Origin of the sequence: Anaerovirgula multivorans (assembly GCF_900188145.1) — a bacterium.
GTDB lineage: Bacteria > Bacillota > Clostridia > Peptostreptococcales > Natronincolaceae > Anaerovirgula > Anaerovirgula multivorans.
In genome coordinates, this window is the sequence record NZ_FZOJ01000009.1 from 1 (window position 1) to 57,671 (window position 57,671).

Genomic DNA, 57,671 nt, shown 5'->3' on the forward strand with positions numbered 1-57,671 from the left:
GGTCACACCTGTTCCCATACCGAACACAGAAGTTAAGCCCTTCAGCGCTGATGGTACTTGGCGGGAAGCTGCCTGGGAGAGTAGGTCGTTGCGACGTGAATGAAAAAAGTTCTACAAAAACATGTAGAGCTTTTTTTAGTTTTCGTTTTGCGCTGAAAGGGCTTAACTAAATTAGTGGAATAGATGTTCTTTCAATTGAATAATTATATTACAATAATTAGGAAAATGTTCATAGTATTACCTTAGGAATTATTATTAAATTATCGTGAATTTGCTTAAATTCTATTATAAATAGTGATATAATTATAAAAAGTAGTGGTGATAGGGGGGAAATGATAAAATGACATTTCGTGAACTATTCGAAGTAGGAAGCTGTTTTGAAGCATTTTTAAATAAAGATCAGGATATCAATAGAGAAAAGACGTTAGAGATATATAATAGTATTACTTTAGAAGAAGAATTGGTACATAGGATAAAAGAAATTGGCGCTGTAATAAAGATTCTAGTTTTTGCAGAAATATGGTGCCCAGATTGTGTAATCAATGTGCCGGCGCTACAAAAAATTAAGGAGATTAATCCTAATATTGAATTTAGAATATTGCCTAGAGAAGGCAATGAGATTTATATGGAACCCTATAAAGTAGGGGGTAAAACGAAAATACCAACCTTTATTGTTTTAGATAATGACTATAAAGAAAAAGGTGCTTTTTTAGAAATTCCTAAGACCTTAAAAGAGGTTGTAGGAAAAGGTAACCAAGTAGAAATAATTGTTGCCAAAAGAAAATACAAAAAAGGCGAATACATTAGTAGTACAATTGAAGAAATACTGGATATCATTAATAGAAAGTAGGTATAAGAGCCTGCTTTTTTTGTTACCCTAGCTATACCCATTGGTATATAGTCCCTATACTTAAAAAATTGGTGAGAATTGTCATTTGCTGTGTTATAATGTAGATGACAATGAGTTAGGGGGGCATGATTTTGAACATCAAAGGTAAAGAAAAGTTTTTTATCATCACAATAATAGGCATATTCCTGATTGCTTTGTTTTTAAGCTATAATAAAAAAGAAATAAGTGACGTCTCAAATAAAATTCTATCCGATCCCAATCTTTGGCCAGATTATGATTTAGGTGAAGTACGATTAAACCAAGAAGATAATTTTATACAACCAGAAATTAGCTGGGAACCTTATAAAGTAGAAGAAAAAGTAAAAGGCATTTATATGACTGGACACAGTCTAGGCTATAAAGAAAGATTTGAGAAAACAGTTGAATTAACTAATCAGTCTATTATTAATGCTTGGGTTGTTGATGTGAAGGATGACTATGGAACCATCACCTATAAATCTTCTATTCCTATGGTAAAAGAGGTGGGAGCAGATGATATTGTAAAGGTTAGGGATTTCCATTTAATTATGGAAGTATTGAGAGAAAATGATATTTATCCAATTGCAAGAATTGTATCCTTTAAAGATAAGCAGGCCGCCATTGCTAGACCAGATTTAGCTATAAAGACCAATACGGGAGCAGTGTGGAGAGATAGAAAGGGAGATGCTTGGTTAAACCCCTACAACAGAGAAACGTGGGATTATCTTGTGGATATAGCAAAGGAAGCCGCAGAAAAAGGTTTTAAAGATATCCAATTTGATTATGTAAGATTTCCTACCGATGGTAATAGGGCAATGATTGATTATGGAGAGGCTGGTGATAAAGAAACAAAGGCTGATGCTATTGCAGCATTTATAGAATATGCTAGGGAAGAATTAAAGAATCACGGAGTTTATGTATCAGCAGATATTTTTGGGCTAGTAACAACTGTTTCAGATGATATGGGGCTAGGGCAGCATTTAGAAACGATAGCACCTGCGGCAGACATATTATTGCCGATGGTATATCCTTCTCATTATGCATTAGGGACTTATGGTATACCCATCCCTGATAAAGATCCATATAAAATTGTTTATACCAGTATGAATACTGCAAGAGAAAGAGTTGAAGCATTAGAAACCGATAAACCAAAGGCAATCTTGAGACCATGGCTTCAAGATTTTACTGCATCTTACTTAGGGGCAGGATATTATAAAAGATATGGCTCAGAAGAAGTTAGAGCACAAATCAAGGCCACTTATGATGCAGGATTGGAAGAATGGGTTCTGTGGAATGCAGGTAACAGCTATACTTGGGAAGCTCTGATAAAGAACTAAACTATGATATAGAAAAGTACTATTGAAGATTTTACTCTTTGCAATAGTACTTTTTTATGTTCATTTCATGCTCATATAGATAAGTTCCTTTATACTTAAATTTTAATAGAATTAATTATATTCATTATTACCCCTTTTGAGAAAGGACAATCACTTTCTATACTTCATTTAGAAAAGATACTATGAATACAATTTAAAATTAGAAAAACAAAAATCGAAGATTAAGGGAAAGAATGGAACAAAATGGACAAAAAAATTCTAAAAATCACCTTTATCGAAGAAGTCATATTTTGACAACTTAAGCATCGGATGATACAATATTTTGTGCACCCATAAGAACAACTATGCTAAATGTTGTGTTAAAGATGAGACATGTGTGCTTAATTGAAGTTGAAGGGGCGATATTTATGGTAAAGGTTATTAAGCGGGACGGGCGATTCGTGGAATTTGATCTCTCTAAAATTAATAATGCTATACAAAAAGCTATGGCAGAGACAAAAACAGGAATAAATGATGAGCTGAGCAAAGAAATTGCGCAAGAAATTGAAAAAAAACTAAAGACCTATATTTCCTCCATTCAAGTTGAGGAGATACAAGATATTGTTGAAAATATGTTGATGGCCAGCAACAGAAAAGATGCTGCTAAAAGATATATCATTTATAGAAACCAACGAAATAGAACCCGTGAGGCTAGAAAGAAAGAAGAAAATAAATTATTATCAGATGAGTTTATTAGTAAATATAAACACAGATTTTCTCCAATGAAGCAATTAGGAAACTTTGTGTATTATAGAACCTATTCCCGGTGGCTTCCTGATGAAAGTAGAAGAGAATATTGGTGGGAAACTGTCAAAAGGGCAGTGGAATACAATTGCAGTCTTGTACCTACTACCAGGGAAGAAGCGGAGAAGCTATTTGATAATGTTTATAACCTAAAGCAGTTCTTGTCAGGAAGAACTTTTTGGGTTGGCAATACTCCTGTGGCTAAAAATTACCCTATGTCTAATTACAATTGTGCTTTTTTAGTGATAGAAAGCTTTGACTCCTTCAAGGATTTATTTTATCTGTTGATGGTAGGATCTGGGGTAGGAGTTAGAGTGTTGAAAAGTGATGTTGAAGCATTACCAAAGGTTAGGTTAGATTATGAAGTTATACATAAGGACTATAATCCAGTACCAGTACATATGAGAGAAGATAATACCAGCTTAGAGTTTGCCCATAAAAACTCAATAAAAATTACTGTGGGAGATAGCAAAGAAGGCTGGACACAGGCATTGGATTTTTTCTTGAAGCTGTTGTATAGCCATGAATATAGAAATATAAAGACGATTATTATCAATTATGATCACGTAAGGCCGAAGGGGGAAAAGCTAAAAACCTTTGGAGGAACAGCCAGTGGTCATAAAAGCTTAAAAAATATGTTCTATAAGATTGATAAGGTAATCAAAAACAATAAGAGAGTTAATGGCAGCAATAGAGGAAAATTACGACCTATTGATTGTCTAGACATCGTTAACATCATAGGAGAAAATGTTGTGGTGGGGGGTGTAAGACGTACGGCGGAAATGGTACTAGTAGATCCTTTAGATAAGGAATGTATTGAGGCTAAAGCAGATTTATATAAACAAATTGATGGACAATGGATCGTGGATAAAGAAATCATACATAGGCAGATGAGTAACAACTCCATTTATTATGAAACAAAGCCAACTAGAGAAGAATTGAAATGGTTGATGAAAAAAATGCGTTATTCAGGAGAACCGGGATGGGTAAATGCTGATGCAGCAGGAAAACGCAGACCGAATATGAATGGTGTGAATCCTTGCGGTGAAATTCTTCTAGATTCTAGAGGATTGTGCAACTTAACAACAGTTAATGTGTTTGCCTTTGTAAAATCCGATGGAACTATAGACAGAGAAGGACTATTGGAGGCACAAAAACTATCTGCAAGAGCAAGCTACAGAATGACTTGTGTAGAGTTAGAGCTACCAAAGTGGGATGCAGTACAACAAAGGGATAAATTACTGGGATGCTCCTTAACTGGATGGCAAGACTTGATAAATGCTACAGGCATTACTAAAAAAGAGGCAATAGAATTATTGAAGGAATTAAGAGAAACTGCTGGGCGAGAGGCAAAGACTTATGCAGAAGCAATTGGAGAAAATGAACCTCTTCTTGTTACAACTGTTAAGCCGGAGGGTACCTTAAGTCAGTTGCCCACAGTATCTAGTGGCGTTCACTATTCTCATGCTCCCTATTACATAAGAAGAATACGAGTTAGTGCAGATGACCCACTGGTTAAGGTGTGTGAAGAATTAGGTTATCCTGTATTTCCAGAGGTAGGACAGGAATGGGAAACCTGTACTACCAAGGTAGTGGAATTCCCTATTAAGGCGCCTGAAGGGAAAACAAAATATGATGTTTCTGCTATAGAACAATTGGAAAACTATAAAATGTTTATGGATCATTATGTAGATCATAATTGCTCTATTACTGTTCATGTTAGAGATAATGAATGGGATAAAGTAGAGGAATGGGTATGGAACAATTGGGACAATACGGTGGCTTTGACCTTTTTGTCACTAGAGGATAATTTTTATAAATTATTGCCTTATGAAGCAATAGATGAGGCAGAATATCTCCGCAGGACAAAAAAAATGAAGGATTTTATTCCTTCTCTAATCAGTAAATACGAAAAACAAGAATTAGAAATCGAGATTACAGAAGATGGTTGTGAAAAAGGAATCTGTCCAATTAGGTAAAAGTTTCAACAACCTCAGCATAAAACAAGGGCTTTAGGTTAAATACTAAAGCCCTTGTTTTATGCTCACCCTTCGGTGTATCGATGAGATTGCTACTTCGACAAGTAGATAACCAGAATCTATGATTTGGTGTTAGTCAATGATACAATGTGGAAGCGGAAAATCAGGCACTATATCCTTAAAGCAAATTCGGTTACAATTCAGAGAAAGCAAAAAAATTCTTTCGATTAAGCCTTATTTCATTAGCAGTGCCATTGAATGATACCACAGGCAAGGCGTTTCCCTGCATCTCCTGCTGGTTGCGAACGATAATCATCAGGATTTCTATGAATGATGATGGCTTTACCAATAGCATCTACTGGCTTGAATTTATTTGTAAAAAAACTCATTCTAGCATAGCCGTTATTGGAGAATAGCACAGGAAAATCTCCTGCATGGTTGCCATGAGGCTGACTATGGGGATTCCAATGTTCTCCCGCAGCTTGAAAGGGATCTTTAGGGTCGCCAACTTCGCAGGTGCCAAACTCATGGACATGAAAACCATGGGGGCCAATAGGATCTTCATCATTGATGGCAGGTCGATAAGGAGGTAAACCTTTTATTTCTACGTATACCTCTGTGCCATCGGACACCTCTCTAAACCAAACGGTACCTTGTATCTCTGGCCGGAGAGGTCCTCCTTTTACATAAGCTACTGCCCAATTATTAGTATTAGGGGAATAATAATAATTTGTCCATGGGGATACAGGATTAGGGTAAGGTGTATACATATACGTTAACTCCTTTACATTGATTATTTTAGAGATCACTGATTATACTCAATACATCATATGTAAAGAAGGGGAGAAATGTTATAAATCAGTATTCTTTATTCTCGCTTCACATCTTCCAGAGATTTGTTAGATTCATAAGGTTTTAAATTCTTGATTTCTTTACGAAACGTAATGGACATGAATATGCACATCTTTAAAAAATTATAATAAGTATACTTTATAGTTATTAAAAGCAACACTACAATCATATTTATAGCATTATAGCATATTTATTGGTAAAGTTTAGATATAAAATAATAAAAGGAGGAATAAATTTAAAAACTAGTTATAATTATTAGAAACTTTGGAATAATTTACATTAACTAAATATTTTAAAAAAAATGCGAAATAAAAAAGGAGTTTTTGCAAAGATATAGAATATTGTAATAAATCTAATATGAATCGATATCATACGAGGGGGTAAATAAATGAAAATATATGAAGCTGACAAAATAAGAAACATAGCTTTATTAGGACACGGAGGATGCGGTAAAACTACGTTAACGGAAGCAGCTTTATACACAGCCAAAATTGTAAATCGAATTGGAAAAGTGGAAGACGGGAATACGATTTCAGACTTTGACAAAGAGGAAATGGCTAGAAAAATATCTATTAATACTTCTGTTATTCCTATGGAATGGGAAGAACATAAGATTAATTTTATTGATACCCCAGGTTATTTCGACTTTGTTGGTGAAGTGCAAAGTGCTATTAAAGTAGCAGGCGGATTGATTATCTTAGTAGATGCTACCAGCGGTATAGAAGTTGGTACAGAGAAGGCATGGGATTATGCTGAAGATAAAAAGAAGCCAACCTTCATTTTTATAAATAAAATGGATAGAGAAAATGCTGATTTTGAAAAGGTGTTAAATCAATTAAGAGAAAAGTTCGGTAAAAAAGTAGCACCTTTCCAAATTCCACTAGGAGAAAAAGAAAGTTTCATTGGAAATATCAATGTGGTAAAAATGCTAGCTAAAGAATATGATGGGAAAACCTGTATAGAAAAGCCTATTCCAGAGGACAGAATGGCAGAGGTTTTAGAAATAAGAGAAATGTTAATGGAATCTGTAGCTGAGAGTGATGAAGCATTGTTAGAAAAGTATTTTGGTGGTGAAGAATTTACACAGGAAGAAATTCAGGATGGTTTACGTAAGGGGATTCTCAATGGTGATATCGTTCCAGTGCTTTGCGGTGCTACTGCTAAAAACATTGGAATTCATAGCTTGTTAAATATGATCAATGATTATTCACCGTCTCCAGCAGATATGCCTCCTAAGCAAGGAAAGCATCCACATAAGGATGTCGTTGTTGAAAGAACATTAGAACCAAACCAACCTTTCTCTGCGCAGGTTTTTAAAACAATAGTTGACCCATATATTGGAAAAATTTCTGTGTTTAAAGTGATTTCTGGAACCTTAAAGGCAGATATGGAGGTTTTAAATGCTAATAAGGAAGAAAAGGAAAAATTAAGTAATTTATTTCTACTAAGAGGTAAAAATCAAATAGAAGTAAACGAAGTAAAAGCAGGAGATATCGCTGCTGTAGCAAAATTGCAATACACTAATACAGGAGATACCTTATGCAGTGTCAATGATCCAGTATTGTATAGTGGAATTGATTTCCCTTCCCCACAACTATATCTAGCAGTAGAGCCTAAAGCTAGAGGGGATGAAGAAAAGATTGCTTCAGGTCTGCAGCGTTTAGCAGAGGAAGACCCATCCTTTAGCTTTGAGAGAAATGCAGAAACAAAGCAAACCCTTATTCGTGGGTTGGGAGAACTGCACATAAAGGTAATCACCAGCAAACTTAAGAACAAATTTGGTGTAGATGTGGAGCTAAACGATGCAATCGTTCCTTATAGAGAAACCATCAAAGGTAAAGCAGATGTACAAGGTAAACATAAAAAACAATCCGGTGGACATGGACAATACGGCGATGTTAAGATAAGATTTGAACCTGGCACCACTGAATTTGAATTTGCTGAAGAGATATTTGGAGGATCTGTACCAAAGTCCTATATACCAGCGGTGGAAAAGGGGTTAAGGGAGTGCTTAGAGTGTGGTGTATTGGCAGGATATCCTGTTGTGAACCTCAAGGCCGTATTATATGATGGTTCATACCATGATGTAGACTCATCAGAAATGGCCTTTAAAATAGCCGCATCTTTAGCCTTTAAAAAGGGAATGGAGTCTGCGAAACCAGTGTTGCTGGAACCAATTGTAAAGGTAGAAGTATTGATACCTGAAGAATACATGGGAGACATTATGGGAGACTTAAACAAACGGCGAGGTAGAATTATGGGTATGGAGCCTCAGCCAAAGGGAATGCAATTGGTTGTTGCAGAAGTACCACAATCAGAAATGTTTAAGTATGCTATTGACTTGCGCTCCATGACACAGGCAAGAGGCAGTTTTACCATGGAATTCACAAGATACGAAGAAGTACCGCAAATGATTAGTGAAAAAGTAGTGGAAGCTGCGAAAGCAGCTAAAGAATAAACTTTTATTCAAGGCATATGCATAAGGCATATGCTTTTTTTTTATCAAAAATAAAAACAATTGATTATTTTTATAGTTTTTGTGGAATTATTGTAATAGATTCTATTTGACAATCCTATAATTATTTTATAAAATAAAAGTCAAAGAAGGTCAAAAGAGGTGATGCTATGGCTAGGATTAGCGATATTATTGAAACTTTTTTAAAAGAACTGATTGAAGATAGTAAGAATAGCACAATAGAAATTCAGAGGAATGAATTAGCCAAATATTTTGATTGTTCTCCGTCTCAAATTAACTACGTATTAATGACCCGCTTTGACCATGCACAGGGTTATTATGTGGAGAGCTATAGGGGGGGAGGAGGATATATAAAAATCAGGCAGCTAATATTTGATGAAGATGAGGGTATACATTATATTATTACAAAAAAAATAGGAAGTAATATTACAAAAACAGAGGGGAATCGATTGATTAAATCTCTTTTGGAAAGAGGTATCATTTCCCTCAGAGAGTCGAGGCTTATGAAGGCTGCTATTGATGATGCAGCCATTATATCACCCTTAAATATAAAGGATCAAATTAGAGCAAATATATTTAAAAATATGCTAGGAGCATTATTGGAATAGGAGGGAGAACATGATTTGCGAAGATTGTAATAGTAGGAAGGCTACTGTTCATATGACGAAAATCATACAGGGAAAGAAGGAAGAAGTACATTTATGTGAAGAGTGCGCCAGAGCAAAGGAAGCTTTGAATTTTGAAAACTCCTTATCCATACACAATTTTTTGGCAGGGTTATTAGATATCAATGCTGACCCACAATTTCAAACTCAATATAGTGGAGTCCAACAATGTAGTCAGTGCGGCGCTACCTATGATAGATTTAAGCATATGGGAAGGCTAGGCTGTAGCCAGTGCTATGAGGTATTTAGAGAAAGATTGGCTCCTCTGATTAGAAAGGTACAGGGCAATGTAAATCATACAGGAAAAGCGCCAAAACGGGCTGGAGGTATTATCCGTTTAAGAAGAGAAGTAAATCAATTAAAGCAACAATTAAGAGAAGCCATTCATCAACAAGCCTTTGAAAAGGCGGCTGAGTTAAGGGATCAAATTAATGAGCTTGAAGGCCGTATTGAAGGAATGTAGGAGGGATAAAGATGACAGGATGGTTAAAGGAAACAGGACCTCAATCAGATATTGTTATTAGTAGTAGAGTGAGAACGGCTAGAAACATTGAGGAAATTCCATTTCCCCATAGTTTAAGTGAGATTTCAGCTAAGGAAGTAGTCGAAAAGGTTTATCATGGTATATTAGTAGGAAATACAGGATTCAAGGATGACTTTAAATTAATTGCTATAAAAGACTTAGAGGAAATTGATCGATTAAATTATATTGAAAAGCATTTAATTAGCCCTGACTTAGCTAAAAATACTGTTATAGGCAATATCTTAATCAATACAGAGGAAACCATAAGTATCATGATTAACGAAGAAGATCATATAAGGATCCAATGTTTGCTTCCAGGATTACAATTAGATCAAGCTTTAGATGTTGCTGATAAAATAGATGATTTGCTAGAGGAAAAAATTAATTATGCCTTTGATGAAGAATTAGGTTATCTAACTGCCTGCCCTACTAATTTGGGAACAGGCATTCGAGCCTCTGTAATGCTACATTTACCAGCTTTAAGCCTTACTGGATATATTCAGGCAGTTTTACGGGCAGCAGGGCAAATAGGATTAGCGGTTCGAGGTATTTACGGAGAGGGCACTGAATTTTTAGGAAATCTCTATCAAATATCTAATCAAGTAACCTTAGGAGTAACAGAAAGAGAAATTATTAGAAATCTGCACGATGTTACAATGCAAATTACAGAAAAGGAACGGGCAGCTAGGAAAAATCTATTAAATACTAAGAAAATTGAATTAGAGGATAGGGTATTTCGATCCTTTGGGATCTTAAAAAATGCTAGAAAAATAACAGGTAATGAAGCAATGCAATTAATTTCTGATGTTAAATTAGGAGCAAGTTTGGGACTAATTGAAGAAGTGAAAATAGAAAAAATAAACAGCCTTATTACTATGATTCAACCGGGATTTTTACAAAAACATTATAAAACATCGTTAAATTCTATTGATAGAGATATAAAAAGAGCAGAATTAATAAGAAATACATTATAGAAGGAGGATATTTATATGTCAATGCATGGTAGATTTACTGAGAGAGCACAACAGGCAGTTATTTTATCCCAACAATGTGCTCAACAGTTAGGCCATAACTATGTAGGAACAGAACATATATTATTGGGCTTGTTGCAGGAGGGGGAAGGAATTGCTGCAAAAGCTCTAAAGAATCTAGGAGTAGAAGTTGCGCAATTACAAGAAAGTATTATTAATATAGTGGGGAAAGGACAGCCTCAAAATCAGTTGATGGGGTTCACCCCAAGAACGAAAAGGGTTTTTGAATTAAGCTTTGAAGAAGCCAGAAGCTTGGGGCATAGCTATATAGGGACAGAGCATCTATTATTGGGGTTGATTAAAGAAAAGGAAGGCATCGCTGCTAAGGTGTTAGTAGAAATGGGAGTAAGTCTTGAAAAGGCAAAGGAAGAAGTGTTAAAGCTCTTAAACGCTAAAGGACCTCAAAACAATAATACCAATGTTAATAAAAGAAGTGCTATTGATACCCCTACATTAAACAAATATAGTCGGGATTTGAATCAGATGGCAAGAGAAGGGAAAATTGATCCCGTTATTGGAAGAGATAAAGAGATTCAGAGGGTTATACAAATATTAAGTAGAAGAACAAAAAACAACCCTTGTCTAGTAGGTGAACCTGGAGTTGGTAAAACAGCAGTGGCAGAAGGGTTAGCACAGCAAATTGTAGAAGGAAATGTTCCTGAAAGTTTAAAGGAAAAAAGAGTTACTACTCTAGATTTGTCTGGAATGCTGGCGGGGGCAAAATATAGAGGAGAGTTTGAAGACCGTTTAAAAAAGGCCATGGAGGAAATCAGGCAGGCGGGAGACATTATTCTCTTTATTGATGAAATTCATACGATAATTGGCGCTGGAGCTGCTGAAGGAGCCATTGATGCTTCAAATATATTAAAACCAGCCTTAGCCCGTGGAGAATTACAGACCATAGGTGCAACAACGATAGATGAGTATAGAAAGCATATTGAAAAAGACGCAGCTTTAGAGCGCAGGTTTCAGCCTATAACTATTGAAGAACCTTCTGTAGAAGATACAATACAGATTTTGGAGGGGTTAAGAGATAAATATGAAGCTCATCATAGAGTAAAGATTGAGGATGAGGCCTTGAAAGCAGCGGCAGAGTTGTCTCATAGGTATATTACTGATAGATTTTTACCAGATAAGGCTATTGATTTAATTGATGAGGCTGCTTCAAAGATTAGACTTAAGGTGGTAACTGCACCACCAGATTTAAAGGACTTAGAAGAAGAAATAGAAAATTTAGGAAAAGAAAAAGAGGAAGCTATCAGTCTTCAAGATTTTGAAAGAGCCGCCCAAATTAGAGATAGAGAGAAGGCTGTTATACAGGAACTCCAGGAAAGACAGAACAGTTGGAGAAATAAGACCCAAACCAATAAAGCTACCGTAGATGTTGAAGAAATTGCAGAGGTTGTTTCTGACTGGACGGGAGTACCAGTTACAAAGCTGCAGCAGGAGGAGTCCGAAAGACTGCTTCATATGGAAGATATATTGCATGAAAGGGTAATAGGACAGGAGGAGGCTGTAAAATCAGTGGCTCGAGCTATAAGAAGAGCTCGTGTAGGGTTAAAGGATCCCAAAAGGCCTATTGGTTCCTTTATCTTCTTAGGACCTACTGGAGTAGGAAAAACAGAATTATCAAGGGCTCTGGCAGAAGCTATGTTTGGTGATGAAGATGCTATGATTCGAGTAGATATGTCGGAATATATGGAAAAACATACGGTATCTCGATTAATTGGTTCTCCTCCAGGATATGTAGGCTTTGATGAAGGAGGACAGTTAACAGAAAAGGTTAGGAGAAAGCCTTATTCTGTCATCCTGTTTGATGAAATTGAAAAGGCACATCCTGACGTGTTTAATGTATTATTACAGATATTAGATGATGGCCGATTAACAGATGCAAAAGGAAAAACTGTGGATTTCAAAAACACCATCATCATCATGACCTCCAATGTTGGAGCTCATACCATTAAAAAACAGAAGACTCTTGGATTTGCTGTTAATGAAGATGATATGGCTAAAAATGAGTATGAAAAAATGAAGGATAATGTTATGGAGGATCTAAGAAGAAGCTTCAGGCCCGAATTTTTAAACAGAATCGATGATATTATCGTTTTCCATAGTTTAGATAGAGAATATATTACAAAGATTGTGGATTTAATGATAAAGGATTTAATTAAACGGTTAGAAAAATTAGAAATAACGGTGGATGTTACTGAAAAAGCAAAGGAGCATATTGCAGATAAAGGCTATGATCCTCAGTTTGGTGCAAGACCTTTAAAAAGAGCAATACAAAAATTGATTGAGGATAAGATATCGGAGGAGCTGCTAAAAGGCACAATTTATTCAGGAAGTCATGTGGAGATTGATTTTGTAAATGAGGAATTGGTAGTTAATAAAAAATAAGTGATTAGGAAGAGGTGGGGAGGAGAAATCCTTCCCACTTCCATTTGTTAAAATAATGGATATAATATAGGTATATGCTTTTATAATTTAGGGGCATATACTTATAGTATACTAAAGGTAATTATGAATAAAAATAAACGGTGGGTAGGCAGGTGAAGTTATGGCAAAAGTGAAAACTAAATATATTTGTCAACAGTGTGGTTATGAAAGTCCAAAATGGTTGGGGCGGTGTATGGGATGTAATGAATGGAATACAATGGAAGAAGAAGTCATAATTAATAGAAAGGATTTTAAAAGATCTCCCACGATTGTAAGCAGCTCTAAACCTCAGTTAATTAAATCTGTTAAATCTGGAGCCTATGAAAGATACAATACTGAGATTAATGAATTGAATCGTGTTTTGGGGGGAGGCTTGGTTAAGGGCTCTCTAACTTTAATATCAGGAGAACCAGGGATTGGGAAGTCTACTTTGATTCTTCAAGCTAGTAGTAAAATTGCTGAAAAGTATGGAAAGGTATTATATGTTTCTGGAGAGGAATCAGAAGAACAAATAAAGATGAGGGCAGAAAGGTTAGAGGCCTTAGCAGATTCTTTATATATTGTTTCAGAAACGAATATAGATGTAATTGAAGGATATATCAATGAAATGGAACCTGCCTTTGTGTTGATTGACTCTGTTCAGACATTATTTAAGGAGGAATTAACCTCTGCTCCTGGTAGCGTTTCTCAAGTGAAGGAATGCGTTAATAACCTAATGAGGATCGGAAAATCTAAAAACATTCCTATGTTTATTGTAGCTCATGTCACCAAACAGGGGGAACTGGCAGGACCTAGAGTATTGGAACACATGGTGGATACTGTATTGCATTTTGAGGGAGAAAGAACTCAAGAATATCGAATATTAAGAGCCTTAAAGAATAGATTTGGTACTACTAGTGAAATCGGTGTCTTTGAAATGATTCAGGAGGGCTTAATAGAGGTTACTAATCCTTCTGCAATTTTTTTAGAATCCCTTAATACTGAAGCGGAAGGTTCTATTGTAGTGGCAATGGTAGAAGGAACAAGACCTATATTAATAGAAATACAGGCGTTAGTCACACCCACAAATGCAGGATTTCCAAGAAGAACTGCGGTTGGAGTAGATTTAAACAGGTTAAATCTCATTATAGCAGTGCTAGAAAAGAAAGTAGGCCTACCTTTAATGAATCAAGATATCTATATAAATGTAGTAGGAGGATTAAAGCTAGAGGGGACTTCTGCTGACCTAGGGGTAGCTATGGCTATTTATTCTAGTATGCAGGGAATTGCTATGGCTTCTAAGGATACGATGGTGATTGGCGAAATTAGTTTAACAGGAGATTTAAGACCTGTTAGTCACACAGAAAAGATGGTGAAGGAAGCAGAAAAAATGGGGTTTACTACCTGTATTGTCTCTGAAAGAAGCAAGCTGAGAACTGAAGATGCTACTAAAATAAGAATCAAAGGAGTGAACACCTTAAGAGAAGCATTGCACTTTATAAAATGAGACTTAATTCATAAGTAGACAACCGAAAGTTTGATTTGCAACTTTCGTGTTGGTCACTTAGTTTGTTTATCTAAAGCGAGAGGTTCAGCAATACACCGAAAGGGAAATCAATAAATATTTAAAGAAGATAGATTAATTTCTGGATTACTTGGTAAAATAATGATAAAATAATATGTTGAATTTTACTATATCTAACAAAAAAGCTAAAGAAAGGAGGCGTGAGGAATTGGTTAAAGAAGAACTAAGTAAAGAAGAGGAACTAATAGAAACTTTAAAAATGCTAGCTCCAGGTACTCCCTTAAGAGAAGGATTAGAAAATTTATTAAAGGCAAAAACAGGTGCATTGATTGTTATTTCAGATAGTGAAGATATTATGGATATTGTAGATGGTGGATTTCATATAAATATAGACTTCTCTCCTGCTTATATATATGAATTAGGTAAAATGGATGGAGCTATTATCTTGAGCCATGATGCAAAAAAAATTCTTTATGCCAATGCACAGCTTATTCCAGATTCTTCTATTCCTTCAAGTGAAACTGGCATTCGCCATCGAATTTCAGAAAGGGTGGCTAAAGAAACCGGTGAAATTGTAATTGCTATTTCTCAAAGACGTAATATTATTACTCTTTATAAAGGCTATCATAAATATGTTATACAAGATACCCATAAAATCCTGAATAAGGCAAATCAAGCTATACAAACCTTAGAAAAGTATAGAATTTCATTAGATAGGGCTATGACTAGTCTCAGTGCCTTGGAATTTGAAGATTTAGCAACAGTGTATGATGTGGCATTAGTTCTGCAAAGAACAGAAATGGTAATGAAAATCGCCTATGAAATTGAAAAGTTTATTTATGAACTAGGAAATGAAGGTAGATTGGTAAGCATGCAGTTAGAAGAATTGGTGGCAAATGTAAAGGAAGATGGTAAACATGTAGTTTATGATTATAATGCTGGTTTTGAAGGAGATTACGAAACCATACAAAAATCAATTAAATCCTTATCTTCAGAGGAAATGTTAAATCTAACCAACATCTCAAAAATTTTAGGTTATGGAAACAATGTCAGTGCATTAGATTTAGCTGTTTCGCCAAAGGGATATAGAATTTTAACAAAGATCCCCAGACTACCTATCAGTGTAGTAGATAATCTGGTAAAGCAGTTTAACAGCTTTCAAAAAACCCTAAAGGCCTCTATTGAACAACTAGATGATGTAGAGGGCATTGGTGAAGTAAGGGCCAGAGCTATTAAAGAAGGGCTAAGAAGATTACAAGAGCAAGTGCTGCTAGATAGGCATATATAAATGAATAACAACAAAAGCCATGAAGTTTTATATAGCTAAAACTTCATGGCTTTAAACAATTCGTTCCTAAAGCAATCCATATTTTCCTAAGGTCTTAAGTTGGTTATGGTGATAGTTACTTAATATTTCCTCTAGGTTCATATCAAAGAGGTTGCAAAGAGCCGCCATATAAAAAATATTTGTAGAGATTTCGTGTTCCATTTTTTCTTTGCAAACATCACATAAATTACCTTCTACATGAGTGGACATATAATCCTTTAGTTCAGAATAGGAAATATCAGGAGGTGATTCCTGCTTTTTAATATTTAATTGAACACAGCCACAAGAAGTAGCAGATTTTGCTGCAGCTCGATTGATGCGAGCACTGCTTTCCTGTAGCTTTGTTAATATATCTAAAACACTTTTATGTCTGATTAAAACATCATCGACTTTGTGTTGAAATTCTTCTATAGAAAACTTTTCCATAATTACATCTCCTCGTTTATTAAGCATGTCAATAGCTATTATTAAATTTGTTAATAAAATGCGTCTAAGTCTTTCAAAATATACAGCATATTCAAGTAAAGCTACTATATGTAGAAATGATACCCTAATTGGCTGACTTAATATCATTATACTTTGATAATATGCCATTTGTCAATTAGAGGAAATTGCAAAAATAAAATGTAACTATTAGAAAAATATGATTGACATTAGATAACGCCTATGATAAAATAATGTTTTTAATTGACATTTATAGCTTTCGGATGTATACTATAATTAGTGAAAAATGACAATTTGGGGGGGAAATATATGTATAATATTGGTGATAAAATTTCCTATCCTGTTCATGGTGCTGGTATCATCGAAGCTATTGAAGAAAAAGAGATACTAGGGAAATCAAGAAAGTATTATATCATGCGAATACCTTTAAATAATATGAAGGTAATGATCCCTTTGGATAATGTAGAAGATATAGGGGTGAGACCAGTTATAGGGCTAAAGGAAGTGGAACAGGTAATAGCTGTATTAGCGGCGGATGTTACAAAAATGCCTCAAAATTGGAATCGAAGGTATAGAGCAAATATGGATAGGATTAAAAGCGGGGACATTTATGAGGTGGCGGAAGTAGTTAGAAATCTAACCTTAAGAGATAGAGAAAAAGCATTATCCACAGGTGAGAGAAAAATATTAAACAATGCAAGACAAATTTTATTAAGTGAGATTATTCTAGCTGCTGATATGGATGAAAATGAAGCCGTTGAACTGATTGAAAAAGTAGTAAAATAATGATTTGTCCTCGAAAGGGGATTTATTTTTGTTGATAGCACATAAAATCTTGTTCTTTTTCTAGATATATTTTCCTATTATTCCTAAAAACCATAGTATTCATTCTTTTATTTTAAAGTACCTTTTGTTACAATGTAAATGAAGTCGTTGATTACATCGAAAACGGATTTCTTTAGAATATTAGAATTATTTTCTTTTAAATCTTCCTAAAAAGAGAAGAATTTATTGAATATGGATATTAAAAGCAAAAAAAATGGGAATAATTAAGGAATAGGAGGTGAAGGAATGCTAAATAAAATTGTAAGAGGCATTTTAACAGCATTAGGTGCATTATCAGGGTTATTAATCTATATTTATGTTACAAATAATATTATTACTGTAACAAAAGACAACTTTATGACTTATGTAATTGGAATTATAATATCTTCATTCATTAGTGGTTTGGTTTTATTTCTATTGTCCCCATGGTTAATCAATAAAGGAAGAGATATAGCCAGCTGGATTGAAAGTGAATTAGCAAATGTACCCATTACCAATATAGCTTTAGGTTCAGTAGGGCTTATTGTAGGTCTAGTAATTGCATATTTGATTAGTCAATTAACCAACAACATCCCTATTCCTTTTATAGGAACCATCGTTTCCACTGTGGTGTATATTTTTATGGCTTATTTAGGTGTAAATATTGCTACGAAAAAAATAGAGGAACTTCCTAATCTACAGGCGATTTTTAAGAAAAATATTGCTAAAGAAAAAGGCGGAAAAAAAGAATATAAAGGTTCTCCAAAAATATTAGACACTAGTGTTATTATTGACGGGAGAATTGCAGATATTTGTAAAACTGACTTTATTGAAGGACCTTTGGTTATTCCGGAATTTGTTTTAGAAGAGCTTCGTCATATTGCAGATTCTTCTGTCACCATAAAAAGAAATAGAGGAAGAAGAGGCTTGGATATTTTAAACAAAATTCAAAAAGAACTAGATATAGAAGTGAAAATAGATGAAAACAACTTTGACGAAGGATTAGAGGTTGATACAAAATTACTAAAACTAGCTCAACTTCTAGAGGGAAAAGTAGTTACAAATGACTATAATTTAAACAAGGTTGCAGAGTTTCAAGGGGTACCAGTATTAAATATTAATGAATTAGCTAATGCAGTGAAACCAGTAGTATTACCTGGAGAAGAAATGTTTGTTCAAGTAATCAAAGATGGAAAAGAATCTGGTCAAGGTTTAGCATACCTAGATGATGGTACTATGATTGTTGTTGAAAGTGGGAAAAAATTCATTGGACAAAATATCGATGTACTGGTTACCAGTGTACTTCAAACTGCTGCGGGTAGGATGATTTTTGCAAAACCAAAATCTATGGCGGATAAATCAGCTTAATACAATGTTATTAAAGAAAGAGGGCTCTTCTATATGGGGAGCCCTTTATTGTTTTTATTGTCTATTCTAAATTTATCCTTTATGATGAAATAAAACACCAGCATTACTAAAGGAAGAAGGTGAGAATGAATTATGCTAGAAAAAGGAATGGCTACAGCAATTGTTTTGGCTGCTGGAAAAGGAAAACGAATGGGGAAAGGATATAATAAACAATATATCCTGCTGAGGGATAAGCCCATTATTGTTCATACTTTAGATATCTTTGAAAAAAGTCAATACATAAATGATATCATTCTTGTGGTAGGTAAGGAAGAAGTAGCATTTGTTAAAGAAGAAATCATAAAAAAATATAATTTTAGGAAAATTAGTAAAGTGATAGTAGGTGGCAAAGAAAGACAAGATTCTGTTTATGAAGGACTTTTGGTAGCAAATAAAGACTGCGAAACTGTATTAATACATGATGGCGCCAGACCCTTTGTAGAGGAGGGAATGATTAAGAATAGCATAGCAATGGCAGAAAAGTTTGGGGCAGCTATTGTAGCAGTGCCAGTAAAGGATACTATTAAAAGGGCAAACTATCAACTAGAGGTGATAGATACTCCTGAGAGAAAAGAATTATGGGCAGTACAGACACCACAAACCTTTCAATATATTCTCTTAAAAAAGGCCCATGATCAAGCAAGGAAGGAAGGGATTTTAGTAACGGATGATGCTATGATGGTGGAAAGATTAGGCCATTTGGTGAAAATTGTTGAGGGAAGTTATAAAAATATAAAAATAACTGATCCACAGGATATAATAATAGCAGAAGGAATACTAAGTAAGGAGGAATAAATCCATGAGAGTAGGTTTAGGTTACGATGTGCATCGGCTGGTAGACGGAAGAAAGTTGATTATCGGAGGTGTAGAAATTCCTTTTAAGAAGGGATTACTAGGGCATTCCGATGCAGATGTACTTCTACATGCAATAAAAGATGCTTTACTAGGGGCAGTAGCTCTAGGGGATATAGGGAAACACTTTCCCGACACTGATGAAAGCTACAAGGGAGCTGATAGCATAAAACTATTAGAAGAAGTGGAAAAACTATTGCGGCAAAAAGGTTATATTGTTAACAATGTAGATGCTACAATTATTGCTGAAGCTCCCAAAATGGCTCCTCATATAGAAAAGATGAGGGAAAATATAGCGACAGCCCTAAGTGTTTCTGTACATCAAATCAACGTGAAGGCCACTACAACAGAAGGCCTGGGTTTCACAGGCAGAGGAGAAGGTATTGCCGCTCAGGCTATAGCAGCCATTGTGATGAAGTAGGTACTTAAATAAGGGTATTTAACTGAAGTTAAATAAAAAACAAACAAAGCAGTTGACATAAATTGCAAAATAATATATTCTAATAAAAAAAGAATAATCCTATATGCTATGATAGGGAATAGTAATTAATCGAAGCTTTCTAGAGAGGAAACCCAAGGCTGAAAGGTTTTTAAGATTCGTTTTCTGAACCCACCCTGGAGCTGTTGACTGAAAACAGTAGGTTATACCGGTGGACGCCGTTAAGTCATAAAGTGAACCAAAGGGTTAACTAGAGTGGTACCGCGGGAATATTATGCTCTCGTCTCTAAATCATAGAGACGGGAGTTTTTTGTTTTTATTTATTTTTGGATTGAGTTACATAGAAATATAGCATAATAATGAAAAGGTTAAGACAAGAAAGGAGAATGAAAAATGGCTAAGAAAGAGAAACAATTTGTTGCTGAGATTACACCAATGGAAGTAGATTTCGCCCAATGGTATACAGATGTAATTTTAAAAACTGATTTAGTGGACTATTCACCAGTTAAGGGATTTATGGTAATTAAACCCTATGGATATGCTATTTGGGAGAACATTCAACAGTATATGGATAAGCGTTTTAAAGAAACAGGTCATAAAAATTGCTATTTTCCATTATTGATTCCAGAGAGCTTATTAAAAAAGGAAGCGGAGCATGTTGAAGGTTTTGCCCCAGAGGTAGCGTGGGTTACCCATGGAGGCCAAGAGGAACTAGCAGAAAGGCTTTGTGTTCGTCCAACTTCAGAAACCATTATTTGCGAAATGTATTCAAAGTGGTTAAAATCCTATAGAGACTTGCCATTCCTATACAATCAATGGTGTAGCGTTGTCAGATGGGAAAAAAGCACTCGTCCTTTCCTAAGAACTTCAGAATTTTTATGGCAAGAGGGACATACCCTGCACGAAACCTATGATGAAGCCCAAGGGGAAACGCTTCAAATGCTAAACATTTATAAGGAAACTGCAGAAGAACTACTTGCAATGCCAGTAGTAGTAGGACAAAAAAGCGATAAGGAAAAATTCGCTGGTGCTCATGCAACTTATACGATGGAGGCATTAATGCATGACGGGAAAGCGCTGCAAGCGGGAACTTCCCATAACCTAGCACAGCACTTTACATCTGCTTTTGATATTACCTTCCTTGATAGGGATGGTGAATTAAAGCATCCTTATCATACTTCATGGGGAGTATCTACACGACTTATAGGGGGGATTATCATGGTGCATGGTGATAACCGAGGTTTAGTATTACCTCCAGGTATTGCCCCTGTGCAAACAGTAATTGTGCCTATTGCAGCCCATAAGGGTGGTGTCATGGAAAAGGTAGATGAGCTCTTTAGAGAATTAAAGGATACCATGAGGGTAGAGGTAGACGATAGAGACAATTATTCTCCTGGTTGGAAATTTAATGAGTGGGAGATGAAGGGAGTACCTGTCCGAATAGAAATAGGGCCAAAAGATATTGAAAATAATCAAGCTATATTATTTAGAAGAGATACCTTAGAAAAGGAAGTTGTGGCATTGGATGAAGTAAAAGAAAGAGTTGGAGTCTTATTGAAAGAGATTCATAACAATTTACTATTGAAGGCCAAAAATATGAGAGATGAAAAAACCTACTATATCAAGAGCTTCGATGAGATGAAGGGAATTATGGAGACAAAACCTGGTTTTGTGAAGGCTGCCTGGTGTCAAGAAAGAGCATGTGAAGACAAGATCAAAGCAGAGACAGGAGCTTCTGTAAGATGTATTCCTTTTGAGCAGGAAAAACTAGGAGATACTTGTCCCTTCTGCGGTAAAGAAGCAAAGATTATGGCTTATTTTGCAAAAGCATACTAAAAAATCAATCCTCTGGGAAACCAGAGGATTTTTTATATACTAGGAAAGTTCTACTTTCCTAGTATATAAAAAAAGGGGTTGTAGGGGATGAAATCCCCTGCCCGCCTTCAGGAAGGTGCTCAGACAGCTTTGCTGTCGTCGAAGGAAACCTAGGGTTTCCTAGCGAAAGCATCGAAGATGCTTTTTTTAATGTCGAGAAAAGTGTGTTTCTAAATTTTTTAGTATAGTGAAGGTATCTAACTTAATCCTTTGAATATTTCCAACTATAGAAGGGAAAAAATAGTAATGTAACTGGGGTGTTTAGAACTGTTAGTCGGCAGCAAGAAAATTTGGAGGGATTAACAATGAAAAAACTAAAGTTCATTTATATTACTTTATTGAGTTTGCTGCTGGTTGTTTTTGTGAGTTATGGTAGTCAGCAGGTGGTAGTGACGTTAGGAAATGATTTGAACCAACAGCAAAGACAGCAAATGCTAGATTTGTTTAGGGTAGAGGAGGAAACTACCAGGATTTTAGTGGTTACCAATGAGGAGGAGAGAAGATATTTAGAGGGAGTTGCTACAGAAAGACAAATTGGAACTCGAGCTATTTCTTCCGCCTTCGTGGAAAATCTTCAGCAGGGGGAAGGAATGTCAGTAGAGACCTATAATATTACTTGGGTAACAGGTGAAATGATTATGAATGCATTAATAACAGCAGAAGTAACCGACGCTAAGGTTATTGCAGCAGCTCCCTTTGATGTTTCAGGAACAGCTGCTTTAACAGGAATATTAAAAGCTTTTGAAGAGCTTCGAGGTAAACCTATCGATGAGGAACAGAAGAGGGTAGCTAATGAGGAAATGATTACAACAGGGGAATTAGGAGAAGACATAGGCAAGGATGAAGCCACTACCTTAATAAGGGAAATCAAGCAAATAATAGTGGAAAGAAGAATTCAAGAGCCAGAAGAAATTAGGAGAGTAGTTATAGAGATAGCGGGACAGTTAAACATTCAATTATCGGAAGAACAAGTGGGGAATATTACAAACCTAATGCGGCAAATTACTAAGTTAAACATTAATACAGAAGCTATTAAGCAGCAGTTGGAGGGGATCGGTCAACAGCTAAGGGATATATCTAGAGATAATCAAGAAGTGCAGTCTTTGTTAGGAAGAATTATTGAAATGCTGAGAAAGTTGATTGAATCCATATTAGGGATATTTTCAAGGTAAAATGAGATTTAATTCATAAGTAGACAACCGAAAGTTTGGCTTGTAACTTTCGTGTTGGTCACTTAGTTTGTTTATCTAGAGGGAGCTTTTCTCACTTTGAATTGTAGCCGAATTTATTTCCTGGATGTAGTGCTTGAACTCCCAGTAAGAAGCGGGAGACTTAGCAATACACCGAAGGATAAAGAATTTCCCTTGATACACTAGGCGTTATGGTTTATAATAGGGTAATATAAATGCTGTAGATAGTCACTGATTTAATATTTTTTATCAGGTTTTGTGGTTGGTTATCTAAAAAATAGGAGGGTTTACATTATGTCGGTAAGAGTAAGATTTGCGCCAAGTCCCACTGGATTTGTACATATAGGCAGTTTAAGAACGGCGTTATATAACTATTTACTTGCTAAAAAGCATGGGGGAAAATATGTCTTACGGATAGAAGATACAGACCAAAGCAGACTAGTAGAGGGTGCTATTGAAAATCTATTAAGTTCGATGGATTGGGCTAGTATTAACCATGATGAAGGAATCGCAATAAGAGATGGAGAGCTAGTAGAAAAGGGAGAATATGGGCCCTATATCCAATCTCATCGATTAGAAATTTATAAGAAATATATACAAGGACTTTTAGATAGTGGAGACGCTTATCCTTGTTTTTGTTCCAAGGAAAGATTAGAAGAGATAAGAGAAAAACAAAAATCATTAGGATTAACAGCCAAATATGATGGGCATTGCAAAAGCTTAACTAAAAATGAGATTCAGGAAAAAATCCAAGCAGGGGAGCCTTATGTTATTCGACTAAAACTACCTGTTAATAAGAATATAGAATTTGATGATGCTGTTCGAGGTAAGGTAGTCGTTAATTCAGATGAGGTAGATGATCAAGTACTAATAAAATCTGATGGATTTCCTACCTACCATTTTGCTGTAGTGGTAGATGACTATTTAATGAAAATTACCCATGTGATTCGAGGTGAAGAGTGGCTACCTTCCACACCAAAGCATGTTTATTTGTATGAGGTGTTAGGATGGAAGGTGCCACAATTTGTTCATCTTCCTAATATACTAAATACTGAGAAGAAAAAGTTAAGCAAACGTCAGGGAGATGTGGCGGTAGAAGATTTTATGAAAAAAGGTTATTTGCCAGAGGCTTTAGTGAATTATGTTGCGTTAATAGGATGGAGCCCTGAAGAAAATAAAGAAATATTCTCTATGAAGGAACTAGAAGAAAAATTTTCTTTAGATAGAGTGTCCAAGAGCGGCGGTGTCTTTGATGTAAATAAGCTAAATTGGATGAATAATCATTATATTAAGGAAGGGGCTATCGAGAGGATCACCGATTTAGCCATCCCTTATTTGATTGAAGCTGCTTACATCACTGAGACTGAAGCTGGGGAAAAACATGAATGGCTGCAGGATATGGTATCGGTAGTGAAGGATAGTATTGATTATATGCAACAAATTGTGGAAAAGGTAGACATATTTTTCAAGAAAGATGCAAAGCCAGAAGACGAAGAAGCTGAAGAAATCTTGAAGCAGGATTATGTAGGCGAATTGTTGCAGGCCTTTCGTGAAAAGTTAGAGACAGCAGAGGCTATAGATCAAGAAAATGTTAAAAAAATATTTAAGGAAATTCAGAAAGAAAAAGGAATAAAAGGGCCTAATCTGTTTAAACCAATTCGTGTGGCTATAACTGGCAAGGCCCATGGACCAGATTTGCCACTGATCATGAAAGTTTTGGGTAGACAAAATTTATTATATCGCATAGAATATGTAATAAGTAATTTTATATAAGAAAGACTTTGAACAGGAGAAGTAAATCTGTACTGCTTTTCAGAGAGGGATCGTCATCGGCTGAGAGTGATTCTAAAGTATAGGTAGATTGAAATGCACCTGGGAGTCATTACTTGAAATAGAGTAGAGTAAATCGGGAGGTCCCGTTACAGACCCAAAGGGGAATGAAGTTTTCATTCAACCAGAGTGGAACCGCGGAATATACTCCGTCTCTGATTTAGCAGAGATGGAGTTTTTTTATTGAGAATAAAAGTAAGGGAGATGAAGATGATGAGTTTCTTTAAAACCATTAGAGAAGATATTGATGCTATTTTTGAAAGGGATCCGGCTGCAAAAAATGTTTTAGAGGTATTATTGTGTTACCCTGGATTGCATGCAATTCTAATTCACCGTTTTTCCCATGCTCTCTTTAGAAGGGGATGGGTAATTCTGCCGAGACTTATATCAAATACAGCGAGATTCCTTACAGGCATTGAAATCCACCCTGGTGCGAAAATAGGGAAAAAGGTATTTATAGATCACGGAACTGGTGTGGTTATTGGCGAAACAGCAGAAGTAGGAGATAATGTTACAATTTATCAAGGAGCTACATTAGGAGGAACAGGGAAAGACAAGGGAAAAAGACATCCTACCATAGGGAACAATGTGGTTATTTCCTGTGGGGCAAAGGTATTAGGACCTTTTAAGGTAGGAGATAATTCGAAAATTGGTTCGGGATCAGTAGTATTGAAGGAGGTACCACCAGATTGTACAGTGGTGGGGGTACCAGGACAAATTGTAATAAAAGAAAATAAAAAACTTCGTTCTGTTCATAACAATGAAATAGACTTAGAACATGGGAAACTACCAGATCCTATTGCAGAGGAATTAAGCTGCCTACAAAAACGTATTATAGATTTAGAGAAAAAATTAGCACAAATGGATATGGAGAAGGAAAGGGGACATAATGATGAAGCTGTATAATACTTTAACAAGAAAAAAAGAAAAGTTTATTCCTATTACTCCCGGAGAAATTAAAATGTATGCCTGTGGACCAACAGTATATAATTATTTTCACATAGGTAATGCAAGAACCTTTATGGTTTTTGATGCAATGAGAAGGTATTTTGAATATAGGGGTTACAAGGTCACTTTTGTTCAAAATTTTACAGATATTGATGACAAAATTATTAATAGAGCAAAGGAAGAAAATGTTACTGCTCTACAAATAAGCGAAAAATATATTGAAGAATACTTTAAGGATGCAGGAAGTTTGGGGATTAGAAGAGCAGATATTCATCCCAAGGTAACCGATAATGTAAAGGAAATTATAACTTTTATTGAGGCACTAATCGAAAAAGGATTTGCTTATGAAATCGTAGGAGATGTGTATTTTGATGTATCGAGGTTTAAAGATTATGGAAAACTAAAAAAGCAAAGCTTAGAGGAATTGCAAGCGGGAGCTCGAGTAGAAGTGAATGAGCATAAGAAAAATCCGTTGGATTTTGCTCTTTGGAAGGCTGCAAAGCCAGATGAACCTAGCTGGGAAAGTCCTTGGGGCTTAGGTCGACCTGGATGGCACATAGAATGCTCTGCTATGGCTCAAAAATACTTGGGAGAAACCATTGATATTCATGGAGGAGGAGGCGACCTAGTTTTCCCCCATCATGAAAATGAAATTGCTCAAAGTGAAGCTTGCACAGGAAAACCCTTTGCAAATTATTGGCTTCATGTAGGATACCTCAATATTGACAATAAGAAGATGTCGAAGTCCTTAAACAATTTCTTCACCCCCAGGGAAATAGCTGAAGAATTTGACTTGGAAAGCTTGCGTTTTTTCATGCTTTCTGCTCACTATCGTAATCCACTTAATTTTAGTAGAGAAGTATTATCTGCTGCAGCAAATGCTTTAGAGAGACTTTATAATGCAAAAAACAATCTGCAATATTTACTGGAAAATGCAGAAGAAAAAGATTTAACTGCAGAAGAAAATAATTTACAAAAGCAACTGTTAAGTTACAGGGGAAAATTTGTTTCGGTAATGGATGATGATTTCAATACAGCTGATGGTATTGCCATTATTTTTGATTTGATAAGGGCTATCAACACTTATGTCTTATCTGATGCTTCTAAGGAGTTGGTGAAGACTGCTTTAGACCTGTTATTGGAGACTACAGGTGTCTTGGGGCTGCTGGCTAAGGAAGAAGAAGCTCTAAACCAAGAAGTAGAGGCGTTAATCGAAAAACGGCAACAAGCTAGAAAAGATAAGAACTATCAGCTGGCAGATGAAATCAGAGATCAACTGAAGGAAAAGGGTGTCATTTTAGAAGATACTTCTCAGGGGGTAAAGTGGAGAAGAAGCTAAAGCTAACCGATAAATTGTTCAAAGTAGACTTTTTTATAACACATAGGAAATTATGAACAATAAAAGATTAGATGACTGCATAATTTTCGTTATGTGTTTCAAAAAAGCTAACCGATAAATTGTTCAAAGTAGACTTTTTTATTATATAATTATAGGGAGACATATCAAATGAAGGATTTATTAGAAAAATTACAGAGTCAAGAGGGAGTTAGAGATGAAAAAGAAGTGAAAATGATGGCGCCGTTGACTTTAGCTTATATGGGAGATGCTGTTTTTGAGACCTATATTCGGAATTATCTCATTCAACAAAGTAATTTGTTAGTAGGGGAGCTTCATAAAAAAGCAATTCTATATGTGAAAGCAAAGGCACAGGCAGAAATTGTTCATCAATTGGAAGAACAATTAACGGAAGAAGAATGGGGAATTGTAAAAAAGGGACGTAATCAAAAATCCGCCACTACTCCCAAAAATGCAGAACTTATTGATTATAAGTATGCAACAGGATTTGAAACGTTATTAGGGTATTTGTTTTTTTCTGGTAGAATACAACGGCTTATAGAGATTATGGAAAAATCTGTAGCAATTATTAACGAAAGCAGGAAACGATAGGAGGATCCTTAATGGAAAAAAGGGGACAAGCAATGCTGATTGTAGTTATCCTTCTGCTAGGCCTCTTAATAGCTAAATCCTTGTGGTTTGACCCTGTAGGAGAACTAGAAGGTCAAAGAGAGCTGTATAAAAACTTTGCTTTAGAAATAGCTCCGATACAGAATACAAGTTTACTGGAAAAATGGGGAATGCTAACTTATAGAGTAATGTTTGTGCTGAAGGAAGAAGAGGAAGGTAATACAGATATTATGTACAAGGACCTTTCTACCGAAGAATGGATTAAAGAAACGTTGGAAGGTCAATATCGTGCTAAGGTCAGAGCATATTTGTTGTATGTTATACCAATAAAAGATATACATATCAAAGGGGGAGTTCAAGAATGGAATCAAAATTAAAACTGAAACTATTAGCGTATACACCAAATGCTGATGCTGTAGTGGCAAAGGGAGGAAAGCTTTGCTATTACCCAGGAGGCATTGAGGAATTAGAAGAGGGACTAACAGAGGAAAAGATTGGAAAGTTTGTTGCGATGTTGGCAGAAATGGAGCATGAATCACCACTAGAGCACGCTGTCTTTACTTTTGGAATAGAAGGCGTTTCAAGAAGCTTAACTCATCAATTGGTACGACATAGGTTAGCCAGCTATTCTCAAAAAAGTCAAAGGTATGTGAGAGAAGGTAGCTTTGAATACGTTATTCCAAATGATATAAAAAACAATGAAGAAGCTAAAAATATTTTTATTCAAGCAATGAAGGATGCACAAACAGCCTATGATAAGATTGCAGAAGGATTATTGGTGGAAAAGATTAAAGTCTTTTATGCAGAAAAAGATAAAACTCTATTACATGAAATAGAAGGTAAGACAAACACAGAGGTTATCGATCATTGCAAAGGACATTTTAAAAGAGATTGTAGCGTTTTAGAAAAATTAGCTATAGAAAATGCAAGAGCTGTTTTGCCAAATGCTTGTGAAACAAAGATTATTGTTACTATGAATGCCAGAGTATTGTTGCATTTCTTTAAAAAACGTTGCTGCAATCGAGCACAAGAGGAGATAAGAATCTTAGCAGTTGAAATGCTGAAATTAGTTAAGACAGTTGCTCCAAATATTTTCAAATATGCAGGACCTGCCTGTGTTCATGAAGGATGTCCCGAAGGTAGTATGACCTGTGGAGAGATTGTAAAGGTAAGGGAAAAGTTTGAAAGCCTATAGAGATAATCAACATTGTAGAAGCTGACGAGCCTGTCAGTCCGAAATACAATTTAACTTTAAGAAGTATATATCTATATAGATAACCAATTTTAAACTTTAATTTTGATATACACGGTCTACGGTTTCGCCCAAAACCATGGGCTGCAAATGTAGCCCTTAGTATATCAAAATGAAGTTCTGTAGTTGGTTACCCATAGAAGAGGTGATTGAAAAGTGGCAAATGATAAAGTTGAAGGAAGAAATCCTGTTATGGAAGCTCTAAAATCGGAAAGAGAAATTGATAAAATACTTGTTGCCAAAGGTGCCAAGGAGGGCTCCATCAACAAAGTCATAGGCATGGCAAAAGATAAAGGGGTTTTTATCCAATATGTTGAAAGACAGAAACTAAATGAAATAGCTGAATCCAACAATCATCAAGGGGTAATAGCCTTAGTAGCCGCCTATAAATACACTGAGGTGGAGGATATATTAGAAATAGCTAGAAGAAAAGGTGAGAAGCCTTTTGTTATTCTATTGGATGAAATTATGGATCCTCACAATTTAGGTTCTATTATGCGGACAGCAGATGCAGTTGGGGTCCATGGCATTGTAATACCGAAAAGAAGATCGGTAGGATTAACGGCTACGGTTGCAAAAACCTCCGCAGGAGCTATTGAATATGTTCCAGTTGCTAAGGTATCGAATATCGCTCAAACCATAGATAAACTTAAACAAGAGGGATTATGGATTGTAGGGGCAGATATGAGTGGTGATAAGGATTATTATCATGAAGATATGAAAGATGCAATTGCTTTAGTAATCGGTAATGAAGGTAAAGGGATTTCTAGACTTATAAAAGAAAAATGTGATTTTTTAGTTAAAATTCCAATGGTAGGGAAAGTAGCGTCCTTAAATGCTTCTGTAGCAGCTGCCACATTGATGTATGAGGTTTTTAGACAAAAAAATACAGATAAACAGCGATTGTAACAGTAGCTTTACAGCAGGATGGAGGAAGAACCTTGAAGGAATATTTAATACTTGATGGATACAATGTAATAAATGGATGGCCACAGCTAAAAAAACTAGCTACACAAAACCTTGAAGAGGCTAGAATAGAGTTGATAGAAAGAATGATAGAATACCAAAGCTACAAAGGTCTTCACGTAATCATCGTTTTTGATGCCCATTTAGTAAAAGGAAGCATGGAAAAAAACGATAAAATTAAAGGTGTAGAAGTAGTTTTTACAAAGGAGAAGGAAACTGCTGACGGTTACATTGAAAAGTTCATCCTGCAGCTATCTAAGAGACAACGAGCATCCGTGGTTACCAACGACTGGACAGAACAACAAATGATTTTGGGTAGTGGAGGCACAAGAATACCTGTCAGGGAATTTGTGATAGATTTCGACAATATAAAAAATAACATTCAAAAAAAAACCGAGATTCTACAGCAGCAAAAAGATTTTTTGTCGAATCGAATCGATCCATTGGTTCTAGAAAAGCTTGAAAAATTAAGAAGAAGGTCATGAAATTTCTTGACTTAACATAATATAGTAGGTTATAATTATACCAAAGTTTTTGTGCGTTCTATAATGCATGAAAAATTATATATTTTTAGAAATTATGTATAAATTATAGTTTTCTTTATGTATATCAACAAAGTCATCCTTTAGATCTTCCAAAGAAAGACTTTTTTATAAAACTGTGTGGAGGCGATGTGTGTGAGCGTTGTGGTGGCTAAAAATGAAGAAATCATCATTGAGGAACATGATGCGTTAGATGAAACAATAGTAGAAGCTGCAAAAAACGGAGAAATGGAAGCTTTAGAATTACTAATAAAAAAATATAAAAATTTTGTACGTTCTAAAGCAAGGTCTTATTTTTTAATTGGTGCAGATCGTGAAGATATTATTCAAGAAGGAATGATAGGTTTGTATAAAGCTATTCGTGATTATAAACCAGACAAGCTATCTTCCTTTAAGGCATTTGCTGAACTATGCATTACGAGGCAAATCATTACTGCTATTAAAACTGCTACAAGACAGAAACACATTCCACTAAATTCTTATGTGTCTTTGAACAAGCCGATTTATGATGAAGAATCCGACAGAACATTATTAGATGTTATTTCTGGCCATAAGATTACAGATCCTGAGGAATTAATGATTTGCAAAGAAGAATTAGTTCATATTGAGGGGAAAATAGGTGAAATACTTAGCGATTTAGAATGCAAAGTATTAATGCTGTATTTGCAGGGAAGATCTTATCAAGAAATCGCCTGCGATTTGAACCGTCATGTAAAATCTATTGATAATGCTTTGCAAAGAGTAAAGCGAAAACTAGAAAGATATTTAGAGGTGAGGTATACCTAATTTTTCCACATAGTTTTTGTTGCCAAGAATATATAACCTTGTTGACAAGGTCGGAATCAAATAGTAAAATGAGTATCGGGTAGTTTTTGAAACGTAGCAGTAGATGGAAAATAATTTATAACAACAGACATAAATTCATAAGAAATCCAGTAGAAACACTAGGCAAGGTGTACATACTGCTGACGCGATTTTTAAAATGAGGAGGAGAAAAAAATGGCAAAAGCAAAATATGAAAGAACGAAACCCCATGTAAACATAGGAACAATAGGACACGTTGACCATGGTAAAACAACATTAACAGCAGCAATCACAATCACATTAAACAAGAGATTCGGAACAGGATCGGCAGTAGCTTTTGATATGATTGATAAAGCACCAGAAGAAAGAGAAAGAGGTATTACAATTTCAACAGCGCACGTTGAATATGAGACACCAAACAGACACTATGCACACGTAGACTGCCCAGGTCATGCTGACTATGTAAAGAACATGATTACAGGAGCAGCACAAATGGACGGAGCGATTCTAGTAGTATCAGCAGCGGACGGTCCAATGCCACAAACAAGAGAGCATATCCTATTATCAAGACAAGTAGGTGTACCATATATTGTAGTATTCATGAACAAATGTGATATGGTAGACGATGAAGAATTATTAGAATTAGTAGAAATGGAAATTAGAGATTTATTAAATGCATACGAATTCCCAGGAGATGACACACCAGTAATCAAAGGATCAGCATTACAAGCGTTAAATGATCCAGACGGTCCATGGGCAGACAAAATTGTAGAAATGTTTGAAGTGGTAGATGAATACATTCCAGAACCAGAAAGAGCGATTGACAGACCATTCTTAATGCCAGTAGAGGACGTATTCTCTATTACAGGAAGAGGAACAGTAGCAACAGGAAGAGTAGAAAGAGGCGTAGTAAAAGTACAAGAAGTAGTAGAGTTAGTAGGATTAGCAGAAGCATCAAGAAAGCTAGTAGTAACAGGAGTAGAAATGTTTAGAAAACTACTAGACCAAGCACAAGCAGGAGACAATGTAGGAGTATTATTAAGAGGTATTCAAAGAACAGAGATCGAAAGAGGACAAGTATTAGCAAAGCCTGGTACAATTAAGCCACATACAAAGTTTATGGCAGAAGTATACGTATTAAAGAAAGAAGAAGGTGGAAGACATACACCATTCTTTGATGGATACAGGCCACAATTTTACTTTAGAACAACAGACGTAACAGGAAGTATCAAGTTACCAGAAGGTGTAGAAATGGTAATGCCAGGAGACAACATTACAATGGAAATCGAATTAATCAGCCCAATCGCTACAGAAGAAGGTTTAAGATTCGCTATCCGTGAAGGTGGAAGAACTGTAGGCGCTGGCGTAGTTGCTTCTATTATTGAATAAGTAGACTGGGGGACTGGGGATAGCCTAGTCCTCAATATAATGTTAATTATAATTATTAATTATCAAATGCAAAATTCTTTAAGAAATGGGTATAATGAGTATGGTCAAATCTTTCATTGAATTTAGTCTCTAGGATATTTTTTCGTTGACATAAAAATCAAAATATGATAGATTTTATAAGGTGACAATTGTATAATGGAAGGAATCTATACCTTATACTCGATAAATAAATAAAATCCTTAGAGGGTTGTGTTTTACGGGAGGTGTAACCAGTGCGTGTAAAAATCACATTAGCATGTACAGAATGCAAACAAAGAAATTACAATACAACAAAGAACAAAAAAAATAACCCTGATCGTATGGAAATGAAGAAATACTGCAAATTCTGCAGAAGCCATACTGCTCACAGAGAAACCAAATAATAAATTTTGGCAAAAGGATGTGAAGTCGAAATGACTACTCAAGCAAATACAAATGCAAAAGCCAAAAGCCTTGGGAAATACTTAAAAGGTGTAAGATCTGAGCTTAAGAAAGTCAATTGGCCTAATAGAGCAGAATTGAAAAACCACACAGGTGTTGTTATAGTATCTTGCTTATTGGCAACAATTGTACTATGGGCATTAGATACATTTTTTGGACTTGGTTTAAATCTGATTATCAAGTAACAAAAGGGTAGTGCTCATGTTATTAAGTTTAAAAGGAGGGGAGAGTAATCTATCATTAAGAAGGATAGGTGCTCCTTATATATGTCCCAAGATGCAAAATGGTATGTAGTGCATACTTATTCTGGCTATGAGAATAAAGTGAAAGTAAATATCGAGAAGATGGTTGTCAACAGAGGCATGGAAAGCTTTATATTGGAAGTCAAAGTACCCACAGAAGAAAAAATAGAGATTAAAAACGGTAAAAAGAAAGTAAAAGAAGTAAAACTATTTCCAGGCTATGTGTTAATCAAAATGGCTATGACAGACGAAACTTGGTATATTGTAAGAAACACTCGAGGTGTTACTGGTTTCGTTGGCCCTAGTTCGAAGCCTATTCCATTAACGGATGCAGAAGTAAGATCTATGGGTGTGGAAGAGATTCGACATGAAATTGACATGAAGGTTGGCGACACTGTGCGGGTTATTTCAGGTCCTTTCGAAAGCTTTATTGGTACCATTGAGCATGTTAATCTGGAAAAAGAAATCTTTAAAGTGCTCATTTCCATGTTTGGAAGGGAAACACCTGTAGAATTAGGGTTTTCTCAGGTAGAGCCAATGTAGTAAAAAATATAAGTTTCAAATATTGATCCGCAATGATAAGGAGGTGGGAAACATGGCAAAAAAGGTAGTAGGTCAAATAAAATTACAAATTCCTGCAGGTAAAGCGACACCGGCACCACCAGTTGGACCAGCTCTTGGACAACACGGTGTAAATATTATGGGTTTTTGTAAAGAATTTAATGCGAAAACTGCAGATCAGGCTGGATTAATTATTCCAGTTGTTATCTCTGTTTATCAAGATAGATCCTTTACATTTATTACAAAAACACCACCAGCTGCAGTGTTAATTAAAAAAGCAGTAGGTATTGAAACAGCATCAGGTGAACCAAATAAGAAAAAAGTAGCTAAAATTTCTAAAGAAAAGTTAAGAGAAATAGCTGAATTAAAAATGCCTGATTTAAATGCTAATACTGTAGAAGCTGCAATGAACTTAATTGCAGGAACAGCAAGAAGCATGGGTGTTGAAGTAGAAGCTTAAAAGCTATTCTATATATACCCAATAGGTGTGGGAGGTTCTCACAGATTAACCGATAATACCACAAGGAGGATTTAAAATGCCAAAAAGAAGTAAAAAATATCAAGAGGCGATTAAGCTAATTGATAAAGAGAAATTATACGATTTAAAAGAAGCGGTTGAATTAGTAAAAAAGACATCAACAGCTAAGTTCGATGAAACTGTAGAACTACATGTGAAACTAGGGGTTGACTCAAGACATGCAGATCAACAGGTTAGAGGCGCTGTTGTTTTACCTCATGGTACAGGAAAAGATGTAAAGGTGCTTGTATTTGCAAAAGGCGAAAAGGCTAGTGAAGCGGAAAAAGCTGGTGCTGATTATGTAGGTGCAGAAGATTTAGTAGCAAAAATTCAAGGTGAAAACTGGTTTGACTTTGATGTAGTAGTAGCTACCCCTGACATGATGGGTGTAGTAGGTAGATTGGGAAGAGTATTAGGACCAAAAGGATTAATGCCAAACCCTAAATCTGGGACTGTTACTTTTGATTTAGAAAGAGCAGTAAAGGAAATTAAAGCTGGTAAAGTTGAGTATAGATTAGATAAAACTAATATTATCCATGTACCAGTTGGAAAAGCTTCCTTTGATGAGGAAAAGCTTGTAGATAACTTAAAAACATTATTAGGAGCTGTTATTAAGGCGAAACCAGCTGCAGCAAAGGGTCAATACTTAAAAAGTATTGCGCTAACCAGCACGATGGGACCTAGTTTAAAAGTAAGTCCTAATAAAATTGGTGAATAAATTTTAATAAAACTATTGACATAAATAAAATATATTGATAATATTTTAGTTGCTGTTAAAAACGAATATTTTGCCGTAGACAGTAGGTGCACTGCTTAATATCCTACCGAGGCTTTGTATAAATAAACTAACGATAGAAATACATTGACGTATTTTATGTTAGAATTTAAGTAAACAAAGACCTCTAATGTCTACAGACAAAGAGGTCTTTTAATATTTGGGTAGAAAAGTACAGTGCCTATAAATGTAAAGGAGGTGGACATCCGGATGTCAAAGGCTGTTGAAATCAAAAAAGGAGTTGTGGCGGAGATTACTGAAAAACTTCAAAACTCTACAGCGGCGGTTGTAGTTGATTATAGAGGTTTAAAGGTAGAGGAAGTTACAGAATTAAGAAACAAGTTCAGAGAAGCTGGTGTTGAATATAAAGTATATAAAAATACTTTAGCAAGAAGAGCTGCTGAAAATGCCGGTATGGAAGAATTGGTAAAGGAACTAGTGGGACCTAATGGAATAGCTTTTAGCTATGACGATCCTGTAGCTCCAGCTAAAATTGCAAGTGAATTTGCAAAGGCCCATAAAAATCTTGAATTAAGAGTAGGTATCGTTGAGGGAGCATTCTATAACGAAGATAAACTAAAAGAGATTGCCAATGTTCCATCAAGAGAAGTGCTTATTGCTAAACTTCTCGGTAGCTTAAAAGCTCCAGTATCTAATTTTGCTTACTTGATTAAAGCAATGGCAGATAAAAAATCAGAAGAGCAAGCATAGATTTTAAAATTACAAATTAAAAATAATTAATAAAATTCGGAGGTGCTTAAAATGACAATCGAGCAAATTTTAGAAGCGATTGAGAATATGAAGGTGTTAGAACTAAATGAATTAGTAAAAGCAGCAGAAGAGAAGTTTGGTGTATCAGCAGCTGCTCCAGTAGTAGTTGGTGGTGCGGCAGCAGGTGCAGCAGCAGAAGAAGAAAAAACAGAATTCGATGTAGTATTAACAAGTGCTGGTGCTTCTAAAATCAACGTAATCAAAGTTGTAAGAGAAATCACAGGCTTAGGCTTAAAAGAAGCTAAAGAGGTAGTTGATAACGCTCCAAAAGCTCTTAAAGAAGGGATTGCAAAAGAAGAAGCTGATGCAATCAAAGCTAAATTAGAAGAAGCTGGTGCTGTAGTAGAAGTTAAGTAGTTTACAATTTCTTTTTAATGATAACAAAGCCTTTCTTTGAATTTTTCATCGGTAGGCTTTGTTATATATTTTTTTGCTAAAGAGAAAGAATTGAGATTAAGGTTGAGGTTAAGATAGATAAAATTCGCTCCCTTGACTTCACCCTTAATCTTAAAAAGCAAAAAAATAGTAACAGAATAAAATGTTGACAAACCTAAAAGCCTTATGATAAAATTATATATTGCAGTAATGTATTTAATTGGAATTGTTGTATAAAAACATAAATGGATGTCAATAGTATTATATAGTGAAATGTTAAAAAAAGTCAAAAATGTGATTTTTCCGCTTTTGACTTTGAAAATAAAGAAGAATTTTACATCAGGATTTATTTTAAAAGTTTTTTACTTTATTACAAGGAGTGAATATTAATATGCCACATCCTGTCGAAGTTGGTAAGAAAGTTAGAATGAGTTACTCACAGATTCAAGAAGTTATCGACATGCCTAATCTCATCGAGCTTCAAAAGGAGTCCTATCAATGGTTTTTAGAAGAAGGTCTAAGAGAAGTATTCAGTGATGTTTCCCCGATAGAAGATTATACCGGAAATTTAATTTTAGAGTTCGTAGATTATTCATTAGACGAAAGTGCTAAATACGATGTAGAAGAATCAAAGGAACGAGACGTTACATATGCTGCTCCTTTAAAAGTGAAGGTAAGATTAATTAACAAAGAAACTGGGGAAGTAAAAGAACAAGAAGTGTTTATGGGGGATTTTCCCATCATGACAGATACAGGTACCTTCGTCATCAATGGTGCTGAGAGGGTGATTGTAAGTCAGTTAGTCCGTTCTCCTGGAGTATATTATGGAAGAGAATTTGACAAGACTGGCAAACCTCTTTTCTCCGCCACGGTAATTCCAAACAGAGGGGCATGGTTAGAGTATGAGACAGACTCTAACGATATAGTTTCTGTTAGGATTGATAGAACTCGTAAACAACCTGTTACTGTGCTTTTGAGGGCGCTAGGTTATGGAAGTGATCAGCAGATAAAAGATTTATTAGGTGAAGATGAGCGAGTGCTAGCCACATTAGATAAAGACAATACCAAAAACATCGATGAAGCCTTGTTAGAGATATATAAAAGACTAAGACCGGGTGAACCACCTACTGTTGAAAGTGCTACATCTTTGTTAAATTCACTATTTTTTGATCCTAAAAGATATGACTTAGCTAAAGTGGGAAGATATAAGCTTAATAAGAAACTTTCTCTGGCGAATAGAATCATGCACAAGAAAGCTGCAGAAAATGTAGTTGACCCTAGAACCGGTGAAATTTTGGTAGAAGAGGGGCAGAAGATAGATAGAGAAATATCCTTAGCTATTCAAAATTCAGGAATAAATGAAATAAGAGTACAGTCTGAGGAACAAAAATCTGTAAAAGTATTAGGAAACCATTTCGTTGACATAAGGGAGCATATAACCTTTAATATAGACGATCTTAGGATTAAGGAAAAAGTATATTATCCATTGCTAAAAGAGATACTAGATACATTTAAAACAGAAGAAGAAATAAAAGAAGCAATCAAAGAGAGAAGAAGAGAATTAATTCCAAAACATGTGATTATTGCAGACATTATAGCTTCCATTAGCTATGTTTTCAACTTAGCACATGATATAGGTAACATTGACGATATAGACCATCTAGGAAACAGAAGACTACGTTCGGTAGGAGAGCTTTTGCAAAATCAGTTCAGAATTGGTTTGTCTAGAATGGAAAGAGTAGTTAAGGAAAGAATGACAATACAAGATGTTGAATTAGTTACACCACAAGCATTAATCAATATTCGTCCTGTAGCTGCTTCGATCAAAGAATTCTTCGGAAGCTCCCAGTTATCACAATTTATGGATCAAACGAATCCTCTAGCAGAATTGACTCATAAGAGAAGACTTTCTGCTCTAGGACCAGGAGGACTTTCAAGAGAAAGGGCTGGTTTTGAAGTAAGAGACGTTCATCATTCTCATTATGGCAGAATATGTCCAATAGAAACTCCAGAAGGACCAAATATAGGATTAATTAATTCCTTAAGTACCTATGCAAGGGTGAATGAGTATGGTTTTATTGAAGCTCCTTATAGGAAAGTTGATATGAAGAGAATGGTTGTTACCAAGGACATAGAATATTTGACAGCAGATGAAGAAGAGTTATTTATCATCGCCCAAGCCAATGAACCTTTAGATGAAGAAGGACACTTCGCTAATAAAAGAGTAACAGTAAGAACAAGATTTGGTGGTATAGATGTTGTGCCTTATAATGAGGTAGATTATATGGATGTATCTCCAAAACAAGTGGTTTCTGTAGCTACTGCTATGATTCCTTTCTTGGAAAATGATGATGCTAACCGGGCCCTGATGGGAGCCAACATGCAAAGACAAGCGGTACCTTTGATGATTACCAATGCGCCTATTATAGGTACTGGAATGGAATATAAAGCAGCAAAGGATTCCGGCGTTGTATTAGTGGCAAGAAATAGCGGTATCGTTGATAAAGTTACAGCTAACGAAATAATAATCAAAAGAGAAGATGGTCAAAAAGATAGATATAAGCTTCTAAAGTTTAAACGATCTAATCAAGGTACATGTATTAATCAAAGACCAATTGTTAGTAAGGGAGAAGTTATTACAGCAGGAGACGTGATTGCCGACGGTCCATCGACGGATCAAGGAGAAATTGCATTAGGAAGAAACTGTCTTATTGGCTTCATGACTTGGGAAGGCTATAACTATGAGGATGCTATTTTAATCAACGAAAAACTAGTTGAAGAAGATGCTTTGACATCTATTCATATTGAAGAGTATGAAGCGGATGCTAGAGATACGAAGCTAGGGCCTGAAGAGATTACCCGAGATATCCCCAATATTGGTGAAGATGCTCTAAAGGATTTGGACGAAAGAGGAGTTATTCGTGTAGGAGCTGAAGTACAATCAGGTGATATCCTAGTAGGAAAAGTAACACCGAAGGGTGAAACCGAATTAACAGCTGAAGAAAGGTTGTTGAGGGCTATCTTTGGTGAAAAGGCCAGAGAAGTAAGAGATACTTCATTAAAGGTTCCGCATGGAGAGTCAGGAATTATCGTAGATATTAAAGTTTTCACCCGTGAAAATGGCGATGAACTACCTCCGGGAGTCAACGAATTAGTAAGAGTTTACATTGCTAAAAAGAGAAAAATTAATGTTGGTGACAAAATGGCTGGACGTCATGGGAATAAAGGGGTTATTTCCAGAGTGTTGCCTCAAGAGGATATGCCATTCCTAGCAGATGGAACGCCACTTGAAATTGTATTAAATCCATTAGGGGTACCTTCCCGTATGAATATTGGGCAGGTGTTAGAGATCCACTTAGGATTAGCTGCAAAAGCCTTAGGTTGGAAAGTGGCAACACCAGTGTTTGATGGAGCTAATGAAAATGACATTATGGATGCTTTAGAAGAGGCAGGTTACCCTAGAAGTGGTAAACTTACCTTATATGATGGAAGAACTGGAGTTCCTTTTGATAATCCAGTAACTGTAGGATATATGTACATGCTAAAGCTCCATCATTTAGTTGACGATAAAATTCATGCTAGAAGTACTGGTCCTTATTCACTTGTTACACAGCAACCTTTAGGCGGTAAAGCACAATTTGGGGGACAGCGTTTTGGAGAGATGGAGGTTTGGGCTTTAGAGGCGTATGGTGCCTCTCATACACTACAGGAGATATTAACAGTAAAGTCTGATGATGTAGTAGGTCGTGTTAAAACCTATGAATGTATTGTAAAAGGTGAAAATATACCAGAGCCTGGCGTCCCAGAATCCTTCAAGGTGCTGATCAAAGAACTTCAAAGCTTATGTCTAAATGTAAAAGTGCTGTTAGAAGGAGAGCAAGAAATAGAAATTAAAGAATCTATTGAAGATGACACTGGAGAATTGGGAATGGAGCATGGAGATTTCCCATATGGACCTGAAGGTGAAAGAAAGCAGAGCGTTGAAGATGACGGTGAAGAAGAAGTAGATCATGAAGAAGAAATTGAATTAGATGAAGATTATATTATAGAAGATGAAGAGGAATTTAAAAAATCTGGCTTCAATGATGAGTATTTAGAAGATGATGATAATTACAATAGTTATGATGACGATGATTATGAAAAATAAATGCATAAGTAAAATATAATTATAGTTATTAGACTATAGAGAAGGGAGAGAGACTCCTTGTACGAATTAAATAATTTTGAATCTATTAAGATTTCCTTGGCATCTCCAGAAAAAATCAGACAGTGGTCGAAGGGAGAAGTGAAAAAACCTGAAACCATCAATTATAGAACCTTAAAGCCTGAAAAAGAAGGGTTGTTCTGTGAAAAGATTTTTGGTCCTACGAAGGATTGGGAATGCCATTGTGGCAAGTACAAAAGGGTACGCTATAAAGGGGTTGTATGTGATCGTTGCGGTGTTGAAGTTACGAAGTCTAAAGTAAGAAGAGAGAGGATGGGGCATATAGAGTTAGCCGCCCCAGTATCTCACATTTGGTATTTCAAAGGTATTCCTAGTAGAATGGGATTGCTATTAGACATGTCCCCGAGGTCACTGGAAAAAGTTCTTTACTTTGCAGCTTACATTGTTGTAGAACCAGGAGAAACGCCATTAACTGAAAAACAGATTTTGACAGAAAAAGAATATAGTGAAGCTGTTGAAAAGTACCGATTTGGTTTTAAGGCGGCGATGGGTGCGGAAGCTATAAAAGAAATACTAGCGAAAATTAATCTCGAAGAACTTTCAAAAGAACTAAAACACAAGTTGAAAGAAAGTACTGGACAAAAAAGAATTCGAACCATTAGACGTTTAGAAGTGGTGGAGGCCTTTAGACAATCTGGTAATAAACCAGAATGGATGATTTTAGATGTTGTTCCTGTAATACCACCTGACTTAAGACCAATGGTACAGTTAGATGGTGGTAGGTTTGCAACCTCCGACCTGAATGACCTATATAGAAGGGTAATTAATCGTAATAATCGTCTAAAAAGATTATTAGATTTAGGTGCTCCTGATATTATTGTTAGAAATGAAAAGAGGATGTTACAGGAAGCGGTAGATGCATTAATTGATAACGGTCGTAGAGGTAAGCCTGTTACTGGACCGGGGAATAGACCTTTAAAATCTCTTTCAGATATGCTAAAAGGGAAACAAGGACGTTTTAGACAAAACCTGCTAGGAAAGCGTGTAGACTATTCAGGGCGTTCGGTTATCGTTGTTGGACCAGAACTGCAATTCTACCAATGCGGGCTACCTAAAAAAATGGCGTTGGAATTATTCAAACCCTTTGTAATGAAAAAATTGGTTGAAAACAATTTCGCTCATAATATAAAAAGTGCTAAACGGATGGTGGAAAAGGTAAAACCAGAGGTTTGGGATGTACTAGAGGAAGTTATTAAAGAACATCCAGTTCTACTAAATAGAGCCCCTACCCTTCATAGATTAGGGATTCAAGCATTTGAGCCAGTTTTGGTAGAAGGTAAAGCTATAAAACTTCATCCATTAGTGTGTACAGCCTACAATGCTGACTTTGATGGTGACCAGATGGCGGTTCATGTACCATTATCCGTAGAAGCTCAGGCAGAAGCAAGATTTCTGATGCTATCTCCTAATAATATTTTAGCACCAAAGGATGGGCAGCCTATCACAACACCAACACAGGATATGGTTTTAGGAAGCTATTACCTTACTATCGAAGTGGCAGGTGTAAAAGGTGAAGGAATGATCTTCAAAGACTTTGAGGAGATGCTTATGGCCTATGCCACAGGAGTAGTAGACCTGCATGCAAGAGTAAAAGTGAGAAGGAAACTGAACCCAGAGGATACAGGCAAGCTAGTAGAAAGTACTGTTGGCAGGTTCATTTTCAATGAAAAAATGCCTCAAAATTTAGGGTTTGTAGACCGTACTCAGGATTTATACTCCTTAGAGGTAGACTTCCTGTGTGATAAGAAAGCTCTTGGAAAAGTAATTGACAAGTGTTTTAGAAAGCATGGAAACACCCTTACCTCTATTATGTTAGATTATATCAAGCAAATGGGCTTCCAATACTCCACAAGAGGAGCTGTTACCATTGCGGTAAGTGACATGGAGGTTCCAGAGGAAAAGGCGGAATTTATTTCCCAAGCAGAGGAAACTGTTGATAAATATGAAAAAGCCTTTAGAAGAGGGCTGATTTCAGATGAAGAAAGATATGAAAAGGTTATTGAAACATGGACAGCTACAACTGAAAAGGTTACAGATGCCTTAATGGCAGGCTTAGATCAATTGAATAATGTCTTTATTATGGCTCATTCAGGTGCTAGAGGTAGTAAAAATCAGATTAGACAGCTGGGAGGAATGAGGGGCTTAATGGCCAACGCTACTGGACATACAGTAGAAATGCCTATTAAATCCAACTTCCGTGAAGGCTTAACGGTATTAGAATATTTTATCTCTACCCATGGTGCTAGAAAAGGTCTTGCAGATACTGCCCTCAGAACTGCTGACTCAGGATATTTAACAAGAAGGCTCGTAGATGTTAGTCAGGATGTAATTATTCGAGAAATCGATTGTGGAACAACTGAGGGAATTGTTGCAGCTGCACTTAAAGATGGCAATGAAGTAATTGAAGAGCTTTATGATAGATTAGTAGGTAGACATGCATTAGAGGACATTCTTCATCCTGAAACTGGTGAAGTAATGGTAGCGAAAAATCATATGATTTCGGAAGAAGATGCTGAAAGAATTATTCAATCTGGCATGGAAAAAGTCAAAATCAGAACGATTTTAAATTGTAGTACCAAACATGGTGTATGTGCTACTTGTTACGGTAGAAACTTAGCTACCGGTGATCCTGTTCAAGTTGGTGAAGCGGTTGGAATTATTGCTGCTCAATCCATCGGAGAACCAGGAACACAGCTTACAATGAGAACCTTCCATACTGGTGGTGTAGCTGGTGCCGATATTACACAGGGTTTACCGAGGGTTGAAGAGTTGTTTGAGGCCAGAAAACCTAAGGGATTGGCTATCATCAGTGAAATCGGAGGAACTGTTGAAGTATCGGAAGTAAGAAGAAAACGTGAAGTTATTGTAAGAGACGGTTTAGAGGAAAGAAAATATGAAATTCCTTATAGCTCAAGAGTTAAAGTAAAACAAGGTCAAGTCATTGAAGCTGGAGATGAAATCACGGAAGGCTCAGTAAACCCACATGACATCTTAAAGATCAAAGGTGTAGAAGGTGTAGAAAACTATATTATTAAAGAGGTACAGCGAGTTTATCGTATGCAGGGTGTTGATATTAATGATAAGCATATTGAAGTGATTGTTCGTCAAATGTTGAGCAAGGCTAAAGTCGAGGATAATGGAGATACAGATTTACTACCAGGGGCATTGGAAACCATTTTTGCGTTAAAAGAAGTAAATCGTAAAACAGCAGAAGAAGGTAAAAAGGAAGCTGTGTATAAAGAAACTTTATTAGGTATTACAAAAGCTTCTTTGGCAACTGAATCCTTCTTATCGGCTGCATCTTTCCAGGAAACAACAAGAGTATTAACTGAAGCTGCTATCAAGGGTAAAGTAGATTACTTGATAGGTTTAAAGGAAAATGTAATTATTGGTAAACTGATTCCTGCTGGAACTGGAATGAAGAGGTACAAAAACATTGCTTTAAACACAGAAGAAGAAACGGTTGAAAACATCCAGGAGGAAGAAGAGGAATAAAAAAATAAATCAAGTGGCATATCATTACTTATTGGCAACAAATAAGTAGTTGACACTACTATTAACAAGTGTTAGAATATTAAAGTGTGTTATGCACAACGGTATTTTCAACAAAAGAGAGTAATTATGCTTTAAAAGTTGACTTTTTTAACTGGGAGATTTTTAAATCTCCCAGATTCTTAAAAAAGGAGGATACTTTTATGTTAGATTCTTTGCAGCAATCTAATAAAGTCATTGGTATTAAACAAACCAATAAGGCTTTAAACCAAGACAAAGTCAAAACCCTTTATCTAGCAGAGGATGCGGAAGCACATCTAATAGAAAAATTAAAGGATATTGCTAGTAAAAAAAATATAGAAATTATTTATGTAGATTCTATGAAGAAACTTGGAAAAGCCTGTGGCATTGATGTTAGTGCAGCAACTGCAGCAGTGCTGAAATCATGATTTATTTATACTAACTTAGGCAAAGACATTTTATCTTCTAATAGATAAATGTTTTTCTATGTTTACAGCTATTATTGGAAGGAGGTGCAATAAATGCCAACAATTAGCCAATTAGTACGTAAAGGCAGAGCAGAAATTCAAGAAAAATCAACAGCTCCTGCCCTACAAAAAGGTTTCAACTCCTTAAGAAGAGTAGCTACTGATAAAAGCTCTCCACAAAAAAGAGGAGTATGTACTTCTGTTAAAACTGTTACACCTAAAAAGCCTAACTCTGCTTTAAGAAAAGTAGCTAGGGTAAGACTTACAAATGGTATTGAGGTAACAGCTTACATTCCTGGAATTGGTCATAACCTTCAAGAACACAGTGTTGTTCTAATCAGAGGTGGAAGAGTAAAAGACTTACCAGGGGTTAGATATCATATTGTAAGAGGAACATTAGATACAGCAGGTGTAGCTAACAGACAACAAGCAAGATCGAAGTATGGTGCAAAGAGACCTAAGAAAAAATAGATAAAAGACGTCGGAGCGATGATGCATATATAATAAAGCATTGAAAAACGCACGACGACAATCTAATTTTGGTTGTCGAGTACCGATGAACAATTTCATTCATTGAGGAGGGAAGAAAAGTGCCAAGAAAAGGTAATGTACCAAAAAGAGAAGTATTGCCAGATCCTATGTATGGTAGTAAAATGGTTACAAAGTTAATCAATGGTATCATGGTAGATGGTAAAAAGGGAACAGCTCAAAAGATTGTTTATGATGCTTTTGAAATGATTCAAGAAAAAACAGGAACTGAACCATTAGAGGTTTTTGATAAAGCTATGAACAATATCATGCCAGTTTTAGAAGTTAAAGCACGTCGTGTGGGTGGCGCTAACTATCAAGTACCAATAGAAGTAAGACCTGATAGAAGAGAGACATTAGGTATCAGATGGTTAACAGGTTACTCAAGAAAAAGAGGCGAAAAAGGTATGACAGAAAGATTAGCTAAAGAAATCATGGATGCAGCTAACAATGCAGGGGCATCTGTTAAGAAGAGAGAAGATACACATAAAATGGCGGAAGCAAACAAAGCATTCGCACACTATAGATGGTAAAAAAATGTTTAATATAGTAGTTTTTGGATATGCTAATGAATATTAGTTGCTAAAAATCACTGTAAAACTTTTCGTTTCCTATGGAAGGAGGATCACAGTGGCCAGGCAGTTTCCACTAGAAAAAACAAGAAACATTGGTATTATGGCTCATATTGATGCCGGTAAAACAACAACTACAGAGAGAATATTGTTTTATGCAGGCAGAATAAGAAAATTAGGTGAAACCCATGAGGGTGCATCACAAATGGACTGGATGGAACAAGAAAAAGAAAGAGGTATTACTATTACCTCTGCTGCTACAACCTGTCAATGGCAGGAACATAGAATTAACATCATAGATACACCAGGGCACGTGGACTTCACTGTTGAAGTGGAACGTTCCTTAAGAGTGCTAGATGGTTCTGTAGCAGTTTTTTGTGCTAAAGGTGGTGTTGAACCACAGTCCGAAACCGTTTGGAGACAAGCGGATAAATATAGAGTACCAAGAATGGCTTTTGTTAATAAAATGGATATTTTAGGTGCTGATTTCTTTCAAGCAATAAAAATGATGAAAGAAAGACTGGGTGCTAACGCTATTCCTATCCAATTGCCAATCGGTGCTGAAGATACATTTAGAGGGATTATTGACTTAGTGAAGATGAATGCTATCATGTACAAAGATGATCTTGGTCAAGATGTTGAAATTACAGCTATTCCTGAAGAAATGATGGATGTTGCTAACGAATACCGAGAAATCTTAGTAGAAGCAGTAGCTGAAACAGATGAAGAATTAATGATGCGTTATTTAGAAGGAGAAGAACTAACAGAAGAGGATATCATAAACGGTATCAGAAGAGGTACGATTGCTACGCAAATGACACCTGTAACATGTGGTTCTTCCTATAAAAACAAAGGCGTCCAACGTCTGTTAGATGCTATTGTAGCCTATATGCCATCACCTTTAGATATTCCAGCTATTAAAGGAGTTTCTGAAGATGGAGAACAAGATATAGAGAGACATGCAGATGATAGCGAACCATTTTCAGCATTAGCTTTTAAAATTATGGCCGATCCATATGTAGGAAAACTAGCTTTTTTCAGAGTATATTCGGGAAAGCTTGAATCTGGTTCTTATATCCTAAACTCTACAAAGGGTAAAAAGGAAAGAATTGGACGTATTCTACAAATGCATGCCAATACAAGAGAAGAAATTACTATAGTATATGCAGGGGATATTGCAGCAGCAGTAGGCTTAAAGGATACAACTACAGGAGACACTTTGTGTGATCCTAATAATGTTGTTGTTCTGGAATCGATGGAATTTCCCGAGCCTGTTATCCATGTTGCTGTTGAACCCAAGACAAAAGCTGGGCAAGAAAAAATGGGTATCGCACTTCAAAAGCTTGCTGAGGAAGACCCAACCTTTAAAACCTACACTGACGAAGACACTGGTCAAACGATTATAGCAGGCATGGGCGAGCTTCACCTTGAAATTATCGTAGACAGGATGCTAAGAGAATTTAAAGTAGAAGCGAATGTAGGTAAGCCTCAGGTTGCTTATAAAGAAACCATTACCCAAACAGTAGAAGTTGAAGGGAAATACGCTCGTCAATCTGGTGGACGTGGACAATATGGACACGTTAAAATCCGTATGTTCCCACAAGAACCAGGTCAAGGCTATTCCTTTGATAACAAAGTTGTTGGAGGAGCTATTCCTAGAGAATACATTCCTGCAGTTGATGCTGGCATTCAAGAAGCCATGAAAAATGGTGTATTGGCTGGATATGAAACGGTTGACTTCAAAGTAGAACTTTATGATGGTTCTTACCATGAGGTTGACTCATCTGAAATGGCCTTTAAAATTGCTGGATCTATGGCTTTTAAAGAAGGTATCAAGAAGGGTAAACCAGCACTTTTAGAACCGTATATGAGGGTAGAGGTAACAACTCCTGAAGATTATATGGGAGACGTTATGGGTGATTTAAACTCAAGACGTGGGAAAATCGAAGGTATGGAGCCAAGAACAGGTGGAGTACAAGTGATTAGATCTCATGTACCATTATCCGAAATGTTTGGTTATGCAACAGATTTACGTTCAAAAACACAAGGTCGTGCGGTGTACTCTATGCACTTCAGTCATTTTGAACAAGTTCCAGCAAGCATTGCTGAAAAAATTGTAGCTGGAAGACAATAGGCACTGTAATTGGATGGCAGATACATGTTTTATAACCAATAGGAAATTATAAACTGCACTTAATTGTGAATAAGTTATAATTTCCGTTATTGGTTTCAACAAAGTCATTCTTTCAATCTTCTAAAGGAAGACTTTGTTATGTCTGCTGTGCAATCTTTATAAAAACTACTTAAATAGTGCTATAATAAGTTTTTAAAACTTTTAAAATGAGGAGGAGAAAAAAATGGCAAAAGCAAAATATGAAAGAACGAAACCCCATGTAAACATAGGAACAATAGGACACGTTGACCATGGTAAAACAACATTAACAGCAGCAATCACAATCACATTAAACAAGAGATTCGGAACAGGATCGGCAGTAGCTTTTGATATGATTGATAAAGCACCAGAAGAAAGAGAAAGAGGTATTACAATTTCAACAGCGCACGTTGAATATGAGACACCAAACAGACACTATGCACACGTAGACTGCCCAGGTCATGCTGACTATGTAAAGAACATGATTACAGGAGCAGCACAAATGGACGGAGCGATTCTAGTAGTATCAGCAGCGGACGGTCCAATGCCACAAACAAGAGAGCATATCCTATTATCAAGACAAGTAGGTGTACCATATATTGTAGTATTCATGAACAAATGTGATATGGTAGACGATGAAGAATTATTAGAATTAGTAGAAATGGAAATTAGAGATTTATTAAATGCATACGAATTCCCAGGAGATGACACACCAGTAATCAAAGGATCAGCATTACAAGCGTTAAATGATCCAGACGGTCCATGGGCAGACAAAATTGTAGAAATGTTTGAAGTGGTAGATGAATACATTCCAGAACCAGAAAGAGCGATTGACAGACCATTCTTAATGCCAGTAGAGGACGTATTCTCTATTACAGGAAGAGGAACAGTAGCAACAGGAAGAGTAGAAAGAGGCGTAGTAAAAGTACAAGAAGAAGTAGAGTTAGTAGGATTAGCAGAAGCATCAAGAAAGCTAGTAGTAACAGGAGTAGAAATGTTTAGAAAACTACTAGACCAAGCACAAGCAGGAGACAATGTAGGAGTATTATTAAGAGGTATTCAAAGAACAGAGATCGAAAGAGGACAAGTATTAGCAAAGCCTGGTACAATTAAGCCACATACAAAGTTTATGGCAGAAGTATACGTATTAAAGAAAGAAGAAGGTGGAAGACATACACCATTCTTTGATGGATACAGGCCACAATTTTACTTTAGAACAACAGACGTAACAGGAAGTATCAAGTTACCAGAAGGTGTAGAAATGGTAATGCCAGGAGACAACATTACAATGGAAATCGAATTAATCAGCCCAATCGCTACAGAAGAAGGTTTAAGATTCGCTATCCGTGAAGGTGGAAGAACTGTAGGCGCTGGCGTAGTTGCTTCTATTATTGAATAACACACTTTGAGCAGATAACCGCAATCTTTGATTGCACGTTAGTCGCTTATACAAGGTGAAATTGAATTTAGAAGAAGAGTTTTTCTCTTCTTCTAAATTTGCATGTAGACGAGAATTATAAAAGTTAGAAAAAACCTAATATAATGTTGAAAATAGGGTTGATATTTATTACTAGATGTTATAAAATATACTAGTGTCTGTTGACACGTTATTTTAGTAGGCGATGAAGCGAAAGGTTGCTCAATAGGGAAATTTTCGTGGAGAAGTGTCTAGATCTAAGAATCGGGCGACAAGACTACGATTCACTGTTTTTTTTAAAAATCTCAACACACCCGGAACAGTGTATCAGGAGTCTAGGTCGTACGTAAAAAGAAATCACGTGCGATGAAAGGGAGGGAAAGTAAATGGCAACAGCTAAAGCTAAACAAAAAATCAGAATCAGATTAAAGGCGTATGATCACAAAGTATTAGATCAATCAGCTGAAAAAATTGTAGAAACTGCTAAAAGAAGTGGAGCCGAAGTTTCAGGACCAGTTCCATTACCAACAGAAAAGCAAATCATTACTATATTAAGAGCAGTTCACAAATACAAAGATTCAAGAGAACAGTTTGAGATGAGAACCCATAAAAGATTGGTTGATATCTTAAATCCAACACCTAAAACAGTTGACGCATTAATGCGATTAGACTTACCAGCAGGTGTAGATATTGAAATTAAGTTATAGTAAGTAATTGATTAACTAAGATAAAGAGATGAGTGTCATCCTATCTTAGTATGATTATGTAAAAATGCATAATCCGCTGTAAGATTAATAGGAGGTGTAATAGTATGAAGGGCATAATGGGTAGAAAAGTTGGCATGACCCAAGTTTTTAATGCGGAAGGTTTAGTAGTGCCTGTAACAGTTATTGAAGTAGAGCCTAACGTAGTAGCGCAGATTAAGACAGTTGAAACAGATGGTTATAACGCTGTTCAAATAGGGTTTGACACATTGAGAGAAAAGAATGTTAACAAACCTTTAAAAGGACACTTTGAAAAAGCGGGCGTATCTGCTAAAAGAAAATTGCAGGAATTTAGAGTGGAAAATCCAGCAGACTTTACTATAGGGCAAGAAATCAAAGCTGATCTTTTTGAAGCAGGAGAAAAAGTAGATATCACTGGAGTTTCTAAAGGCAAAGGGTTCCAAGGGGTTATTAAAAGACATAACCAAAGTAGAGGACCAGAAACTCACGGTTCTAGATACCACAGAAGACCTGGATCAATGGGAGCATCATCCTATCCAGCTAAAGTATTCAAAGGTAAAAAATTACCTGGACATATGGGTGCAGTACAAGTTACTGTACAAAATCTAGAGGTAGTAAAGGTGGATATTGAAAGAAATGCACTTTTAGTAAAAGGTGCTGTGCCAGGTCCTAGAAAAGGATTAGTAACGATTAAACAAACGATAAAACAAGGAAAATAATCTAACTGCAGAAAGGAGGATTTACTATGCCTAAAGTAGCTGTATACAATGTATCTGGAGAACAGGTAAGCGAAATAGAGTTAAAAGAAAGTGTGTTTGGGATAGAAGTAAATGAGCATGTACTTTACGAAGTTGTAAAAAACCAACTAGCAAATAAAAGACAAGGAACACAGTCTGCAAAAACTAGAGCGGAAGTAAGAGGTGGCGGTAGAAAGCCATGGAGACAAAAAGGAACAGGTCGTGCGCGACATGGTAGCATTCGTTCACCACTATGGGTTGGCGGTGGCGTTACCTTTGCACCAAAACCAAGAGACTATAGCTATACATTACCAAAGAAAGTAAGAAGACTTGCAATGAAGTCAGCACTTACTTCAAAAGTAAATAGCCAAGAAATCATTGTTTTAGACGAATTAAGCTTAGATGCACCAAAAACAAAAGAAATGGCTAGCATTTTAAAGAACTTGAAGGTAGAAAAGAAAGCCTTGATTGTAATGGGAGACAAAAACGATGCTGTAATCAGATCAGCTAGAAATATCCCAGGAATTGAGACAGCTTCTGTGAATACTTTAAATGTATATGACATCTTAAAATATGATAAATTTATCATTACAAAAGATGCGGTTCAAAAAGTGGAGGAGGTGTACGCATAATGACAAATCCACATGATGTTGTTATTAGGCCATTAGTAACAGAGCATAGCATGGCTGATATTGCCGATAAAAAGTATGCTTTTGTTGTAGATAGAAAAGCCAATAAAACTGAAATCAGAAAAGCAATAGAGAAAATTTTTGGTGTGAAAGTAGAAAAAGTGAACACTGTCAACATGAAGGGCAAGGTCAAAAGAATGGGAAAAAATGTTGGCAAGAGACCTGATTGGAAAAAAGCATATGTAACATTAACTCAAGAAAGCAAAGATATCGAATTATTCGAAGGAATGTAATGATCGATTTGTAATACGAAGGAGGGAAACAGCAATGGCTATTAGAAAGTTCAGACCTACTTCACCAGCTAGAAGACAAATGACGGTTTCTACATTTGAAGAAATTACAAACGTGGAGCCGGAGAAGTCTTTACTTGAAACCCTTACTAAATCTGGTGGTAGAAATGCTCAAGGTAAAATAACCATACGCCATAGAGGCGGTGGTATGAAAAGAAAATATAGAATCATTGACTTCAAAAGAAATAAAGATGGTATTCCAGCAAAGGTTGCAACCATCGAATACGACCCAAATAGATCTGCAAATATTGCGTTATTACACTATGTAGATGGGGAAAAGAGATATATTATCGCTCCAAATCATTTACAGGTTGGAGATATGGTAGAATCCGGTGAAAATGCAGATATTAAAGTAGGAAATGCTTTACCATTAAAAAACATTCCAGTGGGTACAATAGTTCACAATATCGAAATGAAGCCAGGTAAAGGCGGACAAATCGCAAGAGCTGCTGGTAACTCAGCTCAATTAATGGCTAAGGAAGGTAAATATGCGTTATTGAGATTACCTTCAGGAGAGATCAGACAAATCATTATTGACTGTAAAGCTACCGTTGGAGAAGTTGGAAACCTGGAACATGAGAACATTACTATCGGTAAAGCTGGTAGAAAAAGACATATGGGTATCAGACCTACAGTTAGAGGTTCTGCCATGAACCCGAATGACCATCCACACGGGGGTGGGGAAGGTAGATCACCTATCGGAAGACCTTCACCAGTTACACCATGGGGCAAACCAACTCTTGGATACAAAACTCGTGACAAGAAGAAGGCTTCAAACAAATTTATTGTCTCAAGAAGAAAGAAATAATTTAGCGGGGTAGCTAAAATAGATTGAAGAGACGCAAACTTTTGAAGGGAGGAAAAGTAATGGGTAGATCACTGAAAAAAGGACCTTTTATTCATTCAGGTCTATTAAAGAAAGTGGAAGAGATGAATGATAAAGGAGAAAAGAAAGTAGTCAAAACATGGTCAAGAGCATCTACTATTTTTCCACAAATGATCGGACATACAATTGCTGTTCATGATGGCAAAAGACATGTTCCTGTATATGTGACAGAAGATATGGTAGGACATAAGTTAGGCGAGTTCGCTCCTACTAGAACCTATAGAGGACATGATGATAACGATAAAACAACAAAGAGAAAGTAGTGACCTCTTTGACTTTGTGGAATGATATAATTGTTTGATCTAGATATATGAAAGGAGGTTATTTCATGGAAGCAAAAGCAATCGCAAGATTTGTTAGAATCGCTCCTAGAAAAGCTCAATTAGTTGCAGATTTAGTTAGAGGGAAAAAAGTTGATGAAGCTTTAGCAATATTGAAATACACACCTAAGGCAGCAGCTCCAATCGTAGAAAAAGTTGTAAAATCAGCTTTAGCAAATGCTGAGAACAACTATAATATGGATAGAGATAATTTATATGTAGCAGATATTTACGCAGATCAAGGACCTACTATGAAACGTTTCAGACCAAGAGCTATGGGTCGTGCTACTACGATTAGAAAGAGAACAAGTCATATTGGTGTTGTGTTAAAAGAAAAATAGGATTTAAGGAGGGAAAATAATGGGTCAAAAGGTGAGTCCACACGGATTGAGAGTAGGTATCATCAAAGATTGGGACACCAAATGGTATGCCAACAAAAAAGATTTTTCGAACCTACTTGTTGAAGACCATAAAATCCGTAAGTTCGTTAAAAAGAAACTATTTGTTTCTGGAATTTCTAGAATCGAAATTGAAAGAGCGGCCAACAACCGAGTTAAGATAAATATCCATACTGCTAAACCAGGAATGGTTATTGGCAAAGGTGGTCAAGGTGTTGAAGAATTAAAAAAAGATTTAGAAAAGCTAACAAAGAAGCAAGTTGCTGTAAATGTAGTAGAAGTAAAAACACCTGAAGCGGACGCTCAATTAGTAGCTGAAAATATTGCTTTCTCATTGGAAAGAAGGGTTTCCTTTAGAAGAGCAATGAAACAAGCTATGCAAAGAGCTATGCGTTCTGGTGCAAAAGGGATCAAAGTATTGACATCAGGAAGACTTGGTGGGGCAGAAATGGCACGTTCAGAAGGTTACAATCAAGGAAATGTTCCATTACACACCTTAAGAGCTGATATCGATTATGGTTTTGCTGAAGCAATGACAACCTATGGAAAACTAGGTGTAAAGGTTTGGATTTATAAAGGTGAGATATTACCTGCAAGAAAAGTTGTGAATAAAGCGGAAGTAAGTGAAAATACAGAGAAAAAGTAACAGTTATGCCTTGAAGGAAGGAGGAATAGCGCATGTTAATGCCTAAAAGAGTAAAACGCCGTAGAGTGCATAGAGGTAAAATGTCAGGTGAAGCTACTAGAGGAAACAAAGTTTCCTATGGTGAATATGGAATTATGGCTATGGAACCAGCATGGATTACCTCTAATCAAATAGAAGCTGCTCGTATTGCTATGACAAGATCCATTAAAAGAGGGGGTAAAGTTTGGATTAAAATATTCCCTCATAAACCTGTAACAAAGAAACCTGCTGAAACTCGTATGGGTGCTGGTAAAGGTTCACCAGAGTTTTGGGTAGCTGTAGTTAAACCAGGTAGAGTGATGTTTGAAATAGCTGGAGTATCAGAAGAAAAAGCAAGAGAAGCTATGAGATTAGCTATTCATAAATTACCAATCAAATGTAAATTTGTAACACGTCAAGAATTAGAAGTAAAGGGTGGTGAAGCTGATGAAAGCTAATACATTAAGAGATATGACAGATGTAGAATTAAATCAAAAATTAGCTGATTCAAAAAGTGAATTATTTAACTTGCGTTTCCAATTAGCGACAGGCCAGCTTGAAAACCCTTTGACAATCAGAAATGTTCGTAAGGATATTGCGAGAATCAAAACCATCATTAGAGAACGGGAAATCAGAAAATAAATTCACAGTGAATTATGATGTAGGTAGGAAGGGAGGCCAAACTCGTGGAAAGAGGAACTAGAAAGATTAGAACAGGTCGTGTAGTAAGCGATAAAATGGATAAAACAATCGTAGTTTTAGTAGAGGATTTTGTTCGTCATCCTTTATACGGAAAAGCAGTTAAAAGAACCACTAAATATAAGGCACATGATGAAATGAATGAGTGCCAAACAGGCGATAAAGTTAGAATTATGGAAACCAGACCATTGTCTAAGGACAAAAGATGGAGACTTGTAAAAATCATCGAGAAGGTTCAATAGAATAGGATGAAAAAGGAGGTATCCCTATGATTCAACAGGAATCAAGGCTTGCAGTTGCAGACAACTCAGGTGCAAAGGAATTGCTTTGTATCCGTGTACTAGGTGGAACAAAAAGAAGATATGCCAGAATAGGTGACGTAATCATCTGTTCAGTTAAAAGTGCAACACCAGGCGGAGTTGTCAAAAAAGGTCAAGTCGTAAAAGCAGTTGTAGTTAGAACAAAAGCTTCTGTTAGACGGAAAGATGGATTCTATATCCGTTTTGATGAAAATGCAGCAGTTGTTATAAAAGATGATAAACAACCAGTAGGTACACGTATCTTTGGACCAGTGGCTAGAGAATTAAGAGACAAAGAATTTATGAAAATTGTTTCCCTAGCTCCAGAAGTATTATAAACGAGGAGGTGTTACGGATGCGTATCAAGAAAGGTGACACGGTAGTAGTTATATCTGGAAAAGATAAAACGAAAAAAGGTAAAGTGCTACAAGTACTTCCTAAAGAAAATAGAGTCATTGTTGAAGGCGTAAATATGGTGACAAAGCACCAAAAGCCAAATCCTAGAACGCAACAGGGTGGAATTATTCGTCAAGAAGCCCCAATCAATGCATCGAATGTGATGGTTTTTGATAAAAAAGCTAACCAAGGTGTTAGAGTAGGATATCAAATTCTTCAAAACGGTGAAAAAGTTAGAGTAAGTAAAAAGACTGGCGAAGTATTAGACTAAGGTTAAGAAGGGAGGTAAGTCTAGTAATGGCTAGATTAAAAGATAAATTCAAAAATGAAGTTGCACCAGCGATGATGGAAAAGTTTGGTTACGATAACGTAATGCAAATTCCTAAACTAGAAAAAGTTGTGATTAACATGGGACTTGGTGATGAAAAGGATAACCCTAAGGGGATCGAAGTAGCTGTAAAGGAATTAGCTACAATTGCGGGACAAAAACCTGTGATCACAAAGGCAAAGAAATCAGTTTCTAACTTTAAAGTTCGTGAGGGTATGTCTATAGGCGCCAAAGTTACATTAAGAGGCGAAAAGATGTACGAATTTGTAGATAGATTATTAAACATTGCTTTACCAAGGGTAAGAGACTTTAGAGGTGTAAGCACTAAAGCTTTTGACGGCAGAGGTAATTATGCTTTAGGTATCAAAGAACAATTAATATTCCCAGAAATAGAATACGATAAAGTAGACAAAGTAAGGGGAATGGATATTATCTTTGTAACCACCGCCAAAACAGATGAAGAGAGTCGTGAATTGTTGAAATTAATGGGAATGCCTTTCGTAAAATAATTAAGGAGGTAAACGTAGTGGCAAAACAATCTCTAAAAGTAAAGCAAGAAAGAAAACAAAAATATAAGACAAGAGAATATACAAGATGTAAAATTTGTGGAAGACCACATGCTTATCTTAGAAAATTCGGTATATGCCGTATCTGTTTTAGAGAATTAGCCTACAAAGGTCAAATACCAGGTGTTAGAAAAGCAAGCTGGTAAAAATGGGAAGGAGGTATAGGTTATGACGATGACAGATCCAATTGCAGATATGCTTACTCGCATTAGAAATGCCAGTGCAGTTAAACATGAAACAGTTGATATTCCAGCTTCTAATATGAAGAAGGAAATTGCAAATATTCTTTTAGAAGAAGGTTTTGTAAAAGGTTTTGACGTGATTGAGGACGGCAAACAAGGTATTATTAGAATGCAATTAAAGTTTGGAAAGAACAATGAAAAAGTTATTACGGGTATTAAACGTATTTCCAAACCAGGTTTAAGAGTTTATGCGAAAAAAGATGAAATTCCAAGAGTTTTAGGTGGCTTAGGAATAGCAATTATTTCTACATCTAAAGGAATTACTACAGATAAAATTGCTAGAAAAGAAGGCGTTGGCGGAGAGGTTATTGCTTACATCTGGTAATTGTAATAACTTTAAAGGAGGTGCAAATATGTCAAGGATAGGTGTAAAGCCAATTGAGTTACCACAAGGAGTAGAAATAAACATTGATGCAAATAATGTTGTAACTGTTAAAGGTCCAAATGGAACTTTATCAGAACAAATTCATAGAGATATGGCTATTAAAAAGGAAGAAACTTTGCTTGTTGTTGAAAGACCAACAGATAACAAAAAACACAAATCTTTACACGGTTTATCAAGAACACTTATTTCCAATATGGTTGATGGAGTAGTTAAAGGATACGAAAAGAAACTGCAATTAATTGGTGTTGGATATAAAGCAAATAAACAAGGAAACAAGCTGGTACTAAACCTAGGTTTTTCTCACCCAGTAGAAATGGTGGATCCAGAAGGTGTAACAACAGAAGTACCTTCTCAAACTGAAATCCTTGTTAAAGGAATCGACAAACAAAAAGTAGGAAATTACGCAGCGAAAATTCGTGAACTAAGAAAACCTGAACCTTATAAAGGAAAGGGTATTAGATACTCAGATGAAATCGTAAGACGTAAGGAAGGTAAGACTGGTAAGTAATAGAAAGGAGTGAAACACGGTGTTCAAGAAGGTAAGCAAAAACCTTACAAGACAGAAAAGACACTTCAGAGTTCGGAGCAAAGTTTCTGGAACAGCTGAACGTCCAAGATTAAATGTATATAGAAGCTTAACTAATATGTATGCTCAAATCATCAACGATGAAAATGGGCAGACAATAGCAGCTGCTTCTACTTTAGATAAAGAAATCAAAGGCGAAGGTCAAGCTACAGGCAACAAAGATGCTGCTAAACTAGTTGGAGAATTAGTTGCTAAGAGAGCTTTAGAAAAAGGCATAAAATCTGTAACATTTGACCGTGGTGGATACATTTATCACGGAAGAGTGAAAGCATTGGCAGAAGGTGCAAGAGAAGCCGGACTTGACTTTTAATAAGAAGGAGGGAAATACATGCTAGGCAAGCGTATAGACGGTAGTCAACTTGATTTAAAGGAACAAG

Annotated in this window: 61 protein-coding genes, 1 rRNA gene and 3 other annotated features (1 of these 65 running past the window's edge); of the genes, 60 read left to right on the forward strand and 2 right to left on the reverse strand. The window is 36.0% G+C overall.

The window, feature by feature from the left end; translation table 11 throughout:
* The 4 genes from rrf to nrdJ form a co-directional block, all read left to right on the forward strand.
* Nucleotides 1-97 (forward strand): 5S ribosomal RNA (gene rrf / locus CHB72_RS10740); the annotation flags it as partial.
* Nucleotides 98-340: 243 nt separating this feature from the next.
* Nucleotides 341-850, forward strand: a complete 510-nt coding sequence (locus tag CHB72_RS10745; RefSeq protein ID WP_089282874.1) for a thioredoxin family protein — start codon at nt 341-343, stop codon at nt 848-850.
* A gap of 131 nt (nt 851-981) precedes the next feature.
* Nucleotides 982-2,205, forward strand: coding sequence for a putative glycoside hydrolase (locus CHB72_RS10750; protein ID WP_242975101.1), 1,224 nt, complete (start codon nt 982-984; stop codon nt 2,203-2,205).
* Between the two features lie 407 nt (nt 2,206-2,612).
* Entirely contained in the window at nt 2,613-4,967 is a 2,355-nt protein-coding gene (gene nrdJ / locus CHB72_RS10755; protein WP_089282876.1) for a ribonucleoside-triphosphate reductase, adenosylcobalamin-dependent, read from the forward strand.
* A gap of 242 nt (nt 4,968-5,209) precedes the next feature.
* Here the strand turns inward: nrdJ and CHB72_RS10760 are convergent, their stop codons facing one another.
* On the reverse strand, nt 5,210-5,737 hold the full coding sequence (locus CHB72_RS10760) for a superoxide dismutase family protein (RefSeq protein ID WP_089282877.1): 528 nt from the start codon (nt 5,735-5,737) through the stop codon (nt 5,210-5,212).
* 470 nt (nt 5,738-6,207) lie between these two features.
* Between CHB72_RS10760 and fusA (CHB72_RS10765) the strand changes: the two genes are divergently transcribed.
* The 7 genes from fusA (CHB72_RS10765) (at nt 6,208) to disA (ending at nt 15,742) form a co-directional block, all read left to right on the forward strand.
* Nucleotides 6,208-8,277 carry an elongation factor G gene (gene fusA / locus CHB72_RS10765; protein WP_089282878.1) on the forward strand — a complete coding sequence of 690 codons (2,070 nt, stop codon included), beginning with the start codon at nt 6,208-6,210 and terminating at the stop codon, nt 8,275-8,277.
* A gap of 167 nt (nt 8,278-8,444) precedes the next feature.
* On the forward strand, nt 8,445-8,903 hold the full coding sequence (locus tag CHB72_RS10770) for a CtsR family transcriptional regulator (protein WP_089282879.1): 459 nt from the start codon (nt 8,445-8,447) through the stop codon (nt 8,901-8,903).
* A 10-nt stretch (nt 8,904-8,913) separates the two neighbouring features.
* A complete protein-coding gene (locus CHB72_RS10775) occupies nt 8,914-9,423 on the forward strand; it encodes a UvrB/UvrC motif-containing protein (RefSeq protein WP_089282880.1) in 510 nt (169 codons plus the stop codon).
* Between the two features lie 11 nt (nt 9,424-9,434).
* A complete protein-coding gene (locus CHB72_RS10780) occupies nt 9,435-10,457 on the forward strand; it encodes a protein arginine kinase (protein WP_089282881.1) in 1,023 nt (340 codons plus the stop codon).
* Between the two features lie 15 nt (nt 10,458-10,472).
* Entirely contained in the window at nt 10,473-12,911 is a 2,439-nt protein-coding gene (locus tag CHB72_RS10785; protein WP_176431320.1) for an ATP-dependent Clp protease ATP-binding subunit, read from the forward strand.
* A 160-nt stretch (nt 12,912-13,071) separates the two neighbouring features.
* Complete coding sequence (radA, locus tag CHB72_RS10790) at nt 13,072-14,436, forward strand: DNA repair protein RadA (protein WP_089282882.1); 1,365 nt, start codon at nt 13,072-13,074, stop codon at nt 14,434-14,436.
* 226 nt (nt 14,437-14,662) lie between these two features.
* Entirely contained in the window at nt 14,663-15,742 is a 1,080-nt protein-coding gene (disA, locus tag CHB72_RS10795) for a DNA integrity scanning diadenylate cyclase DisA (protein ID WP_278277830.1), read from the forward strand.
* A 66-nt stretch (nt 15,743-15,808) separates the two neighbouring features.
* Here the strand turns inward: disA and CHB72_RS10800 are convergent, their stop codons facing one another.
* Entirely contained in the window at nt 15,809-16,207 is a 399-nt protein-coding gene (locus tag CHB72_RS10800; protein WP_089282884.1) for a nucleoside triphosphate pyrophosphohydrolase family protein, read from the reverse strand.
* Nucleotides 16,208-16,534: 327 nt separating this feature from the next.
* On the opposite strand from CHB72_RS10800, the gene CHB72_RS10805 reads away from it, so the two are divergent.
* From CHB72_RS10805 to rpsE, 49 genes are all read left to right on the forward strand, one after another.
* Entirely contained in the window at nt 16,535-17,011 is a 477-nt protein-coding gene (locus CHB72_RS10805) for a CarD family transcriptional regulator (RefSeq protein ID WP_089282885.1), read from the forward strand.
* 285 nt (nt 17,012-17,296) lie between these two features.
* Complete coding sequence (locus CHB72_RS10810) at nt 17,297-18,397, forward strand: PIN/TRAM domain-containing protein (protein ID WP_089282886.1); 1,101 nt, start codon at nt 17,297-17,299, stop codon at nt 18,395-18,397.
* A 132-nt stretch (nt 18,398-18,529) separates the two neighbouring features.
* The gene (gene ispD / locus CHB72_RS10815) at nt 18,530-19,231 is read left to right on the forward strand and encodes a 2-C-methyl-D-erythritol 4-phosphate cytidylyltransferase (protein WP_278277831.1); all 702 of its coding nucleotides are present in this window, start codon (nt 18,530-18,532) and stop codon (nt 19,229-19,231) included.
* A 4-nt stretch (nt 19,232-19,235) separates the two neighbouring features.
* A complete protein-coding gene (gene ispF / locus CHB72_RS10820) occupies nt 19,236-19,709 on the forward strand; it encodes a 2-C-methyl-D-erythritol 2,4-cyclodiphosphate synthase (RefSeq protein ID WP_089282887.1) in 474 nt (157 codons plus the stop codon).
* Nucleotides 19,710-19,808: 99 nt separating this feature from the next.
* Nucleotides 19,809-20,018, forward strand: a binding site (T-box leader).
* Between the two features lie 102 nt (nt 20,019-20,120).
* The gene (gene proS / locus CHB72_RS10825; RefSeq protein ID WP_089282888.1) at nt 20,121-21,563 is read left to right on the forward strand and encodes a proline--tRNA ligase; all 1,443 of its coding nucleotides are present in this window, start codon (nt 20,121-20,123) and stop codon (nt 21,561-21,563) included.
* A gap of 344 nt (nt 21,564-21,907) precedes the next feature.
* A complete protein-coding gene (locus CHB72_RS10830) occupies nt 21,908-22,774 on the forward strand; it encodes a DUF1002 domain-containing protein (protein ID WP_089282889.1) in 867 nt (288 codons plus the stop codon).
* A 312-nt stretch (nt 22,775-23,086) separates the two neighbouring features.
* Complete coding sequence (gltX, locus tag CHB72_RS10835; protein WP_207652539.1) at nt 23,087-24,565, forward strand: glutamate--tRNA ligase; 1,479 nt, start codon at nt 23,087-23,089, stop codon at nt 24,563-24,565.
* Nucleotides 24,565-24,782: a binding site (T-box leader), on the forward strand. (Overlaps the previous gene by 1 nt.)
* A gap of 23 nt (nt 24,783-24,805) precedes the next feature.
* Nucleotides 24,806-25,528: a serine O-acetyltransferase gene (gene cysE / locus CHB72_RS10840; protein WP_456297866.1), complete on the forward strand. Its 723-nt coding sequence runs from the start codon at nt 24,806-24,808 to the stop codon at nt 25,526-25,528.
* Entirely contained in the window at nt 25,515-26,909 is a 1,395-nt protein-coding gene (gene cysS / locus CHB72_RS10845) for a cysteine--tRNA ligase (RefSeq protein WP_089282891.1), read from the forward strand. The genes cysE and cysS overlap by 14 nt, the downstream gene beginning before the upstream one ends.
* Before the next feature lie 168 nt (nt 26,910-27,077).
* Nucleotides 27,078-27,518: a Mini-ribonuclease 3 gene (locus CHB72_RS10850; protein ID WP_089282892.1), complete on the forward strand. Its 441-nt coding sequence runs from the start codon at nt 27,078-27,080 to the stop codon at nt 27,516-27,518.
* Between the two features lie 11 nt (nt 27,519-27,529).
* The gene (locus tag CHB72_RS10855) at nt 27,530-27,913 is read left to right on the forward strand and encodes a hypothetical protein (RefSeq protein WP_089282893.1); all 384 of its coding nucleotides are present in this window, start codon (nt 27,530-27,532) and stop codon (nt 27,911-27,913) included.
* On the forward strand, nt 27,898-28,731 hold the full coding sequence (gene thyX, locus CHB72_RS10860) for an FAD-dependent thymidylate synthase (RefSeq protein ID WP_089282894.1): 834 nt from the start codon (nt 27,898-27,900) through the stop codon (nt 28,729-28,731). Before CHB72_RS10855 ends, thyX begins: the two co-directional genes overlap by 16 nt.
* A gap of 213 nt (nt 28,732-28,944) precedes the next feature.
* On the forward strand, nt 28,945-29,697 hold the full coding sequence (rlmB, locus tag CHB72_RS10865) for a 23S rRNA (guanosine(2251)-2'-O)-methyltransferase RlmB (protein WP_089282895.1): 753 nt from the start codon (nt 28,945-28,947) through the stop codon (nt 29,695-29,697).
* A 32-nt stretch (nt 29,698-29,729) separates the two neighbouring features.
* A complete protein-coding gene (locus tag CHB72_RS10870) occupies nt 29,730-30,239 on the forward strand; it encodes an NYN domain-containing protein (protein ID WP_089282896.1) in 510 nt (169 codons plus the stop codon).
* Nucleotides 30,240-30,425: 186 nt separating this feature from the next.
* Nucleotides 30,426-31,082 (forward strand): RNA polymerase sporulation sigma factor SigH, encoded by a 657-nt coding sequence (gene sigH, locus CHB72_RS10875; RefSeq protein WP_089282897.1) that lies wholly within the window; start codon nt 30,426-30,428, stop codon nt 31,080-31,082.
* Nucleotides 31,083-31,295: 213 nt separating this feature from the next.
* Nucleotides 31,296-32,489, forward strand: a complete 1,194-nt coding sequence (tuf, locus tag CHB72_RS10880; protein WP_089282898.1) for an elongation factor Tu — start codon at nt 31,296-31,298, stop codon at nt 32,487-32,489.
* A gap of 272 nt (nt 32,490-32,761) precedes the next feature.
* The gene (gene rpmG / locus CHB72_RS10885) at nt 32,762-32,911 is read left to right on the forward strand and encodes a 50S ribosomal protein L33 (protein ID WP_089282899.1); all 150 of its coding nucleotides are present in this window, start codon (nt 32,762-32,764) and stop codon (nt 32,909-32,911) included.
* 30 nt (nt 32,912-32,941) lie between these two features.
* A complete protein-coding gene (gene secE / locus CHB72_RS10890) occupies nt 32,942-33,154 on the forward strand; it encodes a preprotein translocase subunit SecE (RefSeq protein ID WP_089282900.1) in 213 nt (70 codons plus the stop codon).
* Between the two features lie 81 nt (nt 33,155-33,235).
* Nucleotides 33,236-33,754 carry a transcription termination/antitermination protein NusG gene (nusG, locus tag CHB72_RS10895; RefSeq protein ID WP_089282901.1) on the forward strand — a complete coding sequence of 173 codons (519 nt, stop codon included), beginning with the start codon at nt 33,236-33,238 and terminating at the stop codon, nt 33,752-33,754.
* A gap of 52 nt (nt 33,755-33,806) precedes the next feature.
* Nucleotides 33,807-34,232 (forward strand): 50S ribosomal protein L11, encoded by a 426-nt coding sequence (gene rplK, locus CHB72_RS10900; RefSeq protein WP_089282902.1) that lies wholly within the window; start codon nt 33,807-33,809, stop codon nt 34,230-34,232.
* A gap of 76 nt (nt 34,233-34,308) precedes the next feature.
* Nucleotides 34,309-35,007 (forward strand): 50S ribosomal protein L1, encoded by a 699-nt coding sequence (gene rplA, locus CHB72_RS10905; RefSeq protein WP_089282903.1) that lies wholly within the window; start codon nt 34,309-34,311, stop codon nt 35,005-35,007.
* 55 nt (nt 35,008-35,062) lie between these two features.
* Nucleotides 35,063-35,228: a sequence feature (ribosomal protein L10 leader region), on the forward strand.
* A gap of 46 nt (nt 35,229-35,274) precedes the next feature.
* The gene (gene rplJ / locus CHB72_RS10910; RefSeq protein WP_089282904.1) at nt 35,275-35,775 is read left to right on the forward strand and encodes a 50S ribosomal protein L10; all 501 of its coding nucleotides are present in this window, start codon (nt 35,275-35,277) and stop codon (nt 35,773-35,775) included.
* A 51-nt stretch (nt 35,776-35,826) separates the two neighbouring features.
* The gene (rplL, locus tag CHB72_RS10915; RefSeq protein WP_089282905.1) at nt 35,827-36,192 is read left to right on the forward strand and encodes a 50S ribosomal protein L7/L12; all 366 of its coding nucleotides are present in this window, start codon (nt 35,827-35,829) and stop codon (nt 36,190-36,192) included.
* A gap of 409 nt (nt 36,193-36,601) precedes the next feature.
* Nucleotides 36,602-40,357 (forward strand): DNA-directed RNA polymerase subunit beta, encoded by a 3,756-nt coding sequence (gene rpoB / locus CHB72_RS10920; RefSeq protein WP_089282906.1) that lies wholly within the window; start codon nt 36,602-36,604, stop codon nt 40,355-40,357.
* A gap of 57 nt (nt 40,358-40,414) precedes the next feature.
* Entirely contained in the window at nt 40,415-43,930 is a 3,516-nt protein-coding gene (rpoC, locus tag CHB72_RS10925) for a DNA-directed RNA polymerase subunit beta' (protein WP_089282907.1), read from the forward strand.
* Between the two features lie 200 nt (nt 43,931-44,130).
* Nucleotides 44,131-44,376, forward strand: coding sequence for a ribosomal L7Ae/L30e/S12e/Gadd45 family protein (locus CHB72_RS10930; RefSeq protein WP_089282908.1), 246 nt, complete (start codon nt 44,131-44,133; stop codon nt 44,374-44,376).
* A 93-nt stretch (nt 44,377-44,469) separates the two neighbouring features.
* Entirely contained in the window at nt 44,470-44,886 is a 417-nt protein-coding gene (gene rpsL, locus CHB72_RS10935) for a 30S ribosomal protein S12 (RefSeq protein ID WP_089282909.1), read from the forward strand.
* 119 nt (nt 44,887-45,005) lie between these two features.
* The gene (gene rpsG / locus CHB72_RS10940) at nt 45,006-45,476 is read left to right on the forward strand and encodes a 30S ribosomal protein S7 (protein ID WP_089282910.1); all 471 of its coding nucleotides are present in this window, start codon (nt 45,006-45,008) and stop codon (nt 45,474-45,476) included.
* A gap of 97 nt (nt 45,477-45,573) precedes the next feature.
* Complete coding sequence (gene fusA, locus CHB72_RS10945; protein ID WP_089282911.1) at nt 45,574-47,649, forward strand: elongation factor G; 2,076 nt, start codon at nt 45,574-45,576, stop codon at nt 47,647-47,649.
* Between the two features lie 223 nt (nt 47,650-47,872).
* On the forward strand, nt 47,873-49,066 hold the full coding sequence (gene tuf, locus CHB72_RS10950) for an elongation factor Tu (protein WP_089282912.1): 1,194 nt from the start codon (nt 47,873-47,875) through the stop codon (nt 49,064-49,066).
* A 404-nt stretch (nt 49,067-49,470) separates the two neighbouring features.
* A complete protein-coding gene (gene rpsJ, locus CHB72_RS10955; RefSeq protein ID WP_089282913.1) occupies nt 49,471-49,791 on the forward strand; it encodes a 30S ribosomal protein S10 in 321 nt (106 codons plus the stop codon).
* Between the two features lie 104 nt (nt 49,792-49,895).
* Nucleotides 49,896-50,528, forward strand: coding sequence for a 50S ribosomal protein L3 (gene rplC / locus CHB72_RS10960; protein WP_089282914.1), 633 nt, complete (start codon nt 49,896-49,898; stop codon nt 50,526-50,528).
* A gap of 26 nt (nt 50,529-50,554) precedes the next feature.
* Nucleotides 50,555-51,178 carry a 50S ribosomal protein L4 gene (gene rplD / locus CHB72_RS10965; protein WP_089282915.1) on the forward strand — a complete coding sequence of 208 codons (624 nt, stop codon included), beginning with the start codon at nt 50,555-50,557 and terminating at the stop codon, nt 51,176-51,178.
* Complete coding sequence (gene rplW / locus CHB72_RS10970) at nt 51,178-51,468, forward strand: 50S ribosomal protein L23 (protein ID WP_089282916.1); 291 nt, start codon at nt 51,178-51,180, stop codon at nt 51,466-51,468. The genes rplD and rplW overlap by 1 nt, the downstream gene beginning before the upstream one ends.
* A 34-nt stretch (nt 51,469-51,502) precedes the next feature.
* A complete protein-coding gene (gene rplB, locus CHB72_RS10975) occupies nt 51,503-52,333 on the forward strand; it encodes a 50S ribosomal protein L2 (RefSeq protein ID WP_089282917.1) in 831 nt (276 codons plus the stop codon).
* A 59-nt stretch (nt 52,334-52,392) separates the two neighbouring features.
* Nucleotides 52,393-52,674, forward strand: a complete 282-nt coding sequence (rpsS, locus tag CHB72_RS10980; protein ID WP_089282918.1) for a 30S ribosomal protein S19 — start codon at nt 52,393-52,395, stop codon at nt 52,672-52,674.
* A gap of 65 nt (nt 52,675-52,739) precedes the next feature.
* Nucleotides 52,740-53,072: a 50S ribosomal protein L22 gene (rplV, locus tag CHB72_RS10985; protein ID WP_089282919.1), complete on the forward strand. Its 333-nt coding sequence runs from the start codon at nt 52,740-52,742 to the stop codon at nt 53,070-53,072.
* A gap of 19 nt (nt 53,073-53,091) precedes the next feature.
* Nucleotides 53,092-53,775: a 30S ribosomal protein S3 gene (gene rpsC, locus CHB72_RS10990; RefSeq protein WP_089282920.1), complete on the forward strand. Its 684-nt coding sequence runs from the start codon at nt 53,092-53,094 to the stop codon at nt 53,773-53,775.
* A 32-nt stretch (nt 53,776-53,807) separates the two neighbouring features.
* Nucleotides 53,808-54,251, forward strand: a complete 444-nt coding sequence (gene rplP / locus CHB72_RS10995) for a 50S ribosomal protein L16 (protein WP_089282921.1) — start codon at nt 53,808-53,810, stop codon at nt 54,249-54,251.
* Complete coding sequence (gene rpmC / locus CHB72_RS11000; RefSeq protein ID WP_089282922.1) at nt 54,241-54,435, forward strand: 50S ribosomal protein L29; 195 nt, start codon at nt 54,241-54,243, stop codon at nt 54,433-54,435. The genes rplP and rpmC overlap by 11 nt, the downstream gene beginning before the upstream one ends.
* A 44-nt stretch (nt 54,436-54,479) precedes the next feature.
* Nucleotides 54,480-54,734, forward strand: coding sequence for a 30S ribosomal protein S17 (gene rpsQ / locus CHB72_RS11005; RefSeq protein ID WP_089282923.1), 255 nt, complete (start codon nt 54,480-54,482; stop codon nt 54,732-54,734).
* Between the two features lie 26 nt (nt 54,735-54,760).
* On the forward strand, nt 54,761-55,129 hold the full coding sequence (gene rplN / locus CHB72_RS11010; RefSeq protein ID WP_089282924.1) for a 50S ribosomal protein L14: 369 nt from the start codon (nt 54,761-54,763) through the stop codon (nt 55,127-55,129).
* Nucleotides 55,130-55,146: 17 nt separating this feature from the next.
* Nucleotides 55,147-55,458 (forward strand): 50S ribosomal protein L24, encoded by a 312-nt coding sequence (rplX, locus tag CHB72_RS11015; RefSeq protein WP_089282925.1) that lies wholly within the window; start codon nt 55,147-55,149, stop codon nt 55,456-55,458.
* Between the two features lie 26 nt (nt 55,459-55,484).
* Nucleotides 55,485-56,024 (forward strand): 50S ribosomal protein L5, encoded by a 540-nt coding sequence (rplE, locus tag CHB72_RS11020; protein ID WP_089282926.1) that lies wholly within the window; start codon nt 55,485-55,487, stop codon nt 56,022-56,024.
* A 17-nt stretch (nt 56,025-56,041) separates the two neighbouring features.
* Nucleotides 56,042-56,227 (forward strand): type Z 30S ribosomal protein S14, encoded by a 186-nt coding sequence (locus CHB72_RS11025; RefSeq protein ID WP_089282927.1) that lies wholly within the window; start codon nt 56,042-56,044, stop codon nt 56,225-56,227.
* A gap of 22 nt (nt 56,228-56,249) precedes the next feature.
* Nucleotides 56,250-56,648 carry a 30S ribosomal protein S8 gene (gene rpsH, locus CHB72_RS11030; protein ID WP_089282928.1) on the forward strand — a complete coding sequence of 133 codons (399 nt, stop codon included), beginning with the start codon at nt 56,250-56,252 and terminating at the stop codon, nt 56,646-56,648.
* A gap of 28 nt (nt 56,649-56,676) precedes the next feature.
* A complete protein-coding gene (gene rplF, locus CHB72_RS11035) occupies nt 56,677-57,216 on the forward strand; it encodes a 50S ribosomal protein L6 (protein WP_089282929.1) in 540 nt (179 codons plus the stop codon).
* A 19-nt stretch (nt 57,217-57,235) separates the two neighbouring features.
* Nucleotides 57,236-57,604, forward strand: coding sequence for a 50S ribosomal protein L18 (rplR, locus tag CHB72_RS11040; protein ID WP_089282930.1), 369 nt, complete (start codon nt 57,236-57,238; stop codon nt 57,602-57,604).
* 18 nt (nt 57,605-57,622) lie between these two features.
* Nucleotides 57,623-57,671: the start of a 30S ribosomal protein S5 gene (gene rpsE, locus CHB72_RS11045; protein ID WP_089282931.1), read on the forward strand. It continues 458 nt past the right edge of the window; the window shows 49 of its 507 coding nt (coding positions 1-49); the start codon lies at nt 57,623-57,625; the stop codon falls past the right edge of the window.

Coding starts and splice junctions, on each gene's coding strand:
- CHB72_RS10745 (WP_089282874.1), top strand. CDS start 341: ATGACATTTCGTGAACTATTCGAAGTAGGAAGCTGTTTTGAAGCATTT.
- nrdJ (WP_089282876.1), top strand. CDS start 2,613: ATGGTAAAGGTTATTAAGCGGGACGGGCGATTCGTGGAATTTGATCTC.
- CHB72_RS10760 (WP_089282877.1), bottom strand. CDS start 5,737: ATGTATACACCTTACCCTAATCCTGTATCCCCATGGACAAATTATTAT.
- fusA (WP_089282878.1), top strand. CDS start 6,208: ATGAAAATATATGAAGCTGACAAAATAAGAAACATAGCTTTATTAGGA.
- CHB72_RS10770 (WP_089282879.1), top strand. CDS start 8,445: ATGGCTAGGATTAGCGATATTATTGAAACTTTTTTAAAAGAACTGATT.
- CHB72_RS10775 (WP_089282880.1), top strand. CDS start 8,914: ATGATTTGCGAAGATTGTAATAGTAGGAAGGCTACTGTTCATATGACG.
- CHB72_RS10780 (WP_089282881.1), top strand. CDS start 9,435: ATGACAGGATGGTTAAAGGAAACAGGACCTCAATCAGATATTGTTATT.
- CHB72_RS10785 (WP_176431320.1), top strand. CDS start 10,473: ATGTCAATGCATGGTAGATTTACTGAGAGAGCACAACAGGCAGTTATT.
- radA (WP_089282882.1), top strand. CDS start 13,072: ATGGCAAAAGTGAAAACTAAATATATTTGTCAACAGTGTGGTTATGAA.
- CHB72_RS10800 (WP_089282884.1), bottom strand. CDS start 16,207: ATGGAAAAGTTTTCTATAGAAGAATTTCAACACAAAGTCGATGATGTT.
- CHB72_RS10805 (WP_089282885.1), top strand. CDS start 16,535: ATGTATAATATTGGTGATAAAATTTCCTATCCTGTTCATGGTGCTGGT.
- CHB72_RS10810 (WP_089282886.1), top strand. CDS start 17,297: ATGCTAAATAAAATTGTAAGAGGCATTTTAACAGCATTAGGTGCATTA.
- ispD (WP_278277831.1), top strand. CDS start 18,530: ATGCTAGAAAAAGGAATGGCTACAGCAATTGTTTTGGCTGCTGGAAAA.
- ispF (WP_089282887.1), top strand. CDS start 19,236: ATGAGAGTAGGTTTAGGTTACGATGTGCATCGGCTGGTAGACGGAAGA.
- proS (WP_089282888.1), top strand. CDS start 20,121: ATGGCTAAGAAAGAGAAACAATTTGTTGCTGAGATTACACCAATGGAA.
- CHB72_RS10830 (WP_089282889.1), top strand. CDS start 21,908: ATGAAAAAACTAAAGTTCATTTATATTACTTTATTGAGTTTGCTGCTG.
- gltX (WP_207652539.1), top strand. CDS start 23,087: ATGTCGGTAAGAGTAAGATTTGCGCCAAGTCCCACTGGATTTGTACAT.
- cysS (WP_089282891.1), top strand. CDS start 25,515: ATGAAGCTGTATAATACTTTAACAAGAAAAAAAGAAAAGTTTATTCCT.
- CHB72_RS10850 (WP_089282892.1), top strand. CDS start 27,078: ATGAAGGATTTATTAGAAAAATTACAGAGTCAAGAGGGAGTTAGAGAT.
- CHB72_RS10855 (WP_089282893.1), top strand. CDS start 27,530: ATGGAAAAAAGGGGACAAGCAATGCTGATTGTAGTTATCCTTCTGCTA.
- thyX (WP_089282894.1), top strand. CDS start 27,898: ATGGAATCAAAATTAAAACTGAAACTATTAGCGTATACACCAAATGCT.
- sigH (WP_089282897.1), top strand. CDS start 30,426: ATGTGTGTGAGCGTTGTGGTGGCTAAAAATGAAGAAATCATCATTGAG.
- tuf (WP_089282898.1), top strand. CDS start 31,296: ATGGCAAAAGCAAAATATGAAAGAACGAAACCCCATGTAAACATAGGA.
- secE (WP_089282900.1), top strand. CDS start 32,942: ATGACTACTCAAGCAAATACAAATGCAAAAGCCAAAAGCCTTGGGAAA.
- nusG (WP_089282901.1), top strand. CDS start 33,236: ATGTCCCAAGATGCAAAATGGTATGTAGTGCATACTTATTCTGGCTAT.
- rplK (WP_089282902.1), top strand. CDS start 33,807: ATGGCAAAAAAGGTAGTAGGTCAAATAAAATTACAAATTCCTGCAGGT.
- rplA (WP_089282903.1), top strand. CDS start 34,309: ATGCCAAAAAGAAGTAAAAAATATCAAGAGGCGATTAAGCTAATTGAT.
- rplJ (WP_089282904.1), top strand. CDS start 35,275: ATGTCAAAGGCTGTTGAAATCAAAAAAGGAGTTGTGGCGGAGATTACT.
- rplL (WP_089282905.1), top strand. CDS start 35,827: ATGACAATCGAGCAAATTTTAGAAGCGATTGAGAATATGAAGGTGTTA.
- rpoB (WP_089282906.1), top strand. CDS start 36,602: ATGCCACATCCTGTCGAAGTTGGTAAGAAAGTTAGAATGAGTTACTCA.
- CHB72_RS10930 (WP_089282908.1), top strand. CDS start 44,131: ATGTTAGATTCTTTGCAGCAATCTAATAAAGTCATTGGTATTAAACAA.
- rpsL (WP_089282909.1), top strand. CDS start 44,470: ATGCCAACAATTAGCCAATTAGTACGTAAAGGCAGAGCAGAAATTCAA.
- tuf (WP_089282912.1), top strand. CDS start 47,873: ATGGCAAAAGCAAAATATGAAAGAACGAAACCCCATGTAAACATAGGA.
- rpsJ (WP_089282913.1), top strand. CDS start 49,471: ATGGCAACAGCTAAAGCTAAACAAAAAATCAGAATCAGATTAAAGGCG.
- rplC (WP_089282914.1), top strand. CDS start 49,896: ATGAAGGGCATAATGGGTAGAAAAGTTGGCATGACCCAAGTTTTTAAT.
- rplD (WP_089282915.1), top strand. CDS start 50,555: ATGCCTAAAGTAGCTGTATACAATGTATCTGGAGAACAGGTAAGCGAA.
- rplW (WP_089282916.1), top strand. CDS start 51,178: ATGACAAATCCACATGATGTTGTTATTAGGCCATTAGTAACAGAGCAT.
- rplB (WP_089282917.1), top strand. CDS start 51,503: ATGGCTATTAGAAAGTTCAGACCTACTTCACCAGCTAGAAGACAAATG.
- rpsS (WP_089282918.1), top strand. CDS start 52,393: ATGGGTAGATCACTGAAAAAAGGACCTTTTATTCATTCAGGTCTATTA.
- rplV (WP_089282919.1), top strand. CDS start 52,740: ATGGAAGCAAAAGCAATCGCAAGATTTGTTAGAATCGCTCCTAGAAAA.
- rpsC (WP_089282920.1), top strand. CDS start 53,092: ATGGGTCAAAAGGTGAGTCCACACGGATTGAGAGTAGGTATCATCAAA.
- rplP (WP_089282921.1), top strand. CDS start 53,808: ATGTTAATGCCTAAAAGAGTAAAACGCCGTAGAGTGCATAGAGGTAAA.
- rpmC (WP_089282922.1), top strand. CDS start 54,241: ATGAAAGCTAATACATTAAGAGATATGACAGATGTAGAATTAAATCAA.
- rplN (WP_089282924.1), top strand. CDS start 54,761: ATGATTCAACAGGAATCAAGGCTTGCAGTTGCAGACAACTCAGGTGCA.
- rplX (WP_089282925.1), top strand. CDS start 55,147: ATGCGTATCAAGAAAGGTGACACGGTAGTAGTTATATCTGGAAAAGAT.
- rplE (WP_089282926.1), top strand. CDS start 55,485: ATGGCTAGATTAAAAGATAAATTCAAAAATGAAGTTGCACCAGCGATG.
- rpsH (WP_089282928.1), top strand. CDS start 56,250: ATGACGATGACAGATCCAATTGCAGATATGCTTACTCGCATTAGAAAT.
- rplF (WP_089282929.1), top strand. CDS start 56,677: ATGTCAAGGATAGGTGTAAAGCCAATTGAGTTACCACAAGGAGTAGAA.